The 49,834-nt window shown below is 68.3% G+C and carries 34 protein-coding genes and 1 pseudogene; 8 read left to right on the forward strand and 27 right to left on the reverse strand.

All coding sequences use genetic code 11. The annotated features are described in order from the left end of the window. Positions 1 to 150: 150 nt before the first annotated feature. On the reverse strand, positions 151 to 1,662 hold the full coding sequence (locus ACV229_RS37740; protein ID WP_448088137.1) for a CoA-acylating methylmalonate-semialdehyde dehydrogenase: 1,512 nt from the start codon (positions 1,660 to 1,662) through the stop codon (positions 151 to 153). Positions 1,663 to 1,770: 108 nt separating this feature from the next. On the opposite strand from ACV229_RS37740, the gene ACV229_RS37745 reads away from it, so the two are divergent. After that, positions 1,771 to 2,724, forward strand: a complete 954-nt coding sequence (locus ACV229_RS37745; protein WP_448088138.1) for a LysR family transcriptional regulator — start codon at positions 1,771 to 1,773, stop codon at positions 2,722 to 2,724. Positions 2,725 to 2,804: 80 nt separating this feature from the next. Here ACV229_RS37745 and ACV229_RS37750 read toward each other — a convergent pair whose 3' ends face one another. The 18 genes from ACV229_RS37750 to tssA form a co-directional block, all read right to left on the reverse strand. Then, entirely contained in the window at positions 2,805 to 3,755 is a 951-nt protein-coding gene (locus tag ACV229_RS37750) for a hypothetical protein (RefSeq protein ID WP_448088139.1), read from the reverse strand. 23 nt (positions 3,756 to 3,778) lie between these two features. Continuing rightward, positions 3,779 to 4,372, reverse strand: a complete 594-nt coding sequence (locus tag ACV229_RS37755; RefSeq protein ID WP_448088140.1) for an OmpA family protein — start codon at positions 4,370 to 4,372, stop codon at positions 3,779 to 3,781. 229 nt (positions 4,373 to 4,601) lie between these two features. Then, positions 4,602 to 5,339 carry a type VI secretion system-associated protein TagF gene (gene tagF / locus ACV229_RS37760; RefSeq protein ID WP_448088141.1) on the reverse strand — a complete coding sequence of 246 codons (738 nt, stop codon included), beginning with the start codon at positions 5,337 to 5,339 and terminating at the stop codon, positions 4,602 to 4,604. Next, complete coding sequence (tssM, locus tag ACV229_RS37765) at positions 5,336 to 8,881, reverse strand: type VI secretion system membrane subunit TssM (RefSeq protein WP_448088142.1); 3,546 nt, start codon at positions 8,879 to 8,881, stop codon at positions 5,336 to 5,338. The genes tagF and tssM overlap by 4 nt, the downstream gene beginning before the upstream one ends. Before the next feature lie 31 nt (positions 8,882 to 8,912). Next, a complete protein-coding gene (locus ACV229_RS37770; RefSeq protein ID WP_448088143.1) occupies positions 8,913 to 10,220 on the reverse strand; it encodes a DotU family type VI secretion system protein in 1,308 nt (435 codons plus the stop codon). Between the two features lie 18 nt (positions 10,221 to 10,238). Further along, positions 10,239 to 11,573: a type VI secretion system baseplate subunit TssK gene (gene tssK, locus ACV229_RS37775; RefSeq protein WP_448088144.1), complete on the reverse strand. Its 1,335-nt coding sequence runs from the start codon at positions 11,571 to 11,573 to the stop codon at positions 10,239 to 10,241. 34 nt (positions 11,574 to 11,607) lie between these two features. Continuing rightward, positions 11,608 to 13,476 (reverse strand): type VI secretion system-associated FHA domain protein TagH, encoded by a 1,869-nt coding sequence (tagH, locus tag ACV229_RS37780; RefSeq protein ID WP_448088145.1) that lies wholly within the window; start codon positions 13,474 to 13,476, stop codon positions 11,608 to 11,610. A 53-nt stretch (positions 13,477 to 13,529) separates the two neighbouring features. After that, positions 13,530 to 15,521 (reverse strand): type VI secretion system Vgr family protein, encoded by a 1,992-nt coding sequence (locus tag ACV229_RS37785; RefSeq protein WP_448088146.1) that lies wholly within the window; start codon positions 15,519 to 15,521, stop codon positions 13,530 to 13,532. A 1-nt stretch (position 15,522) separates the two neighbouring features. After that, positions 15,523 to 15,912 (reverse strand): DUF4280 domain-containing protein, encoded by a 390-nt coding sequence (locus ACV229_RS37790; RefSeq protein ID WP_448088147.1) that lies wholly within the window; start codon positions 15,910 to 15,912, stop codon positions 15,523 to 15,525. 48 nt (positions 15,913 to 15,960) lie between these two features. Further along, positions 15,961 to 18,681: a type VI secretion system ATPase TssH gene (gene tssH, locus ACV229_RS37795; RefSeq protein ID WP_448088148.1), complete on the reverse strand. Its 2,721-nt coding sequence runs from the start codon at positions 18,679 to 18,681 to the stop codon at positions 15,961 to 15,963. Between the two features lie 3 nt (positions 18,682 to 18,684). Further along, positions 18,685 to 19,752, reverse strand: coding sequence for a type VI secretion system baseplate subunit TssG (gene tssG / locus ACV229_RS37800; RefSeq protein ID WP_448088149.1), 1,068 nt, complete (start codon positions 19,750 to 19,752; stop codon positions 18,685 to 18,687). Beyond that, on the reverse strand, positions 19,737 to 21,614 hold the full coding sequence (gene tssF, locus ACV229_RS37805) for a type VI secretion system baseplate subunit TssF (protein WP_448088150.1): 1,878 nt from the start codon (positions 21,612 to 21,614) through the stop codon (positions 19,737 to 19,739). Before tssF ends, tssG begins: the two co-directional genes overlap by 16 nt. Before the next feature lie 4 nt (positions 21,615 to 21,618). Beyond that, complete coding sequence (gene tssE / locus ACV229_RS37810) at positions 21,619 to 22,131, reverse strand: type VI secretion system baseplate subunit TssE (protein WP_448088151.1); 513 nt, start codon at positions 22,129 to 22,131, stop codon at positions 21,619 to 21,621. Continuing rightward, positions 22,124 to 22,960, reverse strand: coding sequence for a type VI secretion system accessory protein TagJ (locus ACV229_RS37815; protein WP_448088152.1), 837 nt, complete (start codon positions 22,958 to 22,960; stop codon positions 22,124 to 22,126). Before ACV229_RS37815 ends, tssE begins: the two co-directional genes overlap by 8 nt. Before the next feature lie 89 nt (positions 22,961 to 23,049). Beyond that, a complete protein-coding gene (locus ACV229_RS37820) occupies positions 23,050 to 23,538 on the reverse strand; it encodes an Hcp family type VI secretion system effector (RefSeq protein WP_448088153.1) in 489 nt (162 codons plus the stop codon). Positions 23,539 to 23,585: 47 nt separating this feature from the next. Then, entirely contained in the window at positions 23,586 to 25,085 is a 1,500-nt protein-coding gene (gene tssC / locus ACV229_RS37825; protein WP_448088154.1) for a type VI secretion system contractile sheath large subunit, read from the reverse strand. A gap of 24 nt (positions 25,086 to 25,109) precedes the next feature. Beyond that, positions 25,110 to 25,610, reverse strand: a complete 501-nt coding sequence (gene tssB / locus ACV229_RS37830) for a type VI secretion system contractile sheath small subunit (RefSeq protein ID WP_448088155.1) — start codon at positions 25,608 to 25,610, stop codon at positions 25,110 to 25,112. Between the two features lie 89 nt (positions 25,611 to 25,699). Then, positions 25,700 to 26,746 (reverse strand): type VI secretion system protein TssA, encoded by a 1,047-nt coding sequence (tssA, locus tag ACV229_RS37835; RefSeq protein ID WP_448088156.1) that lies wholly within the window; start codon positions 26,744 to 26,746, stop codon positions 25,700 to 25,702. A 974-nt stretch (positions 26,747 to 27,720) separates the two neighbouring features. Here tssA and ACV229_RS37840 point away from each other — a divergent pair. From ACV229_RS37840 to ACV229_RS37850, 3 genes are read left to right on the forward strand one after another with little or no spacing between them, the layout of a single operon-like run. Further along, a complete protein-coding gene (locus tag ACV229_RS37840) occupies positions 27,721 to 28,395 on the forward strand; it encodes a hypothetical protein (protein ID WP_448088169.1) in 675 nt (224 codons plus the stop codon). 34 nt (positions 28,396 to 28,429) lie between these two features. Beyond that, positions 28,430 to 29,230: a PP2C family protein-serine/threonine phosphatase gene (locus ACV229_RS37845; RefSeq protein ID WP_448088157.1), complete on the forward strand. Its 801-nt coding sequence runs from the start codon at positions 28,430 to 28,432 to the stop codon at positions 29,228 to 29,230. Between the two features lie 42 nt (positions 29,231 to 29,272). Continuing rightward, positions 29,273 to 30,217, forward strand: coding sequence for a hypothetical protein (locus ACV229_RS37850; RefSeq protein WP_448088158.1), 945 nt, complete (start codon positions 29,273 to 29,275; stop codon positions 30,215 to 30,217). A gap of 128 nt (positions 30,218 to 30,345) precedes the next feature. Here the strand turns inward: ACV229_RS37850 and ACV229_RS37855 are convergent, their stop codons facing one another. From ACV229_RS37855 to ACV229_RS37865, 3 genes are all read right to left on the reverse strand, one after another. After that, on the reverse strand, positions 30,346 to 35,334 hold the full coding sequence (locus tag ACV229_RS37855) for a beta strand repeat-containing protein (protein WP_448088159.1): 4,989 nt from the start codon (positions 35,332 to 35,334) through the stop codon (positions 30,346 to 30,348). 109 nt (positions 35,335 to 35,443) lie between these two features. Beyond that, positions 35,444 to 37,132: a ShlB/FhaC/HecB family hemolysin secretion/activation protein gene (locus ACV229_RS37860; RefSeq protein WP_448088160.1), complete on the reverse strand. Its 1,689-nt coding sequence runs from the start codon at positions 37,130 to 37,132 to the stop codon at positions 35,444 to 35,446. Positions 37,133 to 37,139: 7 nt separating this feature from the next. Further along, on the reverse strand, positions 37,140 to 39,383 hold the full coding sequence (locus tag ACV229_RS37865) for a CHAT domain-containing protein (RefSeq protein ID WP_448088161.1): 2,244 nt from the start codon (positions 39,381 to 39,383) through the stop codon (positions 37,140 to 37,142). Positions 39,384 to 39,664: 281 nt separating this feature from the next. On the opposite strand from ACV229_RS37865, the gene ACV229_RS37870 reads away from it, so the two are divergent. Together ACV229_RS37870 and mltA are read left to right on the forward strand one after the other, a co-directional pair. After that, entirely contained in the window at positions 39,665 to 41,782 is a 2,118-nt protein-coding gene (locus ACV229_RS37870; protein ID WP_448088162.1) for a protein kinase domain-containing protein, read from the forward strand. 49 nt (positions 41,783 to 41,831) lie between these two features. After that, entirely contained in the window at positions 41,832 to 43,568 is a 1,737-nt protein-coding gene (gene mltA, locus ACV229_RS37875) for a murein transglycosylase A (RefSeq protein WP_448088163.1), read from the forward strand. 54 nt (positions 43,569 to 43,622) lie between these two features. Here mltA and ACV229_RS37880 read toward each other — a convergent pair. From ACV229_RS37880 to ACV229_RS37890, 3 genes and pseudogenes are all read right to left on the reverse strand, one after another. After that, positions 43,623 to 43,766: pseudogene (locus ACV229_RS37880) on the reverse strand (hypothetical protein); the annotation flags it as partial. Positions 43,767 to 43,898: 132 nt separating this feature from the next. Further along, positions 43,899 to 44,936, reverse strand: a complete 1,038-nt coding sequence (locus ACV229_RS37885) for a LysR family transcriptional regulator (protein ID WP_448088164.1) — start codon at positions 44,934 to 44,936, stop codon at positions 43,899 to 43,901. An 83-nt stretch (positions 44,937 to 45,019) separates the two neighbouring features. Beyond that, a complete protein-coding gene (locus ACV229_RS37890) occupies positions 45,020 to 45,763 on the reverse strand; it encodes an SDR family oxidoreductase (protein ID WP_448088165.1) in 744 nt (247 codons plus the stop codon). Between the two features lie 194 nt (positions 45,764 to 45,957). On the opposite strand from ACV229_RS37890, the gene pdxR reads away from it, so the two are divergent. Then, entirely contained in the window at positions 45,958 to 47,478 is a 1,521-nt protein-coding gene (gene pdxR / locus ACV229_RS37895) for a MocR-like pyridoxine biosynthesis transcription factor PdxR (RefSeq protein WP_448088170.1), read from the forward strand. A 367-nt stretch (positions 47,479 to 47,845) separates the two neighbouring features. Next, the gene (locus ACV229_RS37900; protein ID WP_448088166.1) at positions 47,846 to 48,346 is read left to right on the forward strand and encodes an Ohr family peroxiredoxin; all 501 of its coding nucleotides are present in this window, start codon (positions 47,846 to 47,848) and stop codon (positions 48,344 to 48,346) included. Between the two features lie 116 nt (positions 48,347 to 48,462). Here ACV229_RS37900 and ACV229_RS37905 read toward each other — a convergent pair whose 3' ends face one another. Further along, positions 48,463 to 49,671 carry an NAD(P)/FAD-dependent oxidoreductase gene (locus ACV229_RS37905; RefSeq protein WP_448088167.1) on the reverse strand — a complete coding sequence of 403 codons (1,209 nt, stop codon included), beginning with the start codon at positions 49,669 to 49,671 and terminating at the stop codon, positions 48,463 to 48,465. After that, the coding region (locus ACV229_RS37910) for a hypothetical protein (RefSeq protein WP_448088168.1) at positions 49,653 to 49,834 on the reverse strand (182 nt) is incomplete at its 5' end. The genes ACV229_RS37910 and ACV229_RS37905, both read right to left, overlap by 19 nt.

The following is a 49,834-nucleotide window of genomic DNA, read 5'->3' on the forward strand; positions in this document are numbered from 1 at the left end:
GAACGACTCTTCATGGCCGATCGCCGACAGGCCGCCCCGCGTTCCCGGAAATCCGCAAAGGACCCCAAAAAAAATGCCACCGGCGAACCGGCGGCATTCACATTCATTGCTTGGGAACGGCATCCCGTCCCCAACACTACAAGCGCTCCATCACTTCGCAGTCGGCATCGCGAACTCGGCGCCCTTCTCGATGCTCTCGGGCCAGCGCTGCATGATCGACTTCTGCTTCGTATAGAAACGCACGCCTTCCTCGCCGTACGCGTGCATGTCGCCGAACAGGCTGCGCTTCCAGCCGCCGAAGCCGTGCCATGCCATCGGCACCGGGATCGGCACGTTGATGCCGACCATGCCCACGTCGATCAGGCGGCCGAATTCGCGCGCCACGTGGCCGTCGCGCGTAAAGCATGCGACGCCGTTGCCGAACTCATGCGCATTGATCAGCTCGACCGCCTCGGCGAAATCTTTCACGCGCACGCATCCGAGCACCGGGCCGAAGATCTCTTCCTTGTAGATGCGCATGTCGGGCGTCACGTGATCGAACAGTGTGCCGCCGGTGAAGAAGCCTTCCTCGCGCCCCGGCACCTTCAGGCCGCGGCCGTCCACCACGAGTTGCGCGCCCTCTTCCACGCCAGCCGCGATGTAGCCTTCGATGCGCTCGAGCGCCTGGCGCGTCACGACGGGGCCCATCTCCGCATCGGCTTCCATGCCGTCCTTCACGCGCAACGCGCGGGCACGCTCGGCGAGCAGCGGAACGATCCGGTCGGCGACATCGCCAACCAGCACCGCGACCGAGATCGCCATGCAGCGCTCGCCGGCCGATCCGTACGCGGCGCCGATCAATGCGTCGACGGCCTGGTTCAGGTCCGCATCCGGCATCACCACCAGATGGTTCTTCGCGCCGCCGAGCGCCTGCACGCGCTTGCCGTGCCGCGCGCCCGTCTCGTAGATGTAGCTGGCGATCGGCGTCGAGCCGACGAAGCTCACCGCCTTCACGTCGCGATGCGTGAGCAGCGCATCCACGACGGCCTTGTCGCCCTGCACGACGTTGAACACGCCATCGGGCAGGCCGGCCTCTTTCAGCAGTTCTGCCATGAACAGCGACGCCGACGGGTCGCGCTCGCTCGGCTTCAGCACGAACGTATTGCCCGCCGCGATCGCGACCGGGAACATCCAGCACGGCACCATGCACGGGAAATTGAACGGCGTGATGCCCGCGACGACGCCGAGCGCCTGGCGCGTCGTCCAGTTGTCCATGCCGGTCGACACCTGCTCCGTGTAGTCGCCCTTGAGCAGTTGCGGAATGCCGCACGCGAACTCGATCACGTCGATGCCGCGCGCAACCTCGCCCTGCGCATCGGAAAACACCTTGCCGTGCTCGGCCGTGATGATCGCGGCGAGTTCGTCGCGACGCCGGTTCATCAATTCGAGGAAACGCAGCATCACACGGGCGCGGCGGATCGGCGGCGTGTTGCTCCAGCCCGGGAAGGCGGCCTTCGCGCTCGCGACGGCCGCGTCGACGTCAGCCACCTCGCCGAGCAGCAGCGTGCGCGCCGCCGCGCCCGTGGCCGGATTGAAGATCGGCTGGGTACGCGTACCCGTGCCGTCCGTGCGGGCGCCGTGGATGAAATGACCGACGTTCGCGCTGTCTCGGTAAGCCTGCATGTCGTCCTCCTGTTGATGGTTTGCGATGGAGGCAGTGTAGGGAGCGCCGGGCGGTCTGCAAAGATGCTATCGTTGAACTCATTGTTTTCGATCGTGAACAATCAGTCTATGGATATCCAGAACGCCGAAAACCTGTGGACACATCTGCACTGGCTCACGATGCTGGCCGAACAGGGCAGCTACACCGCGACGGCCGCGCGGCTCGGCGTCAGCAAGGCGGCCGTGAGCCAGCGGATTGCGGAACTGGAGCGCGCCGCGGGCATTTCACTCGTACAGCGCACGACGCGCAGCGTCCGGCTGACGGAAGCCGGACAGCAGCTCGTCGAGGATACGCGGGGCCAATACGCGCAGATCGCCGCCAGCTTCGCGAACGTTCGCGAGCTCGCGGGCGTCGTGCGCGGGCAGCTGCGCATCACGGCGCCCGTGGCGTTTGCGCGGCAGCAGCTCGTGCCGAGGCTGCCCGCGTTCCTGAAGGCGCATCCGGCCGTTCGCGTCCAGCTGGAGGTGTCCGACCGGCTCGTGTCGCTCGCGGCCGAAGGCTTCGATCTCGCGATCCGGCACAGTGCGGAGGCGCCCGATACGTGCGTCGCGTGGACGCTGTGCGAAACGCGGTCGGTGATCGTGGCGACACGCGCCTACCTGCGCCGGCGCGGTACGCCGGCCAGGCCGGAAGATCTCGCGGACCACGATTGCCTGTTCTATCCGCGCTCGTCCGGCGCGGCGACGTGGTCGTTCGAGCACAACCCGCCGCGCAAGCCCGCATCCGGCGCGACGGCGGAACGGATCGTGCTGCCGGTGAACGGACCGTTTTCCGCGAACAACAGCGAAACGCTGCGCGACGCGGCGCTCGACAGCCTCGGCATCGCGCTGCTGCCCGACTTCACCGCGCAGGCGGCGGTGCAGGCCGGCAAGCTCGTGCGGCTATTGCCGGACTGGCGCGTCACAGGCACGTTCGCCGAACAGCTCTACGTGCTCAGGCCCTACGCGACGCATGTTCCGCGCGCGGTCGGCCTGTTCGTCAGCCATCTGCGCGAATGTTTCGCGGAGGGGTTTCCGCTTTAGGGGGCCCGCCGGGCTCGTCGCTGCCGTGGCGGCCGCGTTCACCAACGTGACCCGATATTCTTTGCGCACCCGGCACGTGCTCACCACGCTGCGTGCCCGACCCGCTCCTGCAGCCGGCGGCGCACGCCGGCCACATCGATCGCCGTCGTATCCGTAAACGGGATGTACTCGGCCGGCGTGTGCAGCAGATACGCCTGCGTCTCGTCGATCACGATCCGGTCGCGCGGGTCGTAGCCGACGTTCGCGAGCTGACGTGTGAGTTCCGCGCGCTCCGCGAACGTCAGGTCGTGCCACCAGAACGTCCGGCACGCGTGCGCATAGGCCGGATCGGAAAAGTAGCGCCAGTGGCCAAGCTCGTGGTTCAGGATCGCCGCGCGCGCCGTGGCGTCGATCGTCGTGCCGTCGGGCGCGGGGCCGGGGCCCGGGATCGTGATCAGGAACTCGCGCGCGCTACGCGGCCGCCGCGCGCCGTCCTCGTCGCGAATCAGCCCCCATCCGGTGAGGAGCGCCTGCAGCGTGCGCTCGCCTTCCGTCAGCGTCAGACGCTGGCGGCGCGCGATGTCGAAGAAATGCGCGAGCTCGGTCGTGCTGAAATTGTTGCCCGCGGTCAGGTCCGCCGGATCGGTGTCGAAGCGGTGCGCGTGCCGTTCAATCGCGGTCATGCTCACGATCCGGTCGCGCGGCATGTCGCGCCGCTCGAACAGCGCGACGATCCGCGAAAACATCGCGCCTTGCTCCGCAAGACCGGGCGTGTACAGCACGAACAGCCCCGGCTGGTCGGTGATCGTGAACTGCCGCAGCCGTTCGCCGACGAGCAGCGATGCGTCGAGACGCGCGATCGGGATCGGCTCGTCGCGCGGCGGCACCGGATCGGTGGCCATGTTGCGGCCCGCCGGCTCCGCCGGCGCGGCCGCCGCGCCGGGCGCCCCGCCCTCCGCAACCGCTGTGCCGGTACTGGCAACGGCTACCGCACACGCGATCGCGAGCGCGGCCGCCACCCGCCCGCCCCGCATCGGCGCGAAGGCTTTCATCGATGCGCTCCGCCGAACCGCGCCTAGTCGGTCACGGTCACGATCGTCACGCGCCGGTTCTCGGGCGCGGCCGGGTTGCGGCGGTTCAGCGGCTCCGTCGAGCCCTTTCCAACCGACGACAGACGCTCGGGCGCGATCCCGTCCTTCTGCGTCAGATACTCGACGACGGCCGCCGCGCGATCTTCCGACAGCTTCATGTTCGCGTCGGCGGACCCGCGCGGGTCCGCATGCCCTTCGACACGAAACCGGTACGCGGCGAGCCGCTCGGACTGCAGCGCCCGCGCGACCTTGTCGAGCGCGTCCTGCGCGGACTTCGTGAGCGTCGCCGAATTGCTCGTGAACGTGATCAGCATCTGCGCGGCGCGCGGCTTCGCCTGCGCCGGTTTCGCGGGTGCGCCAGGCGCCGCCTTGTTCGACAGCACGAAGCCGCGCGTCAGCACGTCGCCCGTCGACTCGGGCGGCTCGAGCGCCTTGGTGATCGCCTGCTCGTTGATGTCCTGCTCGTTCAGGACCGGGCCGGCCGCGTGCGCGGCGTGCGCCAATACCAGACCGAGCGCGGCGGCCCATGCGCAACGCGCCGTCCGCGAGCGGAAAAAGGAAGAAATGAAGGACCTCATGCGACGATCTCCTCAAAAGTCACCCGCCCGCCGTGGGGCCGACGACCGGGCATCCGTGCCGGTCCCCGCCTTACAAAGACGAACGGACCGCATGTGATTTGAAACCGCTGCTGCGCCGTGCCTGTCGCAGCATTCACGGCATTCACGGCATTCACGGCATTTGCGCCATTCACGCCAATTCCTCGGAACAACGCCAGCCGGCGCAACCAAGGCTCCGATCGCGTCCCGCCTACTCCGTCGCCTGCCCGTCGCCGCCACGCGTCAGCGCCACCACCGTCTCCCACCCCGGACACGACGCGTCGAGCAAGCCCGCGAACTGCGCCGCGTCGGGCAGCCCCGCGCCGATCCGCAGCGTGGCCGGCACTGCATCCGAGCCCTCGCTCCACCACGCGCATTGCCCGGGCGGCACGGCCGCAGCAAGACGGTCCGCGAACATGCCGTCGGCGGCGTCCGTGAACGCGAGCCGCCAACGCGCGCCGCCCGGTGCATCACCCGGTCCATCGCCCGCCGCATCGCCCACCACATCGCCCGGCAACTGCAACGCATTCAACGCGGCATCAAAGCGCTCGAGTACGAAATCGGCCGCAAGCGTCGACAACGCAAACCGCGCCGCGTCGTCGTACCAGCGCTGTGCGCCCCGCAGCCATCCGGCCAGTTCCGCGGCCCGCACCGGCGCGGCAACCGTGAACGGAAAAAACCGTCCGACGCGATCGACGCCCGGCATCAGCACCCCCACCCACGCGGACGCGCCGCACACGCCGGCCCCGATCGCGAAATTCCACAGCGGTGCATTCAGATAGACGGCCAGCCACTGCGTCGCGAACCAGTCGCGTGCGTACACCATGCCGCGCTGCAGGCTCGCATCCCACGGCGCGGTGAACGTGGGCGGCAGCCGCCGCGACACGAAATCGCCGCGCGTGCGCACCTTGCCGAAAAATCCAGGCCCCGGGCCGTCTGCGTCGGTCATAGCCGGTCCGGGCAACGGAACTGCTCGAACAGGCCGCGCCGGAACGGATTCATCACGCTGTTCGCCGCGAGCTCGAAATCGGCGCGGTGCCCGTCCGACTGGAAGCCGAAGCTGAACCGGTCGGCCTGGCCGGCCGGCCGCAGATTCGCGGCATCCATCAGGCGCAGCAGCGCCCACGGCCCGTCGGCGCGCGGCGCGCTGCCCGCGCCGGCCGGCGTGAACTCGACGTGCGCCTGCCCGGTGCCCTTGCCGCTCGGCCACTGGAACACCATCATCTGCGGCGCGCCGGGCTTCACGACCAGCTGCTGGCCGTCGATGTCGAGCAGCACCTGCGACAGCGACGGATCGATCGCGACCGACTTCACCGCGAAACGCACCGACACGTCGCGGCCGCCCGCACGGAAGAACGCATCGCGGATCTGCGCGGCGCGCTGGAACTGCACGAGCACGTCGGCGGGAATCCCGAGCGAATCGGTGCCCGCGCGCCAGCGCCACTGCGGCCCGGACATGTCGACGAAGCTCGCGAGATTCTTCTGGAAGAAATCGTCGATCAGCCCGCCCGGGCCAAGCACCTTGCCGAAATCGTCGGGCGTTGCGTCGCGCGACGACGCGCGCACCAGCGGATAGCGGCCGTCGAGCGCCTGCCGGCACAGCGGCGCGACACTACCCTGCCACAGCGCGTTGAGCCGCGCACGTTCGCCGCCGACCATCAGCGCCGACGTGCTGCCCGCGACGTCGCCGACCACCGCCGCGACTGGCTGCGGCATGCCCTGCGCGGCGAGCTTCAGCTTGGCGACCGCGTCACCCGGCGGCGGCGGCAGCCCCTGCCGGCGCGCGGCATCGGCCGACGCGAGATACGCGGCCGCGTCCTTCAGCGCCGCGAGCGGCGCGTCGAGCGGAACCGGCCCCGGCGCGCCGGGCTTGCCTGCGATGTCGTGCAGCGCCTGGAAATGCGCATCGACGGGATTGACGTCAGCCGCCGCCGGCGCGGCCGTGTCGTCAGGCGGATTGCCGAGCGCACTCTCCAGCCGCTTCTTCATCGCGTCGACCTTGCCCGTCAACGCGGCCACGCCCTGCTCCGCGAGCGAGCCGCCCGTCGTCACGGTGCCGAGCGTCGTCTCCTGCGCGGCCGCGACCGTCAGCAGCCGCAGTGGCGAGTCGGGCGCGGCGAGCGCATTCGCGATGCGCGCGGCCGTCTCGACGCCATCGATCGGCACCACGCCGATATCGTCGAGCAGTGCGTCCCATTGCCGAATGTACTCGTCGTAGTACAGGCGCGTCATCCCGGCCTTCAGGTCCTGGACGCCGTTCGGGGCCAGCACCGATTCCTCGCGGCCGAGCACCCAGTCGTCCTTCGCGGTGTCGACCACCGCGAGATCGCGCAGCTCGCCGAACTTCCGGTAGCCGGCCCGCGTGTAGGCGCCGGCCACGCCGCGCGTGAGCGGCGCGCCGCTCTTCCTGGCGAGCACGAGCGACGCATTGCGGCCCGCCGCGTTCGCAACCGTGAACTCCGGCAGCTTCGCCTGCGCGAGATCGCGCTGCACGCGGTTGAACATCCGCTGCGCGAGCGGCATCCGCGCGAGCGTCGCGCGCGCCTGCTCGATCAGCGCCTTGTCGAGCGGCAGCGACGCATCGAACTGCGACGGCTGGAACAGCGCGGCGAGATGGCCGTCGACGTCGTTGCGCGCGTCGTCGCCCGCATCGCGCAACGGCCCGCGCCGCCAGTCGACGTCAGCCCAGAGCCGCACCGCGTCCGCGTCGAAATGCGTGGCGTCGCCGAGCATCAGATACGCGCGCAGCACTTCGTACTGGAAGTCCGGGTTGTTCGCGTCGCCACGGCGCAACTCCTCCTCCATCCGCCGCACGACGAGCGGCAGCAGCGTCTGGCGCAGCAGCCGGCGATAACTCGCCTGCGCTTCGAGGCCGAGCTTGTCGCCCTGGTAGAGCCCGAGCCGCGACAGCAGCGGCACCGGCTTGTCGCGGTCCGCATAGCCGCCGGGGAGATCGCGGGCCGCGTTCAGCAGCGGCAGCAGCGCGAGCGGATCATCGCCGGGCTGGGTCGCCTGCGCGCGTTTCTGCAGATCGGCGACACGCTGCTCGACCGTCGAGACATACGCGCGGTTGCGCCCGTAGCTGACGAAAAATCCGATCAGCGCGGCCGCCAACAGCACGCCGATCAGCCCGAGCGCGATCCGCTGCAGCCACGCGCGGCGCTGTTCGAGCACCGCGTTCGTCCCCGCGAGCCCGGCCTCCTGGAAGATCACGTCGCGCATCAGGCGCATGATGAAATACGCGCGCCCCGCCGACGCATCGGGCAGCACGACCTGCCGCCTCAAACCAAGCGCCGACGCGACCGCGCTCATCACGCGATCGATCGGCCGCCCCTCCTGCGTGCCGCTCGTGAAATACACGCCGCGCAACAGCGCCGACTGCTCGAAGCGCGACGTGCTGAATGCATCGTTCAGGAACGCCTGCAACACGTTCTCGAGCCCCGCGAACTGCTGCGGAAAGCCGTACACGAGCGCGCGCCGCCGCGTGTCGGTTTCCTGCTGCATCCGGCGCAGCACGCGCGACTGCAACTGCCTTTCGAGCACGTCGAATTCCGCCGGGAACGCGGCCAGCGCATCGTCGGGCGAGCCCTTGTCGTCGAACGGGAAGGTCACGCCCCAGACCTGCTCGCGCTCGTCGCGGCCGAGATCGTCGAAGAACTCGACGAAGCCCGCGAGCAGATCGCATTTGGTCACGACGACATAGACCGGGATCCGCATCCCGAGACGCGTATAGAGTTCCTTCAGGCGCTCACGCACGGCCGACGCCTGCATTGCACGCTGCGTGTCGGACAGCTGCAGCAGGTCCTGCGCGGACAGCGCGACGATCACGCCGTTCAGCGGCCGGCGCGGCCGGTACTTGCGCAGCAGCTGCAGGAAGCCGGCCCACGCGGCCTGATCGGCTTCGGCAAAGCTGTCCTGCGTCGTGAAGCGGCCCGCGGTGTCGAGCAGCACCGCGTCGTCGGTAAACCACCAGTCGCAGTTGCGCGTGCCGCCGACGCCGCCGACTGCCTGCTTGCCGAGCCGCTCCGCGAGCGGAAAGCGCAGCCCCGAATGCACGAGCGCGGTGGTCTTGCCGGTGCCGGGCGCGCCGACGAACATGTACCACGGCAGCTGATACACGTACTGGCTGCCGAAGCGGCCTTTCACGCGATCCTTGCGCAGGATTGCCATCGCCTCGTCGAAGCGCTGCTTCAGCGTCGCAAGATCCGCTTCGGATTCCTTCTTTCCTGGCGCGGGCTCGGCCGCGCCCTCGGCCACGACGCGCGTGAAGCGGACGTTCGCGAGCCGCGCGGCAAGCCAGCGCACGCCCCAGTACAGCGCCCACAGCACGAACAGGATCGCGATCACGGCCCAGCGGCTGCCGGACGTCGCGAACGGCTCGCTGCCGGCGAACGCGAGCAGCGGCCCTTCGATCCAGACGATCAGCGACAGCGCCACCACGCCGACGAGCGACAGCACGATCGGGCGTACGAGCCAGTTCAAGAGCTTCATTCGCAGCTCCCTTCGATGCGTGACCGGCCGCTCACGATGCGGCGCCCGGTGCGAGGATCGTGATGTCGACGCGGCGGTTCTTCGCGCGGTTCGCGGGCGAATCGTTCGGCGCGACCGGCTCGGTATCGGCGCGGCCCTCGGCCGTGAAGCGCCGCGGCGAGCCGACGCGCGCAGCGAGCATGTCCTTCACGACGTCCGCGCGCGCCTGCGACAGGTGCCAGTTCGACGGGAAGCGCGCGGAGAACACGCGCTGGTTGTCCGTGTGGCCGGCGACGACGACGTTGCCGGGGAAATCCTTCAGCGCGTCGCCGATGCGCTCGATCAACGGCACGAACTGCGGTTCGAGTTCCGCGCTGCCCGACGCGAACAGGCCGTCGCCGTTGATCGTGACGATCGTGCGGTCGGCCGCTTCGGTCACGCGCACGAGACCGCGCGCGATTTCCGGCGCGAGGAACTGCGTGAGCGCCGGCGCGAGCTTCGGCGCGGCGGCCGGCTTCGCGGCGAACACAGGCGCCGGCGCAACGCGAACGCCGTGCAGCGTGTCGAACACGCGGTCGGACGCATCGTTCAGCCGGAAGCTCAACACCAGATGCACGGCGACGAGCACCGTGCACGCAATGGCCGCGGCAACCCAGATCGGCACGAGCTGCAGCAGCGGCTTGCGCTCGGCCTTCACCGGCGCCCAGTGCGGCGACAGGTCCCGCTCGGGCGCGCCGCGCTGCGCGCGGATCATCTGCTCGAGGCGTTCGCGGATCGTGTCGAGCTGGCCGCGTCCGCCGTCGATCAGCCGGTAGCGCCCTTCGAAGCCGAGCGCGAGGATCACGTAGATCAGCTCGAGCACGTCGGCATTCGCGACCGGATTCTGCGCGAGCCGCTGCAGGATCACGAAGAAACGCTCGCCGCCCGATGCCTCGTTGTGGAACGTGACGAGCAGGCTGCGGCTCGCCCACAGCCCCGCGCCCCACGGCGTGCTCGAAATCGCCTCGTCGAGAAACGTGCACAGGCAGTAGCGCGACGCGGCGAGCTTCTCGTCGTCGAGGCCGTTCGAGCGGCCTTGCTGCTCGAATGTGCGCATCATCTGGATCAGCTGTGCGCGCAATTCCTCGACGTTCGGGTGTGTCGGAAGCTGGCGCAGCGGCAGCGCGAGTTCGAGCAGCGGATTGGCGGCGCGCAGCAGCGGGTTGAGGCCGCCCGCGCTCGCGGGAATCGGCGCGACCGCCGCGTCGGCTGCGCCAAGCGTACCGGCCGCGGCGAACGCCGCGCGCGCGCCGCCCGGGGTCGGGATCAGGATCGTCGCGCCGGGATCGTCGGCCGGCACGCGAGGTTCGTCAGGAGTCACGATGAGCGTCCTCTCAATTCAGCGGCGGATGGCCCAGAATTCCATCTTCAATCCGGGGAAATCGCCGGCGACGTGCAGCGCCATGCCTGCCGAGGTCGCAAACTGCTTCCACAGCTCGTTGCCGCGGTCGAGCTCGAAATACGTGTAGCCCGCATGAAACGGCAGCTGGCGCGGCGCGACCGGCAGCGCGCGCAAGCCGACGCCGGGCAGCTGCAGGTTCACCAGGTCGCGGATCCGCTCGATCGGCCCGATCTTCACCTGCGGCGCAAAGCCCGTCAGGATCGTCTCGGCGGGCACCTGCGCGTTGACCGCGAGCACGAACGTCGCCGATGCGTACAGGTTCTTGTCCGGCACGAGCGCGACACGCAGCCCGAACTTGCGCTCCTCGAGCGGAATCGGCACCGCATGCGGATCCATCACCATCGACAGCGACGCGCGCAGGTCGGCGATCACCGGCGCGAAGCTCTCCTGCAGCCGGTCGTGCCGGTAGACGGGATACGCGCGCGGCCGCTTCGTCGTCTGGCTGAACGTCGCGAGCTCGCCCGCAAGCTGCACGACGACCCGGTACAGGTCTTCCGGATGCAGCCCGGTCATCGTCGACAGATGCGACGCGAGCGGCTCGTGGCGGTTGATCAACTGCAGCAGCAGGAAATCCGCGACTTCGGCGACGCCCGTCACGCCCGGCTGCGCGAGCCGCGTGGCGAGCGCCTCGCCGCGCTGGTGCAGCAGGCCGACGAGATCGTCGGCGAATGCCGCGAGGCGGGGCGCGACGCGATAGTCGACGCATGGCGCGCTGTAGTCGGGATCGAGCACGACGCGATTGTCCGGCAGCCGCTCGACGATACGCACGACGCCGAGCGACGTATACGCGTTGGCGACGTCCGGTTCGAGCGCGAGCCGCACGCGCAGCTTGCCGATCTGCATCAGCGCGGTGCTCGCGTTCGGATCGTTGCTGTCGGCCACGTCGAGCTCGCCGATCCGGTGTCGCGCGAAGTTCTCGTCGGTGTCGCCGTTGCCCGTCTCCGCGACGCCCGGGCGCCGCACCGGCAGCGCCAGCACGACGAGCACATTGCGCGTGCCTTCCGGAATGTCGAGCGGGACCGGCAGGTCGTCGTCGGCGGGCAGGTTGAACGGCGTGCCGTCGGGGAGCGCGCCCGCGCACGACAGCAGCGCGACCTTGCCGAGCTTCAGCAGCTGTTCGTCGAGCTCGAGCGCCGCAAACCCCCAGCCGTATGGACGCAGCCCCGATGCGCGCAGCTCGAGCTGTGTCTGCAGGAAACGGTCGTGCTGCTGCAGGTGCTGCGGCTGCAGGAACATGCCTTCCGACCAGATGACTTTGCTGTTCCAGGACATGATTTCGCATGGTGACGTGGGTGGGCCGGCGCGCCTAGCCGGACTGGCCGGACTCGCCGGTCTTGCGCGCGGCGAGCAGCGCGTCGATCTGCGCCTCGTACGCTTCGTTGAACGCCTGGCCGAACAGCCGCTGGAAATCGTCGTCGCTTTCGCGCGCGATCTGCGCCTGCATCGCGACGAAGCGGTCCCACAGCTTCGCCTTGCGGTTCGACAGGATCTTGTCCATCACGCCCTGCTCCGCGAGCTGCGCTTCGAGCGCCGCCGGGTCGAAGCGGCCGAGCACGTGCGCGAGCGCCGCCCGCATGCCGGCGATCACCGCGAGCTCATGCGATTCGATGTCGGCGAACGCATGCTCGAGCGCCTGCTCCGGCGGCAGGTAGCCCGCGCTGCGGCCCGTCATCATCTGCGCGAGCGCGCTGTCGACGTCGGGGAAGAACTTCAGCGGATTGTTGTCGCGTGCGACGATCACGGTCGTGTCGAGACGCGCCTCGCGCTTGGTCGTCGAGCGCGCGCGCAGCACGGCCATCGTCCCGCGCAGCGCGTCGCGCAGCATCGCACCGACGAGCCGCGCGAACTCGGGCGCCGGCAGGTTCGGGGGGCGCGAAGGGTCGAGGCCGAGGCCGTTGAGCAGTGCGGCGAGGGTTGGGTCGGACGATGTGGGCGATGTCGGCGATGCGGATGGCGCGGACGGCTGCACCACAGGTTGCGGCTCCGGCTGCTGCGGCGCTGCTGGCCGTTGCGCGGGCTGCGGCGGGGATGCTGGCGCTGCGGACGCATGAGCAGGTGGGTTTGCCAACAGCGCTTCGGACAACGACGGCGCTGGTACCGGAACCGGCGCGGGCTGTGCGGCAGGCGCGGCAGACGCCGGCGGCGCGCCGAACAGGTCGTCGAACGGCGTCGCGCCGCCGGCCCCGGGCCCTTCGAGCAGACTTGCAGGCAGGCCGGTCGGCCCGCCCTGCGAACGTGGCGGCATGATCTGCGCGGGCACAAACGCGGGCGCTGCCGTCGGTGCGTCTGGCGTAACCGGCGCGAACGGCACGACAGGCACCGTCTGCGCGGCGGTACCAGTTGCCGCGCCCTGTCGCATCGCCTGATCCGCATGCGCGTCCCATTGCGCGAGCGCATCGGCGAGCGGATCGTAATCGGCCGGAATCCCGCTGCCGAACGCCGCCGCTCCTGCTCCTGCTCCTGCTCCTGCTCCTGCTCCTGCTCCTGCTCCTGCTCCTGCTCCTGCTCCTGCTCCTGCTCCTGCTCCTGCTCCTGCTCCTGCTCCTGCTCCTGCTCCTGCTCCTGCTCCTGCACCGGCTCCGGCTCCCGCCGCCGGTGCGGCCGCTGACATTGCCGCAGCCGCCGGCGCCGAAAACGCCTCGAACTCAGGCGGCACATGGTCGCTATGCGATCCTTCAAAACCGGGCCGCGTCGACACGCCCCCCTTGCCGAACCCAGGCTGCCCGAGCGGATCGAGCGCACCGAGATTGAACGCGCCGAGCGCCGCGCCTTCGGGCAACGGGCCGCTCACCACCTGCGCGGCCGCGAGCGGATCATGAAAACCCGGCTGCGCGCTCGCCGCCCGCTCGCCGACCGCCACTTCGAGCAGATACGGCCCGATCTTCAGGCGGTCGCCGTCGGCGAGCCGCGCCTCGCGCGTGCCACCGATCGCGTTGCCGTTGAGCACACTCGGATTGCCGCCGACATCGCAGATCAGATAGTCGCCGCCGCGGCACTCGATACGCGCCTGCACCCGCGAAATCGCGCGCTGCTGATCGGGCAGCACGAGCGTGCAGTCGGTCGCGCGGCCGATCGTGCCGCCCGCGGGGCCGAACTCGACCGCGATCGGCTCCGCGACGGGTTCGTCGTTGCACCTGGCGACACGCAGCGACAGTATCGGATTCGTCAATGGCATCGGCGGCCTCGGCTAGGTTCGCGTCCTCGCGTCCGTTAAGTCCATTAAGTCGGTTACGACTTGAGTTTCCGGGTGCCGTCGTCGGCATCCTTTGGCGCGGTGGGCGCATCCGGCGACGAGCCGTCGCCGGACCCGGCCGATCCGCCCGAGTTCAGCAGGATCGGCGTGCCCGACACCGCGACGCTCACGGGCCCGATCACGACGAACGCGCCGCCCGCCTTCAGCGTGATGCTCGCGCCCGCCTCGATCACGACGTTCGCGCCCGCCTTGATGTGGATGTTCGCGCCCGCGTCGATCGCGTAATTCGTCCCGACCTGCTCCTGCAGCTTGCTCGTGACCTTCAGCGACGCGCTGCCGCCGATCTGCGTCTTCGCATCGCCAACCACTTTTTCGTTGAGCGCGCCGGTGATCTCGACGTATTCGCTGCCGCCGACCTTCATGTGGCGGTCGTTCGCGATGTTCGTCAGCGTGTCGTTCTTGATCCAGGTTTCATGATCCTTCTCCGCATGCACGAACAGCTGCTCGCTGCCCTTCGTGTCGTCGAAGCGGACCTCGTTGAAGCCGCCGCCGCCCTTCGTCGAGTTGCTCTTGAACGTCGACAGCGCCGCGTTCGCGGGCAGCGCATAGGGCGGCATCGTGTTCGCGTTGTACACGCTGCCCGTGACGAGCGGCCGGTCGGGATCGCCCTCGATGAAATCGACGATCACCTCGTGCCCGATGCGCGGAATGAAGAACGATCCCCAGCTCTTGCCGGCCCAGCCCTGCGACACGCGCACCCAGCAGCGCTTCATCCGCTCGCCCGCGTCCGCGGGCGGCGCGAACTGCTCCCAGTGAAACTGCACCTTGATGCGGCCGTACTTGTCGGTGAGGATCTCGTCGCCGTCCGGGCCGACGACGACCGCCGTCTGCGGCCCCGCGACCACCGGCTTCGGCGTGACGCGCTCCGAACGGAAGTGGTTTTCCTTGCGCAACGCGGTGAAGCTGCAATCGTAGAACGGCAGCGCCGCGTCGCCGCCGGACGTCGAGATGTACGTATCCGAATGGATCTCATACGCGGCACTGACGACGAGATAGTCGCGGTTCTGCGCGTCGCTCGCGTGGTCCTGCAGCCTGAACAGCCCGCCCGGCCAGATCCCGCGCGCGGTCGAGCGCCCGAAGATGCTGTCGTTGCGCGCCTGCCGGATCTCGACGCCGACGCGCGCATAGCGATCGCCGTCGCCCGATTGCACGTGGCCGGCCAGATGCTCCTGCATCGTATGAACGGCCGGATCGTAGACGTCGGGCCGCGTCGCGCGCGACACGAGCCCCTGCTGGTTGCTCGACGACGGCTTCTCGAAATCGTAGTCGTTCACCTCGTACTTGCCCGTCTGCAGCTCCGCGCCCGACGACCATTCGTACACGCACTCCTTCTCGTGCGACGGCTCGTACCATGCGTCGTACGAAATCGTCGGGTAGTGCTCGATCGGCGCATGCACGTCGCCGGAATCGGTCAGCACGAGCGTGTGCTTGCCGCCGCGATGCTCGAAGTAGTAGTAGATCCCTTCGCGCTCCATCAGCCGGCTCACGAACGCGAAATCGGTCTCGCGGTACTGCGCGCAATGCTCGAGCGTCGGATACGTCGCCGCGCACTTGTTGCTGAGATCGACGTGATAGTCGCGCAGCACGTGCGTGACGATGTCGGGCACCGTCATCTCATGGAAGAAGCGGCAGTGCGACGCGCGCGTGAGCAGCCAGAGCCGTGGCCGCACCACCGCCTCGTAACGCGCGAGGCGGTTCACGGTGCGATCGCCGGGCGCGACGATCCGGAACGCGGTGACGATCCCGTTGATCTGCCGCTCGCCGTCGGCGGGCAGCGAGATCGCGACCGAGATGTCCTGGCCGAGCAGCGCCGCCGGGCTCAGGTCGTTGCTCGGGCTCAGAAGCTCGACACGGTACTCGCTCAGGCGGCCGAGCTCCTCGGTGCCGACGAGGCGCAGGAACAGCAGGTCGCGGCCCGCGGGCTCGCAACGGACGGACACGTGGCGGTTCGGATCGTACGTGGTCATGTCACGGGATCATCGTGTTGACGGTCGCCGGCTCCACGATGCTGACGACGCCCTGCCAGTTGCACATGCATTTGGACACGTTGTCGAGCGACGGCTGGTTGCCGAGGATCACGGTCGGCGCGCCGGGCGCCCACGGCGACAGCGTCGCGGGGATGCACGGCATCGGCGTCAGCACGCCCATCGCCGCGGCCGTCGCCGCCGCCACCATCGGATTCGCCGGCGACGAGCACATGCCGAACGGCATGATGTTGACCATCGGCACGTGATCCATGATGTTCGCGGCCGGCGGCCCTTCGCCCATCACCTGGTTGACGGGCAGCACGACGAGCGTCGACGGCGCGAGGCCGAACGAGCACTGCAGCGTGGCGCCCATGCTGACTTGTTGCGGCATGTTCGTTCTCCGGTCGGTCAGGTTCGCAAGCAGCCATCCGGTGCAGGGTCAATCGAACGCATAGACGAACTCCCCTTCGCGCGCGCCGACCTGCACCTTCGACACGCTTGCGCCGTTCATCATCCGGATCAGGAACTCGTTGCTGATCTGCGGCAGCAGCGTGTTCGTCAGGATCGCGTCGATCATGCGGCCGCCGCTTTCGAGTTCGGTGCAGCGGCTCGCGATCAGCTTCACCACGTCGTCGTCGTACGTGAACGGGATCCGGTACGCCGCGCGGATCCGCGACGCGATGCGCCCGAGCTGCAGCCGGATGATCGCGCCGAGCATCTCGTCGGACAGCGGGTAATACGGAATCACGACGAGCCGGCCGAGCAGCGCGGGCGGGAACACCTTCAGCAGCGGCTCGCGCAGCGCCTTCGCGATACCCTCCGGATCGGGTATCAGCTCCGGATCCTTGCAGAGGTTCGAGATCAGGTCGGTGCCGGCGTTGGTCGTCAGCAGGATCAGCGTGTTCTTGAAGTCGATCACGCGCCCTTCGCCGTCCTCCATCCAGCCCTTGTCGAACACCTGGAAGAAGATCTCATGCACGTCCGGATGCGCCTTCTCGACCTCGTCGAGCAGCACGACGCTGTAAGGCCGGCGGCGCACGGCCTCGGTCAGCACGCCGCCCTCGCCGTAGCCGACGTAGCCGGGCGGCGCACCCTTCAGCGACGACACCGTGTGCGCTTCCTGGTACTCGCTCATGTTGATCGTGATCACGTTCTGCTCGCCGCCGTACAGCACTTCGGCGAGCGCGAGCGCCGTCTCGGTCTTGCCGACACCCGACGTGCCCGCGAGCAGGAACACGCCGATCGGCTTGTTCGGGTTGTCGAGGCCCGCCCGCGACGTCTGGATCCGCTTCGCGATCATCTCGGTCGCGTGGCCCTGGCCGATGATCCGCCGGTTCAGGTTCTCGGCGAGCTTCAGCACGCTCTCGATCTCGTTCTTCACCATCCGGCCGACCGGAATCCCGGTCCAGTCCTGCACGACCGACGCGACCGCCTGGCGATCGACCGTCGGCAGGATCAGCGGATCGTCGCCCTGCTGCGCGGCAAGCGTCGCCTGCAGCTCGCGCAGTTCGGCCAGCCGTGCTTCGGCCGTCGCCGGATCCGTGTGCACTTCCGCGTTCGCCCCCGCGGCGACCACTTCGGACGCGCCTTCGACCTTGCCGGTCTCGCCGCGCAATTGCGCACGCAGGTCGAGAATGCGCGCGACGAGCCCTTTCTCCGTCTCCCAGCGCGCTTCGAGCGCGGCGAGCCGCGCTTTCTCCGCGTCGCGCTTCTCCGACGCCAGCGCGGCGCGCTCGCGGGTATCGACGCCGACCGCCGTCTCGCGACCGATAATCTCGAGCTCGGTCTCGAGCGCGGCGATCCGCTTGCGCGAATCGTCGACCGACGGCGGCGTCGCATGCTGGCTGACCGCGACGCGCGCGCATGCGGTATCGAGCAGGCTCACCGCCTTGTCCGGAAGCTGGCGCGCGGGAATGTAGCGGTGCGACAGCCGCACGGCCGCGTCGAGCGCTTCGTCGAGGATCTGCACCTTGTGATGCTTCTCCATCGTCGACGTAATGCCGCGCATCATCAGGATCGCCTTCGTCTCGTCCGGCTCGGGCACCTGCACGACCTGGAAGCGTCGCGTGAGCGCCGGATCCTTCTCGATGTGCTTCTTGTACTCGGCCCACGTCGTCGCGGCGACCGTGCGCAGCGTGCCGCGCGCGAGCGCGGGCTTCAGCAGGTTCGCCGCGTCGCCGGTGCCGGCCGCACCGCCCGCGCCGACGAGCGTATGCGCCTCGTCGATGAACAGGATCACCGGCTTCTCGGACGCCTGCACTTCCTCGATCACCTGGCGCAGCCGGTTCTCGAACTCGCCCTTCATGCTCGCGCCGGCCTGCAGCAGCCCGACGTCGAGCATCCGCAGCTGCACGTCGCGCAGCGGCGGCGGCACGTCGCCCGCGACGATCCGCTGCGCGAAGCCTTCGACGACGGCGGTCTTGCCGACGCCCGCTTCGCCGGTGAGGATCGGATTGTTCTGGCGGCGCCGCATCAGGATGTCGACCACCTGCCGGATCTCCTCGTCGCGCCCGACGATCGGATCGAGCTTGCCGCTGCGCGCCTGCTCGGTCAGGTCGGTCGTGAAGCGCCTGAGCGCTTCCTGCTTGCCCAGCGCGGCGGGCGGCACCGCGCCGCCCTCGCTGCCCTCGCCGCCCGCCGTCGCGCTCACCGCCGAAAAGCCGTCGGTCGCCGTCATCGCCGCTTCCGGCGAGCCGCCGAGCAGCGCGTCGAATTCGTCGACGAGCGCATCGAGCTTCACGCGCTCGAACTGCCGCGAGATCCCGTACAGCGCGTTGCGCAGCGACGGCGTCTTCAGCAGCCCGACGACCAGGTGCCCGGTGCGGACCTGCGATTCGCCGAACAGCAGCGAGCCGAACACCCAGCCGCGCTCGACCGCCTCCTCGACCTGCGAGCCGATGTCGACCATCGAGCCGGCGCCGCGCGGCAGCCGGTCGAGCGCGTCGGTCAGGTCGCGCGCGAGCCCGGCCGGATCGATGCCGAAATGCCGGACGATCCGGTGCAGGTCCGAATCCTGCAATTGCAGGATCTGATGGAACCAGTGGACGAGCTCGATATACGGATTGCCGCGCAGCTTGCAGAACACGTTCGCGCTTTCGATCGCGCGGTATCCGAGCTTGTTCAGCTTGCCGAACAAGGCGGCGCGTTTGATTTCGGCCATGGTTCAGCTCCTCGTTGAAGTCGGTCGGTCCGGCTCGTTCGCCTGCGCTCGCCCGCATGGCCGCCCCGCGCCATCGGCGGGACGCAGCAGAAGCTGGCGCTGGTCGCCGGCGGCCGGGCCGCTCAGCATCCAGCTCGTGTAGCCGAGCCGCGCGTGGCGCCCGAGCTTCAGGCGCGGCACGTCGGGCTGCTTCAGCTGCAGGTTCACGTCCCAGTCGAGCCCGTCGCGCACGTAGTTGCGCACCCAGTCGACGAGCCGCCGCAGGCTGTCGCCGCCCGGCAGGAAGCGCTCGTAGTCGCCGATCGACAACGGCCCGATCACGATGCGGAACTTGTGCTGGCCGTCCCATACGCGCGCGCCGACGAGCGTCGACACGCCGAGCCGCGACGACCCGTCGCGCGCGCCGAGCCGCGTCACGTCGGCGGCGGGCAGCGTCATCCAGTGGCCGACCCACTGCTCGATGTCGACCGGCAGCTCGAAAAAGCGCGACAGCACGAGCCTGAGGCCCGCCGCGTGACGCGTCGGCGCGGCGAGCAGGCCCGCGAAATGCAGCTTCGCGAAGTCGGGCACGGCGTCGCGATTGCGCAGCGCGGGCTCGCCGAGCCCGAACACGGTGCCGACGTACGTAGAAAAGCGGTCGCGATCGGCCCGGTCGAGATTCACGGCCGGCTGCGCATCGGCCCACGCGCGGTAAAACAGCGCGACCATCCGGTGATGGAACACGTCGAGAAAGCGCGCGAACGTCGGATCGTTGCCGTTGCGCAGGCGGTCGCGGACGTACTCGGTCAGGTGCAGCGGCATCGGCCCGTTCGGCCCGAGCAGCCCGAAGAACCTGACCGACAGCCGCGCCGCGCGGCCGTCGCCCGCCGGCGCGTACGCACCGAGCGTCGTCGGCTGGAACGTGAGCTCCGGCTCCTGCATGAAGCGCACCGCGTCGTCGCGCGGCCGCAGCGACGCGCCGATGCGCGGCAGGTGCGGATGCGCGTTCTCGATCAGCCGCACGGCCTGGAAGAAGTCGAAGCGCCCGGCATCGGCTTCGAGCGCGCGCAGCAGCGTCAGAGCGTCCGGCATCGTCCGCCCCTCGCCGGCCATCGCATCAGCTCGCCGCGCGACTGCGAGCGGACCACGGTTTCCGCAAACGAATTGATCGACACGTATTGCGCGAAGAATTGCGCGAGCACCGCGCCGAGCACGAACGCGCCCGCGCCTTCGAATGGCCCTTCGTCGAACGTCAGCGTGACCTCGAGCCCGCGCCCGAACGCGATCGGCCCGCCGAACGGCAGCCGGCGCGTGACGGCGCGCGAATCGATCGCGCGCACGCCTTCGATCATCCGTTGCGTCGCGGCATCGTCGGCCGGGCAGTACAGCCCCAGCAGATCGCGCAGCGCACGCGCGCCCTGCTGCGGGTCCGTATCGAGCAGCGACGCGTAGTTCAGCGACAGATGGCTGAGCAGCCGCCACGCGACCGGGCCGTGCGCGAACGACGGCAGCGGCCGGCTCGGCCCGTTCACGCAACGCACGCGCTCGACGGGCGCCTCGACGTCGAGCGTGAAGTCGCTCGGGCCGGTGCCGACCGACATCATCAGCGGCAGGTCGCGATTCGTGCACAGCACCTGCAGCCCGAGCTGGCGCAGGTCGCCGCGAAACGGCGCATTGGCCGCGTCGACGAGCGCGATGAACGTCTCGCTGCCGAGATAGCCGGTGCGCGGGCCGCGCTCGTTCTGGCGCGCAGACGGCAGCCGCTGTTCGCGGCGCACCTGGAAGTACGCGGCGCCGTGATACGACGCGCCGAGATCGCGCGCGTGATAGAACGGCTCGAACTTCTGTTCGGCGACGGTGCCGGTGCTGTAGCCGGTCACATCGTCGATCTGATGGATCTCGAAGTCCATCGGCCGCGTGCGGTCGGCGACCACGTGGTATTCGAACTGCTCGGCCGCGAGCGCGATGCGATCGGTGCGCCGCGGAAACAGGTTCACGGCGGGCGTGCAATGCAGCGCGAAGTTCGACGCGTCGAGCGATTGTTCGAGCACCGGATCGCCGCGCCTGAGCAGCACGATCACTTCGACTTCGCTGTCGGCGCAACGCCGCAGCGCGGGCAGCAGGCCGTCGATGCCGACGAACAGGAAGCGCTGCGGAAACGCGAAATATTCCTGCAGCAGCCGATAGCCGTCGAACGATTGCCGGCTCACCGGCAGCAGCGCTTCGTCGGCGTCGAACCCGACCGGCCTGATGGCGTCCGCGGGCAACTGCACGTGCCATGTCGCGGGCCGCGTGACCGGCATCACGACGACGCCGGCCGCCGACCCGAGCAGCCGCTCGTAGATCTGCGTCGGCAGCGCGTCGGCGCCGCGCAGGTAGAGCACGAGCCGGTCGAGGCCGACCTGCGCGATCTTCAGCCCGCCCGTCGCGCGCAGCCGCAGCCGCAGGCCCGCCTTCACGCCGGGCGGCAGTGTGACGTCAGCGCCGCCGAGCGAGCCCGAGTAGGTGAAGAACTTCGCATCGGCGATGTCGAGCGGCCACAGCGTCAGCGCGTGGCCCGTGCGGTATTCGCAGCGCGTCGAGCCGTTCCTGTCGAGCGCGCTGCGCAATGTGCTGTGGCGCGCGATCCGCACGCCGTCGGCGAGCGCCGGGTTCGTCAGGTCGGGCTGGATCTGCACGACGGCCATCGACGGCGTCGGCGCGAGATAGTGCGGATAGACGAGCTCGGCCAGATGCTGCGTGAAGCGCGGGAACTCGGCGTCGATCTTGTACTGCACGCGTGCGGCGAGGAAGCTGAAGCCCTCGAGCAGGCGCTCGACGTACGGGTCCGCGCATTCGAGATTCTCGAGCCCGAGCCGCGCGGCGATCTTCGGGAATTCGCGCGCGAACTCGCCGCCCATTTCGCGCAGGTGCTGGAGTTCCTGGCTGTAGTATCGGATCAGTTCCGGATTCATGGATTCAGCGCAGACCGCCCTGGTCGATCACCCTGACTTCCCCCGCCTCCAGATCGAGTTCGGTTCGAAAATAGAGCCGTTCCGGATAGGGCTGGGCCCACAGATCCCCTTCGACGACGAACGCCACCGTGTTGTGACGGCCGGTCGTTTCCTCCTGCTGGATCGCGCTCACGCGCACCGAATCGCGCAGGATGCGCGGCTCGAACGCCCAGATCGCGTCTCGCACGCGCTTCTCCATCTGCACGATGTCGAGGCCCGACGCCGTCTTGCCCGCGATGTCCGGAAAGCCGAAATTGAGCACCGACGTCGCGACATGCGGATAGCACGACAGATCCTGCACCGATGCGACGCCGTTCGCGTTCAGCAGCCACGCGAGATCGCGCTGCACGCTGTCGCGCAGCGCGCGCATCGACAGCACGCGCCGCTCCCGCGGCTCCTGCCGCACGTCGGGCTCGAAATCGGTCAGCCGATCGAGCAGCGACGGTTGCAGGCGGTCGCGCGCGGGGGAATCAGCCATGGCCCGGCGCGGCATCGCCGCTGTCGTCGGCCGGCTGCGCATCGACCGCGAGCTCGAGCGTGCGCACGTCGAGCAGCGCATGGTCGTTCGCGTCGGTCGTGAAGACCCGCTGCCCGACCGGGCGCGACTCGCCGCCGCCGATGTCGATCCAGTCCGTGCGGCGCGCGAGCCATAGCGTGTGATCGCGCTCGCCGAGCGTCTGCGCATAGCGCGTCGGGATCAGTCCGGCCGCCTGCCCGTCGTTCGCCCACGTGAACACCGCGGGCATCCACACGCGATCGCGCAGATCGGCCGGCGCGTCGATCTCGATCTTCCTGATCCGGAAAAACGGAATCCAGTAATAGCGGCCGTTCAGCACCGCTTCGAGCGTCGGCCCGAGCCGGCCGTCCGCATCCGCGATCCATTCGAACGGCTCGCCGTTCAGCGTGCCCGACGTCGCGGGCGCGTCGCCGAACGCCTTCGCACGCGCGCGCGCCGCCGCGCCGGCATCGCCGTGCGCATCGAGCCGCAACGCATCGATCAGCAGCGCGAGCCAGGCCGTCGGTTCGCCGAAGATCAACGGCGTGCGCGCGCCGTCGAACACCGCGCCGCGCAGCACTTCGCATTGCAGTGCGTCGCGATAGACCTGCACCATCGGCAGCGCGGACGCATCGAGATCGCCGACGACGTTCAGTTGCGTCAGCGCGCGATCCCACTGGCCCATCACCGCGAGGAGCTGGAACAGGAACACGCGGTACGACGCGTTCGCCGGATCGCCGCGAACCTGGCTCTGCAACTGGCGCAGGCTTTCGTCGAGATCGCCATCTCGCAAACTCTGTTCTGCCGTCATGTCGGTCTGCTCCGTCGGACCGCCCGCCTGGCGCGCGGCGCGTGCCCAGGCTGCGCCGCGCCGGGACCGGCGCGACGCGTCGCTTCAGCTTATTCGCCCTCCTTGTTCGCCGGGATGTCCCACTTCATGTCGACCGGGCCGCCTTCCTTGCCGCCGGTCTTGCTCTGCGCCTGGTAGTCGACCTTGACCTTCGCGAAGTTCAGCACCACGTTCTCGGTGAAGCGGTCCTCGCCGCCCGAGCCGCCCGTCGACACCGAGCTGATCAGCACTTCCTTCATCGTGATCTTGTAGTACTCGAGCGGGTTGTCGCCGGCCTTGCGCACCGTGAACACCACCTCCTTCAGGTGCGTGCCCTTGCAGCAGGCGAGCATGATCGTCGGGCTCGCCTTGTCCACGTACTTGGTGAACGACAGGTCCTGCACGTTCACCTTGCCGGCGCCGCCGCCCGTGGCCATGTGCATCGACCCCGACTGGCTCATGCCCCAGCTGAACGCCAGCACGTCGATCTCTTCGTTGTGCTTGTCGTCCTTGGATTCGCCCTTGATCGTATCCAGCTTGATGAACATATCGACGGCCATGTTCTTCTCCGCTCAAAAATTGACTCCGTGTCTGAATGGGACTCCCGTCAGGCCGCCTTGGCCGACGGAAGCTTGGAAACCAGCCGCAGCGATACGGTCAGGCCTTCCAGCTGGTAATGCGGACGCAGGAAAAACTTCGACGTGTAGTAACCGGGATTGCCCTCGACCTCCTCGATCACGACCTCCGCGGCGGCGAGCGGCCGACGCGCCTTCGTATCCTCGGACGAGTGCGCCGGATCGCCGTCGACGTAGTTCAGGATCCAGTCCTGCAGCCAGCGCTGCATGTCGTCGCGTTCCTTGAAGCTGCCGATCTTGTCGCGCACGATGCATTTCAGGTAGTGCGCGAAGCGGCTGCACGCGAACAGGTACGGCAGCCGCGCGGCCAGGTTCGCATTCGCGGTCGCGTCCGGATCGTCGTACTCCGCCGGCTTGTGCAGCGACTGCGCGCCGATGAATGCCGCGAAATCCGAATTCTTCTTGTGCACGAGCGGCATGAAGCCGTTCTTCGCGAGCTCGGCTTCGCGCCGGTCGCTGATCGCGATCTCGGTCGGGCATTTCATGTCGACGCCGCCGTCGTCGGTCGGGAACGCATGCACGGGCAGCCCTTCGACCGCGCCGCCCGATTCGATCCCGCGGATCCGCGAGCACCAGCCGTACAGCTTGAACGAGCGGTTGATGTTGGTCGCCATCGCGTAGGCCGCGTTCGCCCACGCGTACTTCGCGCTGTCGGCGCCCGCCGTGTCTTCCTCGAAGTCGAACTCGTCGACCGGGTTCGTCTTCGCGCCGTACGGCGCGCGCGCCAGGAAGCGCGGCATCGCGAGCCCGAGGTAGCGCGAATCCTCCGATTCACGCAGCGAGCGCCACGCCGCATGCTCGGGCGTCTGGAAGATCTTCGTCAGGTCGCGCGGGTTCGCGAGCTCCTGCCACGAATCCATCAGCATCACCGACGGGTCCGCGCCCGCGATGAACGGCGCATGCGACGCCGCGGCGATCTTCGAGACCTGCGTGAGCATGTCGACGTCGGGGCCGCTGTTGTCGAAGTAGTAATCCGCGACGAGACACCCGTACGGCTCGCCGCCGAACTGTCCGTACTCTTCCTCGTAGAGCTTCTTGAAGAACGGGCTCTGGTCCCACGCGGTGCCCTTGTACTTCTTCAGCGTCTTGTACAGGTCGTTCTTCGACACGTTCATCACGCGGATCTTCAGCGATTCGTCGGTCTCGGTGTTGTTGACCAGGTAGTGCAGCCCGCGCCACGCGCTCTCGACCTTCTGGAACTCCTCCGAGTGGAGGACCAGGTTGATCTGCTCGGACAGCTTGTGGTCGATCTGCGCGATCAGCGCCTCGATCGTCGCGAGCACGTCGCCCGAGATCACGTTCGTGTCGCGCAGCGCCTGCTCCGCGAGCGTGCGCACCGCGGTTTCGACCGCTTCCTTCGCCTTCTCGGTCTTCGGCTTGAACTCCTTCTGCAGCAGACTCGCGAAATCGCTCGTCTCGACCGCCGCTTCGCCCTGCCGGGCAACCTGCTGTTCGCTGTTGGGTTCGGCCATGTCAGTCTCCACGGGGGTTCGGGCTCATTCCTGCGGCTTCGGCGCGGACGCGAGCGACTGCAGCAGCGCCGGATCGGCCAGCAGCTTGCCGATCAGGTCTTCCGCGCCGGTCTTGCCGTCCATGTAGGTCAGCAGGTTCTGCAGCTGGCCGCGCGCGTCGAGCAGCTTCGCGAGCGCATCGACCTTGCGCGCGACGGCCGCCGGCGAGAAGTCGTCCATGCTCTCGAACGTCATGTCGACCGCGAGATTGCCTTCGCCGGTCAGCGTGTTCGGCACCTGCACCGCGACGCGCGGCTTCATCGATTTCAGGCGTTCGTCGAAGTTGTCGACGTCGATCTCGAGGAACTTGCGATCCGACACCGGCGCGAGCGGATCGGCCGGCTGCCCGGACAGGTCGGCCATCACGCCCATCACGAAGGGCAGATGGACCTTCTTCTCGGATCCGTAGACCTCGACGTCGTACTCGATCTGCACGCGCGGCGCCCGATTGCGCGCGATGAATTTCTGGCTGCTTTCCTTGGCCACGGCATTTCCCCTGGTTGACGGCGCACCCGCCGCTCGCGACGCGGCGCGTCAGTGATGTTGCGTATGAACACCCCGTACAAGAATCGTTGTCACTCGTTCGCGATACCGCCCGCCTGCCGGGCCTGTCCCAGTCCATCGGGCGCGAGCTCCGCCAGGATCTCGATGAAGGTCTTGTCCACCAGCCGCCGCGCCCGTTCGAGCAGCAGCGGCACGGGGCTCGACGGTTCATGCTTCTCGTAATACGCGCAGATCCGGTCGATCGCCCTGATCACGTCCTGACGGCTCGCAATCTCGCCCGTCGCCATCACGATCACCTTTGCGGGCGCGACGGTCTCCGCGTCGGCTAAGCCGGCCACGGCGACGTCGGCCGACGCGTCGGCATCCGGCGGCGGCTCGACCGCCCCGACGCGTTCGCCGAGAAAGCCCGCCGCCTGCTTCAGCAGCCGCGACAGCGGCATCAGGTCGATCGAACGCGCGGCGCCGACGCGTTCGGTCAGCACCGTTTCGATGCGCGTCGCGCTTTGCAGCGCCGCCTGCAATGCCGCATGCACCGCGCGCGCATCGTCGAGCGCATCGGTAACGATCGCGTCGAGCGACACGATCGTGGGCGCGTCGACGCCGGCCGGCGCCGGCACTTCGCCGCTCGCGTATTCCACGTCGCGCAGCCGCACGACGCCGAGCGAGCGCGACGCGGCGAGCGGCGCGTCACGCACATCCATCAGGACACCGGAGGGTTCGACGAGCATGTCGAGCGCATTCACGCGCGCGGTCGGATCGTTGTCGTCGTCGGGATCGAGTTCGGGATACAGGTGGTTCCAGCACCGCTCGAGCAGCCCGTCGAGCAGCGCGAGGCCGTCGGCAAAGCCGACGAAGCCGTCGCGGTTCAGCCGCGCACGGCACAGGTGTGCGGCGACCCGCAGATCGTGGCTCTTTTCGAGGAGCCCGAGCGCGAGCGATTCGGCGGCCTTCCAGTCGGCCTCCGTCGCGGCGACGACGGTATCGCCGTACTGGACTTCCGGCTTGCCACGCACCGCCTGCTCCAGCTCGAGGAACGCCGGGTCGTATTCGACATCGACGCCGCCAGGCTGGTCCGGAGAAAGGTCGGCAAGCAGCGCACCCGTATCAAGCGTAGCCATCTTCGCTCGGCGTCGAATTCGATTGAACAGATATCCGCATGCCGTTCGCGATAGCAACGGCACGCGTACCTTTTACCGACCCTTTTGAATCCCCAATAGAGAATTTATGCCTGTTCAGCTGTGCGCGACGGCCACATTGCGTGGCCGTTTCCGTTAATTACCGCGATCCAATCGGTTATGAGGATAGCACGCAATTTACAAAATAAAAGTGACAAGATGGCGAATGAATCATGAACGATTCAACCCCTAATTTATTGCTTAATTCATACGAAACGGAAACAATTTCTAGTAATCCGCTTAACGAATTCGGCATTCTTCAGACATTGCAAATAAACAGATAAATACAATCGAATCTTGCCTGGGCAGGCAATTTTATTCGGTCCCCAAACGTTTCACGTTGCGAGGTCCACCGGGTCCGGGTGGACCGAGCAGGCACACGTTCGGCGGATCGCCCGCATCTCGCATTTGCCTGAGAATCCTTGTCCCACGGGCTTTCCGGGCCGATTCCTCTGGCCATTCCGCGCTCACGCAGGGGACGTCCACGCGTATCGCCGGCGCGCGCGCTGCGGCGCATCGGGTGCGCGACGTCGAATTTCGCACTTCATCCCTAAATCCAATTGCCGAACATATTCACGAAATTCCAATACCGCTTCGCGCACACCGTCACCTAAAAACGTTTTTATGACGGTTTTGTGCGGCACACATATCTTCCATCCGGCCTATGGTTTTTACGGACTAAAATCTCTATTGATGGATTTCCAATTACGCAATAAATTGATGCGGCGTCCGATTGCCCGTGCCAGGCCCGATCGGTCGCGACGACGCGAGAACAGCTTCGCCACGACACGACGTGGCGGCCGACCATCATGCCGGGGTGACAGGTGGATATCGATAGCCCAACCACGGTCTGCGACGTTGGAGAGCGCGCGCTGCCGGATTTGTGGCGACGCCGCACCCGCCTGAGCCACGACGAGATGGCGTCGATCTATGCGATCGTGCGCAGCGCGCTCACCACGTACCATCCGCTCGAGCTGCAGGCGCTCGGCGAGGACAAGGAAGAGCTGATCTCGCAGTTCATCTTTCTGAAGGTGTTTCGCCTCGAGGCCGTCCAGCCGGAAGCCGCGACGTTTCCGCTGCACAGCGCGCCGTCGAACCGGCACGCGGTGTGCGCGTATTTCCGCCGCTACCTGATCGACTGCCTGCGCCACGCCGGCCACCAGCGCAACGTGCCGATCGACGATGCGCTGCACGAAATCGAGCGGCAGGTCGCGCTGCCCGTCGACGCGATCGAGGCGGCGCTGCTGCCGCATGGCCTCGACGAATCGTGCGTGCGCGAATCGGCGCGCGCGTTCATCGACGGGCTCGACGATGCCGACCGGCTCGTGCTCGCGGGCAGCCTCGGCTGGCTGTCGGACGAGAAAGGCGGGCTGTCGCAAGTCGCCGCGCAGTACCGGATCGCGTCGTATCACTATCGCGCGGCAAAACTCGGCGTCACGCTGAAGAAGCACGCGCAGCCGGCCGATTTTGCGCGCACGGCGATCGGTCAATGGATCGAGCGCACGCTCGGGATCGACATCGCACCGGACAACCGCGCGGCGATCCTCGCGGTGCTCGGCATCCTGTCCGCCCAGTCGCGCGGGCCCGCCTAGCGCCGACCCAACCCGCAAGCGACGCGAGGACACAGTGCAACTTGCCACCGCCAGCCTGACCGACCCGGGCGGCCGCTCACGCAACGAAGACGCGCTCGGCGAGTGGTCGAGCGAGCGGCTGTACTACGGGATCGTCGCGGACGGCGCGGGCGGCCACGGTGGCGGCGACGTCGCGTCGCGCATCGCCGTCGGCACCGCGCTCGCGGATCTGCGCTACCTGACCGTCGCCGAGCTGCCGCCGACGGGCGAGCGCCTCGTGAACACGCTGCTCCATGCGAACGAGAACATCGTCGAGGAGCAGGCGCACGGCGGCGACACGGTGCGCGACATGCGCTCGACCGCGGTGCTGCTCGCGATCGATCGCGACAGCCGCACCGCCGCGTGGGCCCATTGCGGCGACACGCGGCTCTATTGCTTTCGCGACGGCCGCATCCGCGCGCAGACGCGCGATCACAGCATGGTGCAGCAGATGGTCGACGCGCACCTGCTGACACCCGAGGCGGCACGTCATCACCCGCGCCGCAACGTGCTGTTCTCCGCGCTCGGCACGCGCGAAGGCATCGACGTCGACGGCGTCGACGGCACGTTCGCACTGCGCGATCGCGACGCGTTCCTGATCTGCACCGACGGCCTCTGGGAACATGTCGGCGAAACGCTGATGCAGGCCGCGCTGTCGCAGGCCACGACGCCTGCCGCGTGGCTCGGCGCGCTCGCCGCGCAGGTGCGCGCGGTCGCGAAAGCGCATCACGACAACTTCAGCGCGCTGGCCGTGTGGATCGTCGACGCGGACGATTCGCAGGCGACCGTGCTGATGTCGCAAGACGGCCCGTCGTGAGCCCCCAACACCCCTACCCCGACCCTTGCCGAGGAGCTTCCCATGGCAAATCTGCATAAACCCAGCAACAGCGATCCGAGCGGATACGATGCGAACCGCAACCTGCAGGTGATGTCGATCAACCGTCGCACGACGTTCTACCTCGTCGCCGGCGCGGGTCTCGATGTGTTCACGGACGACGAGAACGTCGCGGTCGCGTCCTCCGGCGCATCCGACAATGCCGGCGCGCACCGCGACGGAACGTTGAGCGGCTGGGAGAAGGATCAGGTCATTCGGGTCGTCAACCTGGCCGCGAAATCGCCCGGTACGACCTTGCTGCGCGCGACCCTCGACGGCAGCGACTGGATTGCGCCGCTCACCGTCCGCGTGATCGGCGACGCGACTTGCCGGCAGGTCGGCAAAGCGAAGGCCCAGGTCACGCCCGAGTTGCGGCGCGAACTCCAGACCCTGTCGTTGCGCGATGCCGTGATCCGCGTCGCCGAGGACCAGATGTGCAGCGCCATTGCCCGAACCAACGGCTTCGGCGTGTACAACATGGCGGAAAGCCTCGACTGGTGCGGCGGGTTTGCGTACTGGTGCTGGGATCAGGCTTGCGCGATCAGGGGCGAGGACAATCCGTTCGGCAGTTCGAACACCGTGCTGTGGTCGCCGCAGCGCGCGATCCATTGGGGCATGCAGCCGACGACGCCCGGCCAGGTGCTGCGTTACTCGGGGCCGAGCCCGATGGATGGCAAGGGCAACCAGGAATTCCGCGACATCGGCTGGAACGGCTACGACCTGAAGCCCGCCGACATCGTCCTGCTCAGGAAGGGAACGGCCAGCGGCTGGAAACACGTGTGCATGGTTCACCAGGTCGACGGTCGCGCGCTGGAGACGATCGACGGCAACCAGGGCATGCCTTCGATCAAGGTCGTCCATCGCAGCCTGGACGCAAAAGTGACCGACGGATCGTACGAACTCGCGTTCCTTGCCGTCATGCGCGCGTGACCCGGCGGCGGACCGCGCGCCGCTGCGTCGCAAACCGGCAGCACGCCGGCAGCATGTCGTGCTCACGGCCGCCGGCGAAACGCACATCGTTTTCACACCCGGAGTCTGTTTCCATATCCGAGCGGACTCTAGAAGTCACCGCACCCGTGCTCGCTGTTCGTCACGAGACAGCTGTTCAGGTTCGGCTGCTGCCGCACGCGCTTCCATTCGACCGCGAGCAGATCCTGCTTGTCGCCGGGCGGCGCCGACGTGAACAGCGGCTGCGACGAGCCGATGCAGATGTTGGTGCCCTGCAGGTTGTTCTCGTAGACGAACGTCTGCTCGCTGTTGCCGAAGAACGACTGCAGCCCGCTTTGTGCGAGCGGCAGGCTCGACTCGAGCACCGGCAATACGGTCAGCGTGCCGGGCACCTGGTTGACGACGTACCCGATGCTCGACGCGAAGTTCGGATCGATCGGATACGTGCCGATCGGCGAGGTCTGCGTCGCGGGTGTCGTCACGCTGCCGGTGAGCGTGCCCGGCGAGTCGCCGTTGATCCAGCCGGCGACCGTATAGGAGAACGGCGGGTTCGGCGTGAGCGCGGGGCGCGACGCATCGCCGGCCGTCACGGTCAGCGGCGGGCGATTCACGTACACGTAGTGATTGCCGGTCGCCGGCACGACGCCGCCCCAGTTGCATCCGGCGCCGAACAGGCAGCCGTAGAAGTTCGGCTGCGCGGTGTTCGGCTGCACGTTGCCGCGGGTCTCGCCGTTCCACGTCTGCGCCCAGATCCGCCAGCCGCTGCCCGCGCTGATCGTGCCCGCGCCCGCGTCCTTGAACACGCCGTTTTCCATCACGAGGTCGACCGATCCGCCGGCGGTCAGGTTCGTATCGAGCCCGCCCGTCGGTCCGTTCGGCGCCGGCGTGCCGCCGCCGAGCGAGAGGTTGCCGGTCGCGGCCTGCGCGACGAGGTTGCCGGTCAGCGTCGAGTTCGTCGCGTCGATCGTCGTGACCTGGCCGGTCGTCGAATCGTACGTCTTGCTGACGATCGGCCCGATCGCGAAGCCGATCGAATTCAGGAAGTTCACGTTGCCCGCGCCCGCCATCGCGAGCACGCCGACCGCGTTTTGCGGATCGGTCAGCGTGAACGTGCCGGGGCCGGCCAGCAACAGGCCCGCCGCCTGGATCCCGCCCGGATCGGTGACGGCGCCTGCCGATGCGAGCGTCAACGTGTACGCCGGCATCGAAATGCCGTACGGCAGCACGATGCCGTGGCTGCCCGCGCCCTCGTTCTCGAGCGTCAGGTTCGTCGTGAATGACGGCTTGGTCGGCACGCACGGGGTCGCGCCCGATGCGCATGCGCCGTTGACGGTGATGAGGCCGGTCTGCGTGGACGAGCCGAAGATCATCGTCTGGAAGTTCGCGAAGTTGCCGAACGTCGTCGGATCGACGCTGAGGCCCGCACCGGCGCCCAGCAGCGTGATCGGCGCCGCGTCGACGGCCGTGACCGCGAAACCGTTCGCCGGATCGACCGCCGCGGGCGCGACGACGAGCACGCCGTTCGGCGACGAGACGACCGGGTTCCCGTCGAACGTGCGTGCCAGCAGGCTGCTCGCGGTACCGTCGTTCGACGCGCGCAGCGTGATCGTTCCGGGGTTCGCGGTCGAGACCGACACGGGGCCGGCAGTCTGGCCGTCCGACGTCGCGGGAATCACGTAGCCGAGCGCGACGCCGGGATCAGCGGTATTCGTCGACCCGGCGATCGCGATGTTCCCGGTCGCGCCGGTCGCTTTCACGCTGCCGTTCAGCACGAGCACGCCGAAGTCGTTCTGGACGCCCGACGCGCCGCCGCTCGCGACCGCGCCGCGGATGTCGATATTGCCGCCGTTCGTCGACCGGATCGCGCCGCCGCCGGCGACGAGCACACCTGCCGCCTGCGTGCCGGAGCCCGAACCGTCGATGCTCAGCGTGCCGCTGCCGGTCGTCACGGACGGCGATGCCGGCGCGGCGGCGAACGAAAGCAAATTGCTGCTGACCAGCGTGCCGAGCACGACGCCCTGCACCGACGCGTTCGCCGACGGGCTCCCGACGCTTTCGCCGGTCAGCGCGATCGCACCGCTCGACGACGCGATGGACGCACTGTTGTACACGCCGATTCCTGTGCTGAAGTCGGCGGTCGACGGTACGAGCCCCGTCAGCGTGATGTTGCCGCTGCCGGTACTGATCGACGTGTTCGACTGCATCGAGATCCCGGTCGAACCGAAGCTGCTCGCCGACGTCACGTTGCCGTTCACCGCGATCGCGCCGCTCGTGTCGACGAGCGTTGCGCCGCCGTCGAGGGCGACGCCCGTGCCGCCGAGCCCGGATGCGGTGCCCGTCACGGTGATCGCGCCGCCCGTCGCATTGAGCGTGGGAGTCGACGTGGTCACATTGTTGACCGTCACCGTATGCAGGCCGAACAGTTCGACACCGAACGCATTGCCGCCAGTGGCGGTACCGGTCAGCGTGATCGCGCCGGTCGTATCGGTCGCGCTGCTGTTGAACAGCGATATGCCGGTGCTGCCGCCCGTTCCCGTCGCAGTGCCGGTCACGCCTATTGCACCGCCGGCGGTGCTGAACGTCGATGCGCCCGTTTCGATGCCGATCGCGTACTGGCCTGTCGCATTGCCGGACAGCGACACGTTCCCGCCCGACGTGCTCGTGACGTTGACGCCGGACAGATCGCTGCCGACCTCGGAACCGCTGCCGGTCGCGAAGCCGGACAGGCCGATCGCGCCGCCGGCCGAGATCGTCGTGCTCGACGCAAGGAAGCCGGTACCGGAGGCCGTGCCGGACACCAGGCCCGCAATCAGGACGCTGCCGCTGCCTGCGCCCGCATCGACCAGCGACTGGTTCAGCGCAACGCCGTCGCCCGACACGGCGCTTCCGGTGATCCCCACACTGCCGCCCAGCGTACCGATGCTCGACTGATCCACGAAAACGCCGCCTGTCGTGATCGTCGGCGTGAAGACGATCGTCGTCACGGGAATCGCCGTTTCGGCTTTGCCCTGGATCGTCACGTTGCCGCCCTGCGTGTCGATCGTGCTCTGGTTCACGACGACACTGCCTGTCGTGACCGGATTCGACACGTAGTACAGGGTGGTCGTGGCCGGCGAATTGACGTCGGCGGAAATCTGCACGCTGCCGCCGTGCGTGTCGATCGTGCTCTGATCGACGACGACGCCGCCGATCGATACCGTGGAGGGTGCGTTGACCGTCGCCATCGACGCGCCCGCCGTCACGTTGCCGGCAATCTGCACGGTTCCGCCCGCCGTATCGACACGGGTCCGGGTCAGGCCGACCCCGCCGTTGTTACCGCTGATCGCGACGTTCCCGCCCGCGGTCGTCACGTTCGCGTTGCCGATGCTGACGTTACCGAACCCGCCGTTGCCATCGATCACGACATTGCCGCCGTTGGTGGCGATCGTCGTGACGGGGATGCCGGTTCCGCCGCTGCCGATGACGATGGAGCTCGCCGGCACCTGCGTGCTGCTCGTGCCGACGCTCGCATCGAGCAGCACGTCGAGCTTGCCGGCGATCGACGTGATGCTGACGCCGTACGCGATCGCAATCGACCCCGACGCGCTCAGCGTGAACTTTGCATCGCCACCCAGCGTCTTCGCGATCGATGCATTGACGTCGATGTCGCCGGCACCCGACTGCGTCGACGTCTGCGTCGACACGACCACCGACGTGCCGTTGTTCAGCTCGGCCTCGATCGTGCCGTTCGTCAGTTGCGTGTCCGGAAACGTCGAATACGCGAACGTCACCGAGCCGCCGGCCGCCCCCGTCGTGACGGTCGAGGCGCCGGAGACGATGCTGACGGCATACGGATCGATCAGCCACGTCCCGCCCAGCCCCGCAGGCGCCGATGCATCGACCTTCGCGCCACTCGTATCGAGCGAATGGCTCGACGTCTCGATGAACCCGCCGTTGCCGCCCTGCGCGCCGCCTTTCGCCGACAGCGTGCCGTACAGCCGCGCGACGCTGTCGCTGTACGCGACGATATGCCCGCCGTTCCCGTACGCGAGCGCATCCGCGCGCACCTGCGCAGCGGGCGACATCCACAGCGCATCGGCATTGCGGATCGTCGGATCCGCGCCGCGCGCGCCGCCGCCGACGCGCACCGTGCCGCCACCCGCCGCGCCGCCCGCGTCGACGTTCGCGCCGGCGAGCAGCGCGACGTCATGGCCCGTCACGTCGATCCGCCCGCCCGTGAGCGCCGCGCCGCCGGTCGCATCGAGCGTGCCGCTCACGAGCGTCACGCCGTTCGGGCCGCCGTCGAGGAAGATGTGTCCGTCGCGCTCCGCGATGCTGCGCGCCCGCACGACGCCCTGCTGGTTCAGCACGGTGCCCGCGAGCGCGTCGGCCGTCTGCGCGCTCATCACGACCGTGCCGCCGTCGGCCGCGAGCGTGCCCGCGTTGCCGACGAGCGCGTTCGCCGCCGCCCGGTCGATCCGCAGCGTCGTGAGCCCGTCGCCCGCGAAATCGACCGTGATGTCGCTGCCTGCGCCGAGCGCGACCGTGCCGAGCCGCGCGCTGACGACGCCCGTATTGCTGACGGTGCCGCCGAGCAGCGCGATCGTGCCGCCGTCCTGCGCGGTGAGCGTGCCCGCATTCGCGACGGGCGCCGTCGACGCGCCGACGAAGCGATACTTGCCCGCGAGGAAATCGCCGTCGGCGATGTTCAGCGTCGACGCGATCATCGAGCCCACGTTCACCGACGAGCCCGGCGTGAAGATCACGCCGGCCGGATTGACGAGGAACACCCGGCCGTTCGCGTGCAGATGGCCCGCGATCACGCTCTGGTCGTTGCCGACCACACGGTTCAGCAGCGCCGACGTCGCCGACGGCTGCACGATCGATACGCCCTCGCTCGCGCCGATCGAGAACGTGTTCCAGTTGACGATCGCGTTCGGCGTGCCTTGCGTGATGTTCATCTGTCCGGCCGACGGCGAATTGACGCTCACGCTGCCCGACACGACCTGCGCGCCGGTCGGGTTCGCGAGTGCCGGCTGCGCGTATGCGGCAAAGAGCGCGGCGGCGGCCCCTGCGATGGTTCCCACGCGCATCCGGCGCGCATGATGTGGCTTGTTCATGGCAACCCCAGCGCCGGCCGCGAGCCGGCTCGATCCGCGATTCGTCGATTCCCGTCCTCCGTTTCGCCGCCGACGCGCCGACGAAACGCTGGTCGCGCCGTTCCCGCGGCTAAAACGCCTTCGTGAGCTGCACGTAAAAGCGCGGCACGCGATCGTTGCCGGTCGTATCGGACGCGGTCGTGCGCCATGCGATCGTCCCCTGCACCGAAAACCCGCCCGGCGCGGACCAGAACGCGCCGATGCCCGCGCCGCTGCGCGTGATGTTGTTGTTCCCCTGGTTCGGCCGCGGGTTCGCGTTGTACCAGCCGGTGCCGAAATCGAAGAAGCCGAACACGGACAGCTTCGACGTGACCGCGTAGCGCCCTTCGAACGTCGCGACGAAGCCCTCGTCGACGAGCGCCTCCGACGGCGAATACGCGCGCACCGCGTGCGGCCCGCCGAGCAGAAAGCGCGACGAGCTGTCGAGCGTCGTCATCGCCCACTGGCCGGAAATCCCCGCGAACACGCTTACGCGCTCGGTCACCGAATTGAGCCGGTTCGCGAAGAACGTCACGCGCCCCTCGGTGCCCTGCGTGTTGCGGCCGAGCGCAGACGCGTCGAGCGCGCGATCGATCTCGGACTTGATGTCGAGGCTGCCGATCAGCAGCTCGACGTCGGCGCTGTTGTAGCCGCCGCCGAGGAATGCGTCGCGGCTTTCGTAGCTGACGCCGACGCTGCCCTCGATCAACGTCCGGTGATTGTGCTCGTCGACGAGGCCGATGTTGTCGATCAGGTCGCGATACTCGAGGTTCACGCGCGCGAGCAGGTTCTGGTTACGCGTGCGCACGAGCGGATGCGTGACCGTCAGGTCCACGACGGTCGCCTCGCCCTGCGCGTCGAGCGGCGCGAACTCCTTGCCGAGCGTGTAGTTGAGCCGCGCGACCGCGACGCCGACGCGCGTGCCGCTCACATTGACGGGCGCCTCGTACGCGACACGCCCGTACGCGGTGTCGAGCCGCTCGCTGCCGAGCAGCCGCACGTCGAGGTTGTCGCCGATCATGAACGGCGAGTTCAGCCGCGCGAGCGCGCCGAGCCGCCAGGTGCCCGTCGACGACGATCCGTAGTTGTCGAGGTCGGTGGAAAACGTCCAGCGCTTGCCCGGCGCGACGTTGATCGTCAGGTCGACGGTGCCCGGCTCGCTTCCCGCCTCGATCGCGGACGACACCTGGATGCCGGGCAGGTCCGACAGCATCAGCATCGTGCGCTCGAGATCGCCCTGGCGCAGCGGCGCGCCGACCGGAATCGCCGCGACGCGCTCGCGCAGCACGCTTTCTCGCACCGGCGTGCCGGCCGCGACGTCGAGGCGTACATGGCCGACGCGCCCTTCCAGCACGCTGAACTCGACGTTGCCGGATGTCACGTCCTGCGGCGGAATCACGACCTGCGCGAGCGCGTAGCCGCGTTCGCGGTAGATGCGCGTGATGCGCGCGGCGATCGCGTCGAGATCGGCGAAGCCGACCTGCGTGCCGATCCGGTCGCGCACGGGGGCGAGCAACTGGTCGGTCGGAATCGTGTCGTTGCCCTTCAGCGTGATGCCCTTGAGTTCGAAGGTCTTGCCGGGCGCGACCGCGGCAGGCGGTGGCGGCGACGGCTCGGCCGGCAGCGCGCTCGCGCCGCCGGGCGGCGCGGGGCGTGTTTCGCGCGGCTGCGTCTCGTTCAGGATGCTGCCCGCGTTCGGCGGCGGTGCCGTCTGCGCCCACGCCAGCGCGCTGCTCCACGACACGGCAGCGGCCAGGATCCGGAGTTTCCGTTGTCTCATCGTCGTGTCAGCGCGCGACCGTCAGGCGCCAGCCTCCCATCAGATCGAACGGGGCCCAGAAGAACGGATGCGCGAAGCGCGGCGTCTTCAGCACCGCGAGCTGCGCGGCACGCATCGCGTCGATCGCTTCGCGGCCGTCCGTGAGCTGGCCGTAGAACGTGCGCATCGTCAGCGCGCTCGATTCGTCGGCGACGGGCCACATCGACACGATCAGGCTCGTCGCCCCCGCGTAGAAGAACGCGCGCGTGAAGCCGAGAATCTCGTCGCCGCGCGCGATGCGCCCGAGGCCCGTCTCGCACGCGGACAGCGTGACGAGCGCGACGTCGTTGAGCCTCAGGTTGTAGATGTCCTTCGCGAGCAGCGAATCGGGGCCGTCGGCCGGCTGCGCGGCCGGCGCGAGCAGGATCCGCGAATGCAGCGGATCGATCGTGTCGGCCTCCGCGTGCGTCGCGACATGCAGCACGCGGCCGGCGGGCGCGTTGTCGCGAAAGCTCACGCGCGTCGCCGCGCCGTGCAGGAACACCTCCTTGGTCACGAACAGCGGCGCGATCGCCTGCACCTCGGCCTCCGCGCCCGGCAGCGCGAACGCCGGCGTGATCGCCGGATTGCCGAACGCGACGAGATTGCTCGCAACCCGCTGCTGCCGCGCATCGAGCTGCAGCGCGACGCTCGTCGACGGCTCGAGCGCGATCGCATGACGCTCGATCAGGAAGCCGTTCGCGTCGCGCAGCGCCTGGAACGGCAGATAGTGGAGCGCGCCGTGCGGCACGATGATCAGGCGTTCGTTCGGCCGCAGGCCGAGCGGCGCGATCAGCAGCGCGTCGAGTTTCTCGCCGTACTTCAGCGCGGCCGGGCTGCGGCGCACGATCGCGTTGCGGAAATCGGTGACGGCCGCGTCGAGGTCGTCGCGCGCGATCGGCAGCGTGCGGCCGACGAGCCCGTCCCGGCGCACGACCCAGACGACGAGCGAGCGCTTCAGCCCGTGATACTCGACGATCGCCTCGTCGGGCCGCAGCGCGCGGCGCACCGCGTCGAGCGTCGGCACGTCGCCGTTGAGCTGCCGGTCGTCGACGCCCGCGTCGACGCGATTGCGCACGACGTCGAGCAGCGCCCGCGCGCGGCTGCGCTCCGACAGGTTCCACGCGCCCGCGTAGTCGCCGGCATCGACCGCGAGCCGGATCGCTTCCTCGAAGACTGCCTGCGTATCGCCGAACAGGCCCGTCTTGAACTCGTCGCTGCGAAAGCGTGCGCGGATCCGTTCGGAATCGGCGACCGCGAGCTGGTACGCATCGCGCGCGCGAGACGTGTCGCCGAGCGCGACGTACACGCGGCCGATTCCCTCGTGCGCCCACAGGCGGTCGTAGTCGGCATCGGTCGACGGGCCGCCGGACAGCAGCGCGTCGAATGCACGCTTCGCATCGTCAGGCTTGCCTTCCGCGAGCAGCAGGTTCCCTTCGATGCGCCGGTACGCGGGCGCGAGTTCCGCCGACGGCGGCGGGTTCGCGGCGTCGAACGTGCTGCGCGCGCCGGCCGTGTCGCCGGCCGCGATCTGCGCGTTCGTCACCGACAGCAGCACGAGCGGCCGGTAGCGCGGCGATGCGGTCTTCAGCGCCGCGTCGTACGCGGCGAGCGCCGCCTGCGGGTCGCCACGGCGCAGCGCGATGTCGCCGAGCACCTTGTTCGCGGGCGCGAACACCTGCTCCGGCGCCTTCGGGTGCGACGCGAGCGCCTCCTTCGCGTAACGCTCCGCGTCGGCAAGATCACCGGCATAGCTGTACGCGATCGCGAGGTCGCGCTTCGACAGCGCGGCGAGATCGGCGTTGTCGGTCTGCTCGGCGACGACGAGCGCACGCGCGGCGGCTTCGACGCTGTCGCGGAAGTCGCCGCGCTCGGCGGCCGCGACGGACATGCTGCAGTATTGATACGCGGGCAGCTTCACGTGGTCGCGCGACAGCAGCAGCCGGCCTTCGGCCGTCAGCGACTTCAGCGTCTCGGCGTCGCGTGCGCGCTCCTCGGTCTGGCGGAATGCCAACGGTTCGGCAGCGGCGCTCGCGTCGGCTTGCGCGGACGGGGCCGGCGACGCCGCATGGGCAGCGGAAACGACCGCCACGGCGGCAGTGGCGGCAATCACCACGACGGCCAGCGCGCGCGCCGCCCCGGTGCGCCGGGCAGGCCGGCCACCGCCATCGCGGTGCGTTGCGCCGCGGACCGTTCCCGCGCACCCGCTCGACAGATCGTGGTGTTCGTTCACATCGATATCCTGCACGGCAGTGGAGGAATGCAGCGGGTCCGGGCGACGGGTGCGCGCAACGGCTGGGGAAACGGCTGCGCGTGGGATCGCCGACTTCAACCACGTAAACGAACGTGACCGCGGCGTTTTGAAACGGCATCGCGAAAATTTTTTTGCGCGCGGCCGCCGCCGCTTTCAAAATCGGCGGCGTCATTCGTCTTCCACGGTATACGCGCGTGTACGTGCGGCCCGCGCGTGCGCGCCGCGGCCGCCGGGCGCGCCTTTCCACGGAGCCAGGCCCGATGACAAGTCCCGACGACAAGACGGTGATCGCGAGACAGCCGCCTGCGCCGGAGGGACCGCCCGCCTCGTCCGGCGTGCCGGACGATGAACGCACCGTCGTCGTCCCCGCAACCGCGCTGCCCGCAGCCGGTTCGCCGCACGCGCTGCCGATCGGCACGCGCCTCGCCGAGTTCGAGATCGTCCGGCTGATCGGCGAAGGCGGGTTCGGCATCGTCTATCTCGCGTACGACACGCAGCTCGACCGCCACGTCGCGCTGAAGGAATACATCCCGGCCGCGCTCGCGTCGCGCTCGGGCAACGACGTCACCGTCAAGTCGGAGCGGCATGCGGACACCTTCCGCGCGGGCCTCAGGAGCTTCATCAACGAAGCCCGGCTGCTCGCGCAGTTCGATCATCCGTCGCTCGTCAAGGTGTACCGGTTCTGGGAGGCGAACGGCACCGCGTACATGGTGATGCCGTACTACGAGGGCGTCACGCTGAAGGAGGCGCTGCGGCAAATGCCCGGCCCGCCCGACGAGGACTGGCTGCGCGCGCTGCTCGCGCCGCTCGTCGAGGCGCTCGCGGTGCTGCACGGCGCGCAGTGCTATCACCGTGACATCGCACCCGACAACATCATGCTGCTCAAGGGAAGCGGCCGGCCGCTGCTGCTCGATTTCGGCGCCGCGCGGCGCGTGATCGGGGACATGACGCAGGCGCTGACGGTGATCCTCAAGCCCGGCTACGCGCCGGTCGAGCAGTACGCGGAAGTGCCGTCGATGAAGCAGGGGCCGTGGACCGACCTCTATGCGCTCGCGGCCGTCGTCTATTTCGCGATCCTCGGTAAGACGCCGCCCGCGGCCGTCGGCCGCCTGCTGAACGACACCTGCGCGCCGCTCGCGACCGAAGCCGCCGGCCGCTATTCGGATCCGTTCCTGCGCGCGCTCGATCGCGCGCTGTCGGTCCAGCCGCACGACCGCCCGCAGGACGTCTACGCGCTCGCCGCAGCGCTCGGACTCGCGGTTGATGCCGCGGACAGCACACCGGACAGCACGCGCAGCGGCAACGCGGCGGCGCTGGGGCCGGCCGCCGTGCCCGTGCCGGGAGCAGGCCCGGCCACGAGCACGCTGCAAACGTCGCAGCGCGCGGCAGGCGCGTCGGCAGTTCCGGCTTCCGCTGCGCCGCGCATGCCGGCAGGTTCGCGCGCGAGCGGCGCGACGCCTGCTGCCGTACCGCCCGAACACGGCGCAACGGCGCAGGGTGGCAAGCGGCCCGCGACGATTGCCGCGGTCGCCGTCGGCGTCGTGGCGATCGCGGTACTTGGCGGCTGGTTGGCGCTGCGGCCGTCTCTGCAGCCAACGACGCCGGGCGGCAAGACGGTCGCACAGGCGCCGGGCGTGACGCCGCCCGCCGAAGCGAATCCCGCGCCGCCGGCAGCCGCCACGCCAGCGCCGTCCACGCCAACCGCGCCGCCGGCATCGACCTCGTCGCCAATCGTGGCCGCGCCGGCCAGCCCGACGCACGGCGGCTCGACGCCATCGGCCGCGCCCGAAAATGTGCCGCCTGCGTCCGCCGGCACGTCGCTCGCCGCCGCATCGCCGCCGGCCGAGACCGTGCTGCCGCCGTACACGCCCGGCGGCGAATTCGACCGGATCGTCGCGCTCGCCGATCCGGCGATCCACGTGACGACGGCGCTGCGCAGCACGGTCGCGCACATCAACCGCGATCACCTGCAGTTCCGGCTCGGCAGCGACCGCGCGGGCTACGCGTACGTGTTCATGGTCGATCCCGACGGGCAGTACCTGATGCTGTTTCCGAACGCGCTCGACAAGAACAATGCGATTGCAGCCGGCCAGCAGCTGAATTTGCCGCGCGCGAGCTGGCCGATGCTCGCGGGCGCGCCGGCGGGGCCGAACCGCTTTCTCGCGATCGTGTCGCCGCTGCCGCGCGACTTCGGCGACGGCGGGCTCAAGCGCGGTTCGGTGTTCGCATCGTTTCCGCCCGACGCGCGACGCAATGCGGCCGCACTTCGCACCGCGCGCTATTCGCCGTTCGCGGGCAAGCCGCGCTGCGGCGCCGGCAGCGCGGACTGCCCCGACGCGTTCGGCGCGGCGACGTTCACGATCGATGTCGTGAACTGAGCGCGGCGATCGCGACACGGCCCCGCAACCCATCGGGCAAGGAGGCGCCATGCGAACCGTTCCCCTGCTGCCGATCGTGGCGGCAGCGCTCACCGGATGCGCGAGCGACCAGCCGGCGATGCACGTGACGATCGAACCGGCGCAACCGGCCGCGTCGACTGTCGCTGCGCCGCAGGCGCGTGCGGCACGCGGCGCCGTCAACGTCGCGAATGTGTCGCCGGCGTCGGCGCGGGCTGCTGCGCCAACCGCGAATGGCACGCCGCCGTCGAACGCCGCCGTCACGTTCGCGACGCGTCACGCAGTGTACGACGCGACACCCTTCGCGGACCTGCCCGGCTGGCGCACCGACGATCTCGGCGCCGCGTGGGACGCGTTCCGCCGCAGTTGCGCGGTGCTCGGCACGCGCGCCGGATGGTCGGCGCCATGTGCGGCGTCGCGATCCGTCGATGCGCGCAACACGACGGCCGTCCGCCAGTTTTTCGAGGCCAACTTCAACGCGTACCAGATCCGCAACGTCGACCGCACGACCGACGGCACGCTGACCGGCTATTACGAGCCGCTGCTGAACGGCAGCCGCCAGTACGGCGGCGCGTACCTGTACCCCGTCTACGGCACGCCGGACGACCTGCTGTACCTCGACGCGCGGCGCGTGCCGCCCGACGCGAATGGCCGAATGCTGCCTGCGCGCATCGTCGGCCGCACGGTCGTGCCGCTCGCGGAAGCGGCAGCGAACGGCACGAACGGCACGAACGGCACGAACGGCACGAACGGCATCTACATGATCGACCTGCGCGACGGCGTCGCCGACATCCGCGACAAGAAGTACCGGATGCGGGTCGACCACGGCAGGATCGTCCCGTACTACACGCGTGCGGAGATCGAGCGCGGCACGCTGAAGGCGCCGATCCTCGCGTACGTCGACGATCCGGTGATGCTCTATTCGATGCAGGTGCAAGGCTCCGGCAAGATCCGGATGCGCGACGGCACGATCCGCCGCGTCGCTTACGCGGAGCAGAACGGCCGGCCGTTCGAGCCGCCCGTCGCCGCGAATCGTCCGGCCGGCGCGCATCGGCTGACGGTGCGCGGTCTCGACATGACGATCGACGTGACCGACGACGACCCGTCGGCCGCCGCCGCACCCGACTCGACCGGCACGCCGGCGGCAGACGACGACGTGCCCGTATCGCCGCTGCTACGAGGCTTCAAGCTCGCGACCGCGACGCCATCGAGCGCGGGTGCGCTGGCGCCGGCGCTCGACAGCACGGCCCGCGCGCGTCCCGCGAACGGTGATGCACCGGGCCGCGAGCCGGCCACGGCTACGCCGATCCGGCACGGCTTCGCGACGTCGGACCCGAGCTACGTGTTCTTCCGCGCGATTCCGGATTCGCCGAGCGGCCCGGTCGGTGCGCTCGGCGTGCCGCTGTCGGCCGGACGCTCGGTCGCCGTCGATCCGCGCACGACGCCGCTCGGCGCGCCCGTGTTCGTGTCGACCGGTGGCGATGCGCAGGCGCCGGGGTCGGTAAACCGGCTGATGATGGCGCAGGACACGGGCGGCGCCATTCGCGGCGCGGTGCGGGCCGACTATTTCTACGGCTTCGGCCAGGGTGCGCAGACGCTCGCGAGTCGCACGAAGGAGCGCATGCGGATGTGGGTATTGCTGCCGAAGGGGTTGCCGATCGCCGCGCAGAACGCGGCGCTGAAGACGCGCGGCGTCGGCGGGCCGGCAACGTCGAACGCCGACTGTGTCGTCAGCGATCCTGATTTCTGCGTCGACGATGCGCGATGAGCGGCGCGCGGCCTGGCCATACCCGCGCACGATCTCGCCGATCATCGCGTGCGAAAGCGCGCGCGGCATCACGTGAAAGCGCTCGTTGGGCACCGGCGACGGCGCATACGCGACCGCGAGCAGCCCGTCGGCCGACTCCATCAGTTCCCGGCCCGGATGAAAGAGCTGCGTGAACAGCCGGCAGCCGTGCGCGTGCACGGCGTCGGCCAGCCGGCGAGCGCCGAACGCGTACGTCGCAGCTTGCAACGCCAGGGGCTGCGTCCGGTTCCTACAAACGTCCGCATCGTGTCACGACGGATTCGACCCACCTGTCTTCTTTCGCGAAATTTTTCACGCCGCCAATCCCGCCGATGAGTCATATGCGACATCCGGGTTGAACCGGGTCATGCAGTTCAAGTCGAGTGCGCGTATCTGTTCAGTCATGAAGTCGACGAAGAGTCGAATGCGCGTCGGAAGATGTTGCCGGCTGAGATAGCAGATATAGTGGCCGCGATCTTCCGGCACATGCTTCGCCAGCGCGACAACAAGCTCGTTCGCTGCGATATGGTCGCGGATCTGATAGCCCGCCATCTGCGCAATGCCCGATCCGTTCAGAACCGCACGCAACACCAGATCCGCGTCGTTGAACGTGAGGCGGGACGTCGGCAGGTACTTTTGCACGCGGCCATCGACGTTGAATTCCCATTCGAATACGCGACCGCTCGCAAAACGGAAATTGATGCACTCGTGCCGGCACAGGTCCTCCAGACGCTGCGGCAGACCGTGCCTGGCCACATACGACGGTGCCGCGCAGAGCGCCATCTGCATCGGAATCAGTTGCCGGGCAATGATGCTGGAGTCCTCGATGCGTCCGTTGCGGAACGACACGTCGATCCGTTCCGACACGAGGTCGATCGGCCGGTCGTCGAGCAGCAGATCGATGATGATGTCCGGGTAGGCCTTCGCAAACGTTTCCAGCAGCGGCGCAACGATTTTCCTGCCGAATCCCACCGCCGAGCTGATGCGAATGAGGCCGCGCGGCGGCCCCTGCCGCAGTTCCAGCATGTCGTTCATGGCTTCCACGATCTGCGCCACGCCCTGGTGGCAGTTCTCGAAGAATCGTTGGCCTTCGCAAGTCAGTTCGGTCGTGCGCGTGGTCCGCTGGAACAGCCGCGTACTCAACTGCGCCTCCAGCTTCTGAACGTTCCGGCTCACGGCCGGCCGGCCGACGCCGAGAAGTTCGGCGGCCTTGGTAAAACTCCCCTCGCTCGCCACTGCAACGAATGCAAGGATGCCCGCATAGCTCGCACCGAAGCTCGCCGACAGTGCATCGGCGCGACCGGCCAGGTCGCAACGAACACCATGCTCCGATGTATCCGATTGATTCATTTCCGCTGCCCCCAGACATGCCGCTCATCCCGATTGCCCGTCGCTGGCCTGTGCCAGCGCACCGCCACACGTGCGAATGCGAATCAGCGTCTTGCGAGCCACTGATCGAGACCGATGCGGCCGAGTCGCGCAGGCCCGAGCGGCACGAGCGATTTTTCCTCGACGCGGCCGCCGTAATAGCGGCTGTCGCGATCGGTCACCACCGCGCGTGTGTCGCCGACCGACTTCAGATAGCGCGCGACGATCTCCGCGAACGGTGCGCAATCCGGGCCCGCGATCTCGACCGTGCCGTTCAGCGGCCCGGCGAGCGCGATCTGCGCGACGAGTACCGCGACGTCTTCCGCGGCGATCGGCTGAAACAGTCCGTCGCCGATGCGGACCGTGCCGCCTTCCGTGCCGAAATCCGCAATCCCGCCGATGAACTCCATGAATTGCGTGGCGCGCACGATCGTGTACGGCACGCCCGCCGCTTCGATCGCCTGTTCCTGCGCGACCTTGGCCGCGAAATAGCCGTTCTCGGGCATCCGGTCGCAGCCGACGATCGACAGCGCGACGTGATGGCGCACGCCTGCGGCCACTTCGGCCTTGCCGAGATTGCGTGCCGACGTGCGGAAGAAGTCCAGCACCGCCTGCGGTTCCCATGACGGCGCATTCGCCACGTCCACGACGACGTCCGCGTCCGTCAATGCGTCGGTGAGGCCTTCGCCCGTAATGGTATTGACGCCGGTGCGCGGCGATGCGGCAAGCGCCTGATGGCCCGCTTCGCCGAGCAGCGTGACGACACGCGAGCCGATCAGGCCCGAACCGCCGATGACAACGATCTTCATCGCAAAATCTCCTGACGAAAGGATTTCATTCGAACGCGTGAGGTACGTGACGGGCGCCGTATCCGGCGAAGGCGGCCATGACCGTCGCATCGCGTAGCGCAATTGTGGAAGAATCATGTCCTAGCGGTAAGTGCCAAGAATCGTCGATCGGACTGGTCCATGCCGCGTCTGCTCCCGCCACCCACGAGACCGTGATGTCTGCGCAAGCGCCCACACTGACCATCGAAATCGACCGGCAACATCAGTTGCCGATCTATCTGCAGATTTGCGAGCGGTTCAGAACCGCAATCGCCGCGGGTCATCTGCGTCCCGGCGATCGCGTGCCCGCGCTGCGCGGCCTCGCGACGCAACTGAACACGGCGCGCGGCACCGTCGAACAGGCTTACACGATCCTCGTCGACGAGGGATATCTGCAAATGCGTGGCGCGGCAGGCACGTTCGTATCGCCGTCCCTGCCGACATCGCTGACGCGGTCGCCGCCCGCGCGTAGCGACGAACAGGCAACGCGCGCCGAATACGCCGACTCGCACCGGGCATCGGGCATGTCGAGCGACAGTCCGCCTCCGCGGCGCCCGCAGCCAATCGCCGTCGCGATGAGCGGCGAGCCGCGCCCGTTGCAACCCGGAGTCCCGGCGCTCGACGCATTTCCGCGCAAGGTATGGCACCGGCTCGTGTCGCTGCGCGCGGGCAGCGGCGAACGCGCGCTGCTCGGCTACCCGCATCCGGCCGGTTACCGGCCGCTACGCGAACACATTGCCACCTATCTAGCGCTGTCGCGCGGCGTCACCTGCGTGCCGGAACAGGTGTTCATCACCAGCGGCTACCGCGCAACGCTGGAACTCGTGCTGCGCAGCCTCGCGCGCCCGAACGACCGTGTCTGGTTCGAGGATCCCGGCTATCTGCTCGCACGCAGCTTCCTGTCCGAGACCGGAGTACAACTCGTCCCGGTGCCGGTGGACGCCGAAGGGATCGACGTCGAGCGCGGCATGCAACTGGATGCGCAGGCACGCTTCGCGCTGGTGACGCCGTCACATCAGAGCCCGCTCGGGCACACGCTGTCCCTTTCCAGACGCATCGCACTGCTGGATTGGGCCGAAAAGACGTCGGGCTGGATCGTCGAGGACGACTACGACAGCGAGTTTCGCTATCTCGGCCGCCCGCTACCGGCGTTGAAGAGTCTCGACCGGCGGGATCACGTCATCTATTGCAGTACCTTCAGCAAGGCGATGTACCCCGGTTTGCGGCTTGCGTACGCGGTCGTGCCGGAGCGCGCGGTGGAGCGCGTCGAACGCGTGGCATGCAGCATGAATGCCGGCTCGCCGACACTCTTGCAGGCTGCCTTGGCGGATTTCATCGAACAGGGACACTTTGCCCGGCATCTGAAGCGGATGCGTACGCTGTACGGCGAGCGACGCACGCTGATCGTGCACGCATTGCGGCAGGCGTTCGGCGAGCGACTGATCGTCGAATTGCCGCCCGGCGGGATCCAGTTCGCGGTGCGGTTCGCAGAGGGGCCCGAAGGGCCGGTCGACGACATCGCCGTTGCCGCGCGTGCCCGCGACGCGGGACTCGCGGTCGTGCCGCTCTCGATCTGGTATACGAACAGCCACACGCAGCAAACGCCGCGCGGCCTCGTCATCGGGTTCGCAAACATCGCCGATGCGGGCGAAGCGCACCGTCTCGCACAAACGCTGCGCGCCTGCCTGGACCGCTGACGCGCGTCACGCAGCAACTGCGCGCGTCCGGGCTCGCCGGCAGCCGCTACCGCCGAGGGCCGCGTGGAAATTCGTGGCGGCGATCATCGTGCCAGGGTCCGGATTGGTGTCGAACGGGAAACATACAATCGCCCCAGACGGCCATATCGTCGCCATTCGCGCTCCTCTAGCATGGAGGCGTCTTTCTCCCGTAGACGAACCAGGAATCGGGCTGCACCGGAAGATTGCCGCATTCCTCATACGATCGTTCGCGCCACACCATTTCTCGAAGACGCTATCTGCCCGGGCAGTGCAGCCCCCGTCGCAAGACGCTTCGACGAATGAATGACTGACGGTCGGAACGCGTCTCTGAACTCGAGCGTGCATCATGGATGACAAGAAGCTGCAGGCCCCTCCGCTTTCCCTCCTCGACAGGTATCGGGGCCGGGATTTTCAACCTCTGTATACGACGAGCGTCACCGTGTCCGGCGGCGAGACGGGTCACGGCCGCGCATCCGGCGTGGTCCGCTCGGATGACGGAAATCTCGCCGTCGATCTGCGCCTGCCCACCGAGTTCGGCGGGCCCGGCAACGGGACCAATCCGGAGCAGCTGTTCGCGGCAGGGTTCGCCGCGTGCTTCCACGGTGCGCTGAACCTGCTCGAGAAACGCGCCGAAATGGAGGTCTCCGATACAGTCGTGGAGGTGCAGGTTTCGTTCGGTCGCGATCCGATGGACGGCGGCTATGCATTGCTCGTCGATGTCCGGGTCCGGATGCCTGGCGTCGATCGAAGCGTCGCGGAAGAGATGGTTCGAACTGCGGAACGCTTGTGCCCGTATGCAAAGATGGCCAGACAAGGCACCGTCAATATCGTGACCGTCGTCGACTGACTCAATGCCTGTCGCGCGGCAGCAGCCTCTTGTCCGTTGAAAACGTTCATTGCTGCTGCCGCGTGCCTGATCGCCCCCGGTGCGCATCTCGCGACACGCGCGGGGGCGTAGACAAATCAGGCGAAGGATGCCTGCGGATTACCCGCTGCCAGAGCTTCGGCACGATTCGGCGCCGGCGGGTAGATCCACTGCGTGTTGATCATCTGCTTGCGCGCCTTGCCTTCCGCATGCGTCAGTTTGATCTGCCGATCCCAGCCTTCCGAGTAAACGGCGCCCCATTCGCCAAGGTCGACGCATGTCGCATAGAACGGCTGTCTGTATTCCAGTGTCGGCACACCGATCAGATCGGCGGCAACGTTGTATCCGCCGAATTGCCCCATCACGATGGCGTGTTGACAGGACATCAATGCATCGTGCCCGTCATCGTCGCTCCGCGCTCGCGCCACGTCTCCCGCCACGAACACATGAGGCGCTTCGGCGACACGAAGATCAGGTGCGACCTCGACACGTCCGAGCGGGTCGAGATGCGACGAGACTTGCGCCGTCAGCGGGCTGGCACGCATTCCGCCCGCCCAGATCACGGTCATGGCTTCGATATGCGTGCCCGACGCGGTACGAACGCCGTCCGCCCCGACCGACACAACGCGCGATCCGAGTAGGGTCTCGACGCCCAGCATGTCGAAGGCTTCAGCGACATACGGTCGAGGATTGGGGCCAAGATCGGGACCAATTTCGTCCTGCGCCCCGATCACGACAACACGACTCGCCACGTTCGGGCCAAACCACTCGCGCAATCGCTTCGGCAACTCGGTGGCGACCTCGATACCCGTAAAGCCGCAGCCGACCACCGCGACGGTATTGCGTGCCGGCGAATCCGGCAGTTTCGCCAGCGCCGCGAAGTGCTCGTCGAGCGCTACCGCGTCCTCGATACGATCGACCGAGAACGCGTGTTCCGCCAGCCCCGGCACCGGCGGCCTGCTCAGCTCGCTGCCGCTGGTCAACAACAACCTGTCATACGCGAGCAAACGCTTTTGGCCGTTGGAGCAAGCGACACTTGCCGTCTTGTCGTGGACGGAAATCGCTTCGACGCTACCCTCGAGAAATTTCACGCCCACGGCATCGAGCAGCGGCAGCAGCGGTGCGGCCATCCGCTGCGGATCACTTTCGTACAGCCGCGGCCGGATCTGCAATTCCGGTTTCGGGGAAATCAACGTGATTTCAACGTCACTGCTCGTCACACCAGCACCATCCAGCACGCGAGCTGCGCCCAGTGCGCCCCACACGCCGGCGAAGCCGGCACCCACTATCAAGATTTTCTGCGACATGATTGTTGCCCTCGGTTGGAAAATTGCGATGTCGACGGATGCCAGCTGCAAGCCAGACAGGCAAAACGAAAACGTCGCTGCGCGAACGGCATGACTTCTTCGGCACCGGAGCCGACTTGCTCTAGTCCTTTAGAAGAAGTCGTGAATTCTTCGTGAGACACCG

The organism is Burkholderia sp. MR1-5-21, from assembly GCF_053427715.1.

Coding starts and splice junctions, on each gene's coding strand:
- ACV229_RS37850 (WP_448088158.1), top strand. CDS start 29,273: ATGGCAAATCTGCATAAACCCAGCAACAGCGATCCGAGCGGATACGAT.
- ACV229_RS37860 (WP_448088160.1), bottom strand. CDS start 37,132: ATGAGACAACGGAAACTCCGGATCCTGGCCGCTGCCGTGTCGTGGAGC.
- ACV229_RS37740 (WP_448088137.1), bottom strand. CDS start 1,662: ATGCAGGCTTACCGAGACAGCGCGAACGTCGGTCATTTCATCCACGGC.
- ACV229_RS37815 (WP_448088152.1), bottom strand. CDS start 22,960: ATGACGGCAGAACAGAGTTTGCGAGATGGCGATCTCGACGAAAGCCTG.
- tssF (WP_448088150.1), bottom strand. CDS start 21,614: ATGAATCCGGAACTGATCCGATACTACAGCCAGGAACTCCAGCACCTG.
- tagF (WP_448088141.1), bottom strand. CDS start 5,339: ATGACCGACGCAGACGGCCCGGGGCCTGGATTTTTCGGCAAGGTGCGC.
- ACV229_RS37745 (WP_448088138.1), top strand. CDS start 1,771: ATGGATATCCAGAACGCCGAAAACCTGTGGACACATCTGCACTGGCTC.
- ACV229_RS37870 (WP_448088162.1), top strand. CDS start 39,665: ATGACAAGTCCCGACGACAAGACGGTGATCGCGAGACAGCCGCCTGCG.
- ACV229_RS37855 (WP_448088159.1), bottom strand. CDS start 35,334: ATGAACAAGCCACATCATGCGCGCCGGATGCGCGTGGGAACCATCGCA.
- ACV229_RS37785 (WP_448088146.1), bottom strand. CDS start 15,521: ATGACCACGTACGATCCGAACCGCCACGTGTCCGTCCGTTGCGAGCCC.
- ACV229_RS37890 (WP_448088165.1), bottom strand. CDS start 45,763: ATGAAGATCGTTGTCATCGGCGGTTCGGGCCTGATCGGCTCGCGTGTC.
- tssM (WP_448088142.1), bottom strand. CDS start 8,881: ATGAAGCTCTTGAACTGGCTCGTACGCCCGATCGTGCTGTCGCTCGTC.
- tssH (WP_448088148.1), bottom strand. CDS start 18,681: ATGGCCGAAATCAAACGCGCCGCCTTGTTCGGCAAGCTGAACAAGCTC.
- mltA (WP_448088163.1), top strand. CDS start 41,832: ATGCGAACCGTTCCCCTGCTGCCGATCGTGGCGGCAGCGCTCACCGGA.
- ACV229_RS37755 (WP_448088140.1), bottom strand. CDS start 4,372: ATGAGGTCCTTCATTTCTTCCTTTTTCCGCTCGCGGACGGCGCGTTGC.
- ACV229_RS37840 (WP_448088169.1), top strand. CDS start 27,721: ATGGCGTCGATCTATGCGATCGTGCGCAGCGCGCTCACCACGTACCAT.
- ACV229_RS37905 (WP_448088167.1), bottom strand. CDS start 49,671: ATGTCGCAGAAAATCTTGATAGTGGGTGCCGGCTTCGCCGGCGTGTGG.
- ACV229_RS37820 (WP_448088153.1), bottom strand. CDS start 23,538: ATGGCCGTCGATATGTTCATCAAGCTGGATACGATCAAGGGCGAATCC.
- tssK (WP_448088144.1), bottom strand. CDS start 11,573: ATGTCCTGGAACAGCAAAGTCATCTGGTCGGAAGGCATGTTCCTGCAG.
- ACV229_RS37750 (WP_448088139.1), bottom strand. CDS start 3,755: ATGAAAGCCTTCGCGCCGATGCGGGGCGGGCGGGTGGCGGCCGCGCTC.
- tagH (WP_448088145.1), bottom strand. CDS start 13,476: ATGCCATTGACGAATCCGATACTGTCGCTGCGTGTCGCCAGGTGCAAC.
- tssE (WP_448088151.1), bottom strand. CDS start 22,131: ATGGCTGATTCCCCCGCGCGCGACCGCCTGCAACCGTCGCTGCTCGAT.
- ACV229_RS37885 (WP_448088164.1), bottom strand. CDS start 44,936: ATGAATCAATCGGATACATCGGAGCATGGTGTTCGTTGCGACCTGGCC.
- tssC (WP_448088154.1), bottom strand. CDS start 25,085: ATGGCCGAACCCAACAGCGAACAGCAGGTTGCCCGGCAGGGCGAAGCG.
- ACV229_RS37900 (WP_448088166.1), top strand. CDS start 47,846: ATGGATGACAAGAAGCTGCAGGCCCCTCCGCTTTCCCTCCTCGACAGG.
- tssA (WP_448088156.1), bottom strand. CDS start 26,746: ATGGCTACGCTTGATACGGGTGCGCTGCTTGCCGACCTTTCTCCGGAC.
- tssG (WP_448088149.1), bottom strand. CDS start 19,752: ATGCCGGACGCTCTGACGCTGCTGCGCGCGCTCGAAGCCGATGCCGGG.
- ACV229_RS37790 (WP_448088147.1), bottom strand. CDS start 15,912: ATGCCGCAACAAGTCAGCATGGGCGCCACGCTGCAGTGCTCGTTCGGC.
- pdxR (WP_448088170.1), top strand. CDS start 45,958: ATGTCTGCGCAAGCGCCCACACTGACCATCGAAATCGACCGGCAACAT.